At 65.8% G+C, this 41,462-nt stretch carries 39 protein-coding genes; 22 read left to right on the forward strand and 17 right to left on the reverse strand.

The window, feature by feature from the left end; all coding sequences use genetic code 11:
- A partial coding sequence (locus AC5RV1_RS18170) for an HNH endonuclease signature motif containing protein (RefSeq protein ID WP_493995514.1) occupies positions 1-332 on the forward strand: 332 nt, incomplete at its 5' end.
- A 49-nt stretch (positions 333-381) separates the two neighbouring features.
- Here the strand turns inward: AC5RV1_RS18170 and AC5RV1_RS18175 are convergent.
- Both AC5RV1_RS18175 and AC5RV1_RS18180 read right to left on the reverse strand, forming a co-directional pair.
- On the reverse strand, positions 382-777 hold the full coding sequence (locus tag AC5RV1_RS18175) for a DUF1801 domain-containing protein (RefSeq protein WP_493995515.1): 396 nt from the start codon (positions 775-777) through the stop codon (positions 382-384).
- Between the two features lie 147 nt (positions 778-924).
- Positions 925-2,109: a metallophosphoesterase family protein gene (locus AC5RV1_RS18180; protein WP_493995516.1), complete on the reverse strand. Its 1,185-nt coding sequence runs from the start codon at positions 2,107-2,109 to the stop codon at positions 925-927.
- A 208-nt stretch (positions 2,110-2,317) separates the two neighbouring features.
- Here AC5RV1_RS18180 and AC5RV1_RS18185 point away from each other — a divergent pair, with 208 nt between their 5' ends.
- From AC5RV1_RS18185 to AC5RV1_RS18195, 3 genes are all read left to right on the forward strand, one after another.
- Positions 2,318-2,524 carry a hypothetical protein gene (locus tag AC5RV1_RS18185; protein ID WP_493995517.1) on the forward strand — a complete coding sequence of 69 codons (207 nt, stop codon included), beginning with the start codon at positions 2,318-2,320 and terminating at the stop codon, positions 2,522-2,524.
- 41 nt (positions 2,525-2,565) lie between these two features.
- Positions 2,566-3,069, forward strand: coding sequence for a mycothiol transferase (locus AC5RV1_RS18190; protein ID WP_493995518.1), 504 nt, complete (start codon positions 2,566-2,568; stop codon positions 3,067-3,069).
- 227 nt (positions 3,070-3,296) lie between these two features.
- Positions 3,297-3,677, forward strand: coding sequence for a VOC family protein (locus AC5RV1_RS18195; protein ID WP_493947646.1), 381 nt, complete (start codon positions 3,297-3,299; stop codon positions 3,675-3,677).
- Positions 3,678-3,815: 138 nt separating this feature from the next.
- Here AC5RV1_RS18195 and AC5RV1_RS18200 read toward each other — a convergent pair whose 3' ends face one another.
- The 3 genes from AC5RV1_RS18200 to AC5RV1_RS18210 all read right to left on the reverse strand — a co-directional run bounded on the left by AC5RV1_RS18200 (position 3,816) and on the right by AC5RV1_RS18210 (position 7,257).
- The gene (locus AC5RV1_RS18200; protein ID WP_493947645.1) at positions 3,816-4,250 is read right to left on the reverse strand and encodes an ester cyclase; all 435 of its coding nucleotides are present in this window, start codon (positions 4,248-4,250) and stop codon (positions 3,816-3,818) included.
- A 552-nt stretch (positions 4,251-4,802) separates the two neighbouring features.
- Positions 4,803-6,113: a hemolysin family protein gene (locus AC5RV1_RS18205; protein ID WP_493995519.1), complete on the reverse strand. Its 1,311-nt coding sequence runs from the start codon at positions 6,111-6,113 to the stop codon at positions 4,803-4,805.
- Positions 6,114-6,189: 76 nt separating this feature from the next.
- A complete protein-coding gene (locus tag AC5RV1_RS18210; protein WP_493995520.1) occupies positions 6,190-7,257 on the reverse strand; it encodes a glycerophosphodiester phosphodiesterase family protein in 1,068 nt (355 codons plus the stop codon).
- Between the two features lie 247 nt (positions 7,258-7,504).
- On the opposite strand from AC5RV1_RS18210, the gene AC5RV1_RS18215 reads away from it, so the two are divergent.
- Positions 7,505-8,701, forward strand: coding sequence for a serine hydrolase domain-containing protein (locus AC5RV1_RS18215; protein WP_493995521.1), 1,197 nt, complete (start codon positions 7,505-7,507; stop codon positions 8,699-8,701).
- A 33-nt stretch (positions 8,702-8,734) separates the two neighbouring features.
- Here the strand turns inward: AC5RV1_RS18215 and AC5RV1_RS18220 are convergent, their stop codons facing one another.
- On the reverse strand, positions 8,735-9,973 hold the full coding sequence (locus AC5RV1_RS18220) for an MFS transporter (RefSeq protein ID WP_493947640.1): 1,239 nt from the start codon (positions 9,971-9,973) through the stop codon (positions 8,735-8,737).
- Between the two features lie 191 nt (positions 9,974-10,164).
- Between AC5RV1_RS18220 and AC5RV1_RS18225 the strand changes: the two genes are divergently transcribed.
- Positions 10,165-10,431, forward strand: a complete 267-nt coding sequence (locus tag AC5RV1_RS18225; protein ID WP_493995522.1) for a hypothetical protein — start codon at positions 10,165-10,167, stop codon at positions 10,429-10,431.
- A 32-nt stretch (positions 10,432-10,463) separates the two neighbouring features.
- On the opposite strand, the gene AC5RV1_RS18230 is transcribed toward AC5RV1_RS18225, so the two are convergent.
- Positions 10,464-12,017 (reverse strand): serine hydrolase domain-containing protein, encoded by a 1,554-nt coding sequence (locus tag AC5RV1_RS18230; RefSeq protein ID WP_493995523.1) that lies wholly within the window; start codon positions 12,015-12,017, stop codon positions 10,464-10,466.
- A 323-nt stretch (positions 12,018-12,340) separates the two neighbouring features.
- Here AC5RV1_RS18230 and AC5RV1_RS18235 point away from each other — a divergent pair, with 323 nt between their 5' ends.
- Positions 12,341-12,589 carry a hypothetical protein gene (locus AC5RV1_RS18235; RefSeq protein WP_493995524.1) on the forward strand — a complete coding sequence of 83 codons (249 nt, stop codon included), beginning with the start codon at positions 12,341-12,343 and terminating at the stop codon, positions 12,587-12,589.
- Between the two features lie 98 nt (positions 12,590-12,687).
- On the opposite strand, the gene AC5RV1_RS18240 is transcribed toward AC5RV1_RS18235, so the two are convergent.
- On the reverse strand, positions 12,688-13,584 hold the full coding sequence (locus AC5RV1_RS18240; RefSeq protein ID WP_493995525.1) for a 2-dehydropantoate 2-reductase: 897 nt from the start codon (positions 13,582-13,584) through the stop codon (positions 12,688-12,690).
- A 130-nt stretch (positions 13,585-13,714) separates the two neighbouring features.
- Between AC5RV1_RS18240 and AC5RV1_RS18245 the strand changes: the two genes are divergently transcribed.
- The gene (locus AC5RV1_RS18245; protein ID WP_493995526.1) at positions 13,715-14,557 is read left to right on the forward strand and encodes a hypothetical protein; all 843 of its coding nucleotides are present in this window, start codon (positions 13,715-13,717) and stop codon (positions 14,555-14,557) included.
- A 32-nt stretch (positions 14,558-14,589) separates the two neighbouring features.
- On the opposite strand, the gene AC5RV1_RS18250 is transcribed toward AC5RV1_RS18245, so the two are convergent.
- Both AC5RV1_RS18250 and AC5RV1_RS18255 read right to left on the reverse strand, forming a co-directional pair.
- The gene (locus tag AC5RV1_RS18250; RefSeq protein ID WP_493995527.1) at positions 14,590-17,280 is read right to left on the reverse strand and encodes a PEP/pyruvate-binding domain-containing protein; all 2,691 of its coding nucleotides are present in this window, start codon (positions 17,278-17,280) and stop codon (positions 14,590-14,592) included.
- A 153-nt stretch (positions 17,281-17,433) separates the two neighbouring features.
- Positions 17,434-17,925 (reverse strand): hypothetical protein, encoded by a 492-nt coding sequence (locus AC5RV1_RS18255; protein WP_493995528.1) that lies wholly within the window; start codon positions 17,923-17,925, stop codon positions 17,434-17,436.
- Between the two features lie 243 nt (positions 17,926-18,168).
- Here AC5RV1_RS18255 and AC5RV1_RS18260 point away from each other — a divergent pair, with 243 nt between their 5' ends.
- The 6 genes from AC5RV1_RS18260 (at position 18,169) to AC5RV1_RS18285 (ending at position 26,093) form a co-directional block, all read left to right on the forward strand.
- Complete coding sequence (locus AC5RV1_RS18260; protein ID WP_493995529.1) at positions 18,169-19,191, forward strand: 3-oxoacyl-ACP synthase III; 1,023 nt, start codon at positions 18,169-18,171, stop codon at positions 19,189-19,191.
- Positions 19,185-21,887: an alpha/beta fold hydrolase gene (locus tag AC5RV1_RS18265; protein ID WP_493995530.1), complete on the forward strand. Its 2,703-nt coding sequence runs from the start codon at positions 19,185-19,187 to the stop codon at positions 21,885-21,887. The genes AC5RV1_RS18260 and AC5RV1_RS18265 overlap by 7 nt, the downstream gene beginning before the upstream one ends.
- Complete coding sequence (locus tag AC5RV1_RS18270) at positions 21,884-22,912, forward strand: NAD-dependent epimerase/dehydratase family protein (protein ID WP_493995531.1); 1,029 nt, start codon at positions 21,884-21,886, stop codon at positions 22,910-22,912. Before AC5RV1_RS18265 ends, AC5RV1_RS18270 begins: the two co-directional genes overlap by 4 nt.
- Before the next feature lie 765 nt (positions 22,913-23,677).
- Positions 23,678-25,021, forward strand: coding sequence for a BTAD domain-containing putative transcriptional regulator (locus AC5RV1_RS18275; protein WP_493995532.1), 1,344 nt, complete (start codon positions 23,678-23,680; stop codon positions 25,019-25,021).
- Between the two features lie 80 nt (positions 25,022-25,101).
- Positions 25,102-25,869, forward strand: coding sequence for a type 1 glutamine amidotransferase domain-containing protein (locus AC5RV1_RS18280; protein ID WP_493995533.1), 768 nt, complete (start codon positions 25,102-25,104; stop codon positions 25,867-25,869).
- A gap of 98 nt (positions 25,870-25,967) precedes the next feature.
- Positions 25,968-26,093, forward strand: a complete 126-nt coding sequence (locus AC5RV1_RS18285) for a hypothetical protein (RefSeq protein WP_493995534.1) — start codon at positions 25,968-25,970, stop codon at positions 26,091-26,093.
- A gap of 19 nt (positions 26,094-26,112) precedes the next feature.
- On the opposite strand, the gene AC5RV1_RS18290 is transcribed toward AC5RV1_RS18285, so the two are convergent.
- Complete coding sequence (locus tag AC5RV1_RS18290; RefSeq protein WP_493995535.1) at positions 26,113-26,430, reverse strand: hypothetical protein; 318 nt, start codon at positions 26,428-26,430, stop codon at positions 26,113-26,115.
- A gap of 342 nt (positions 26,431-26,772) precedes the next feature.
- Between AC5RV1_RS18290 and AC5RV1_RS18295 the strand changes: the two genes are divergently transcribed.
- From AC5RV1_RS18295 to AC5RV1_RS18305, 3 genes are all read left to right on the forward strand, one after another.
- Complete coding sequence (locus AC5RV1_RS18295) at positions 26,773-27,093, forward strand: GYD domain-containing protein (RefSeq protein ID WP_493995536.1); 321 nt, start codon at positions 26,773-26,775, stop codon at positions 27,091-27,093.
- 385 nt (positions 27,094-27,478) lie between these two features.
- Positions 27,479-28,855 carry an FAD-binding oxidoreductase gene (locus AC5RV1_RS18300; protein ID WP_493995537.1) on the forward strand — a complete coding sequence of 459 codons (1,377 nt, stop codon included), beginning with the start codon at positions 27,479-27,481 and terminating at the stop codon, positions 28,853-28,855.
- Between the two features lie 156 nt (positions 28,856-29,011).
- The gene (locus AC5RV1_RS18305; protein ID WP_493995538.1) at positions 29,012-30,526 is read left to right on the forward strand and encodes an MFS transporter; all 1,515 of its coding nucleotides are present in this window, start codon (positions 29,012-29,014) and stop codon (positions 30,524-30,526) included.
- A gap of 124 nt (positions 30,527-30,650) precedes the next feature.
- Here AC5RV1_RS18305 and AC5RV1_RS18310 read toward each other — a convergent pair whose 3' ends face one another.
- From AC5RV1_RS18310 to AC5RV1_RS18325, 4 genes are all read right to left on the reverse strand, one after another.
- Positions 30,651-31,580 (reverse strand): NADP-dependent oxidoreductase, encoded by a 930-nt coding sequence (locus AC5RV1_RS18310; protein ID WP_493995539.1) that lies wholly within the window; start codon positions 31,578-31,580, stop codon positions 30,651-30,653.
- 166 nt (positions 31,581-31,746) lie between these two features.
- Positions 31,747-32,454 carry a hypothetical protein gene (locus AC5RV1_RS18315; protein WP_493995540.1) on the reverse strand — a complete coding sequence of 236 codons (708 nt, stop codon included), beginning with the start codon at positions 32,452-32,454 and terminating at the stop codon, positions 31,747-31,749.
- A gap of 105 nt (positions 32,455-32,559) precedes the next feature.
- On the reverse strand, positions 32,560-34,218 hold the full coding sequence (locus AC5RV1_RS18320; protein ID WP_493995541.1) for a thiamine pyrophosphate-binding protein: 1,659 nt from the start codon (positions 34,216-34,218) through the stop codon (positions 32,560-32,562).
- A 120-nt stretch (positions 34,219-34,338) separates the two neighbouring features.
- On the reverse strand, positions 34,339-34,842 hold the full coding sequence (locus tag AC5RV1_RS18325; RefSeq protein ID WP_307096195.1) for an Lrp/AsnC family transcriptional regulator: 504 nt from the start codon (positions 34,840-34,842) through the stop codon (positions 34,339-34,341).
- A gap of 93 nt (positions 34,843-34,935) precedes the next feature.
- Between AC5RV1_RS18325 and hisC the strand changes: the two genes are divergently transcribed.
- Both hisC and AC5RV1_RS18335 read left to right on the forward strand, forming a co-directional pair.
- Positions 34,936-36,033 (forward strand): histidinol-phosphate transaminase, encoded by a 1,098-nt coding sequence (gene hisC / locus AC5RV1_RS18330; protein ID WP_493995542.1) that lies wholly within the window; start codon positions 34,936-34,938, stop codon positions 36,031-36,033.
- A gap of 54 nt (positions 36,034-36,087) precedes the next feature.
- Complete coding sequence (locus tag AC5RV1_RS18335) at positions 36,088-37,500, forward strand: amino acid permease (RefSeq protein ID WP_493995543.1); 1,413 nt, start codon at positions 36,088-36,090, stop codon at positions 37,498-37,500.
- 210 nt (positions 37,501-37,710) lie between these two features.
- Here the strand turns inward: AC5RV1_RS18335 and AC5RV1_RS18340 are convergent, their stop codons facing one another.
- Together AC5RV1_RS18340 and AC5RV1_RS18345 are read right to left on the reverse strand one after the other, a co-directional pair.
- The gene (locus AC5RV1_RS18340) at positions 37,711-37,905 is read right to left on the reverse strand and encodes a hypothetical protein (protein ID WP_493995544.1); all 195 of its coding nucleotides are present in this window, start codon (positions 37,903-37,905) and stop codon (positions 37,711-37,713) included.
- Positions 37,906-38,136: 231 nt separating this feature from the next.
- Positions 38,137-38,886 (reverse strand): FadR/GntR family transcriptional regulator, encoded by a 750-nt coding sequence (locus AC5RV1_RS18345; RefSeq protein ID WP_493995545.1) that lies wholly within the window; start codon positions 38,884-38,886, stop codon positions 38,137-38,139.
- A gap of 94 nt (positions 38,887-38,980) precedes the next feature.
- Between AC5RV1_RS18345 and AC5RV1_RS18350 the strand changes: the two genes are divergently transcribed.
- The 3 genes from AC5RV1_RS18350 to AC5RV1_RS18360 form a co-directional block, all read left to right on the forward strand.
- Positions 38,981-39,859 carry a carbon-nitrogen hydrolase family protein gene (locus AC5RV1_RS18350; protein WP_493995546.1) on the forward strand — a complete coding sequence of 293 codons (879 nt, stop codon included), beginning with the start codon at positions 38,981-38,983 and terminating at the stop codon, positions 39,857-39,859.
- A 9-nt stretch (positions 39,860-39,868) separates the two neighbouring features.
- Positions 39,869-41,218: an APC family permease gene (locus tag AC5RV1_RS18355; protein WP_493995547.1), complete on the forward strand. Its 1,350-nt coding sequence runs from the start codon at positions 39,869-39,871 to the stop codon at positions 41,216-41,218.
- A 48-nt stretch (positions 41,219-41,266) separates the two neighbouring features.
- A partial coding sequence (locus AC5RV1_RS18360) for a nitrilase-related carbon-nitrogen hydrolase (RefSeq protein WP_493995548.1) occupies positions 41,267-41,462 on the forward strand: 196 nt, incomplete at its 3' end.

The raw sequence follows: 41,462 nt of genomic DNA on the forward strand, positions 1-41,462 counted from the left end.
GCTACCGGCTGACCAAAGCCATGCGGAACTGGCTGCGGCTGCGGGACGGCAAATGCCCGTTCCCGGGCTGCAGCAACAACTCCCTGGACAACGAAGCAGACCACCTCCTCGCCTGGCACCAAGGCGGCACCACCGGCATATCGAACCTCGGCCAGCCCTGCCCAAAGCACCACAAACTCCGACACACCGGCGGCTGGAAACCAACACCAGCCAGCACAACCGAGCCACCCGGCTGGATCTCACCCACCGGGCGGCACTACAACAGCGAACACCAGGACTGGGAACCACCCCACTGGCCGGGCGAACTGAATATCCGGCAGACCCGGAACTGAGACGGGAAGGTGACCTGACCTTGACAACACGCGGGCATCTCCGTGGTTGTTACTGTCCCGCCTTGATTTTCCGCCAGCCGCCGGCGCGGTTGTTGGTGATAATCGCGCGGAACATCTCCACCAGGGCTTCCTCGTTGACCGGCTCACCCTCGTAGTACGAAATCATCCTGCCGGTCTTGTTGCCGTGGCCCCCGGTGATGATGTTGTGCGGGTCCGGGGTGATGCCGCCGTCGTACAGGAACACGTTGACGTGGTCCTTCGCCGCGAGCAGCGCACAGATGTTGCCCTGCAGGACAAAGTACGGCTGGACGGTGCGTTTGATGGTCTCCTCGACCGCGGGATCGGCGGCGTGGACCAGGTCCCGCACCTGCCGGCAGATGTCCTGCTGCCAGGGCGGAAGCACGTCGATGTACTGGTCAACGCGGGGGTCCTTTACATAACTCACCGGTGAACTCCTTCTCCCAAACCTATGGTTCCCGATCCGGCTGGGAGCGGAAGGGGTGATCCCGGCGGGCAAGGGGTCACGCCCAAGGGGTGGCCTGCGCTGGAAGCCTGCGCCGTCGTACTTTCTGAAAACGTAAGGAAGCAGCCGCTAGAGCTGCGCCGGTCCCAGGGGCAGGGGAGTGATCGGCTGGTCATTCGCCGCCAGGTCGATGCCCAAATCCTTGGCGAAAACGAGCCGTGTCTCCTTGTAGATTCCCGCGTGGTTCTCGTCCAGTTCGAAGACGCGCGCGCCGCGGAGCCTGTTGCGGTCGGCGCCCGGCAGCCCGTAGGCGCCGAACCCTGTCCCGGGACCGTAGCCAAGCTCCACGCCGTAGTAGTTGCCCACGTAGGTGTTGACGTGGTCGTGGCCCACGAAGTAGCCGCGCACATCCCCGCGCTCAAGGAAAGCGTTGAACAGGCCGGAGTTGAAGGGGCCGGGGCACTCGTCCTCGTTCCGCTCGCCCGTGATGTGGTGCTTCTTCACGGCGCGCTGGTGGTCCGCGTCCGTCCGCGAATCGATGCTGGCGAACCACATGTTGCGGTGCTCGTGAAGGGCGATGTGCCCCCACATGAGGGACGGGATCTTCCTCCCGTATTTCTGCTCGGTGGCGATCGAGAGGTTGCGGTACCAGGTGACCTGGTCCATCCATACCCAGTCCCAGTCCGGGTAGCCCTCGAAGTCCTGGCCGTTGATGCTGTCCGGTGCGTAGCGGCCGGTGTCAATGAGCCACAGGCCGAAGGCAGGGTCCTTGGATTTGGAGGACTGAACCAGCAGCAGCGAGTTGGACGTTCCGGTGACGCCGTCGGTGGTGTCGCCATTGACGTTGTATTCGTAGGTTTGCAGGAACTGGAGCATCCTGGCTTCGGTCATCCCGGTCCTGGCCACGGAGTCCTCATCGTGGTTGCCGAACGTGATGGCCCAGGGGATCTTCCGGCTTTCCATCGGCTGGACCACGTGGTTCAGTGCCTGCTTGACCTCCAGTTCCGTATCGCAGCCGCCGTTGATGACATCGCCGTTGATCACCACGAAGTCCGGCTTCTCGGCGTCCAGGGTGCGGTCCATCAGTTCGATGGTCCGGCGGTCCGTTTGCTCGTCGTCCTGGGTGTCGTTGAACTGGACTACCCTGAAGCGGCCGTCCGGGCGGAACGCGAGGGTTGGCTTCGGCGCCTTCGCGCCCGGTGCTGCCGTAGCCCCGGTTCCCGCGGCCGCTATGGCTCCCAGCGCCCCCAGAGTTCCGGCGGCTGCCAAAGCGGCCCGCCGGCTGAAGCTGGGCTGGTGGATTTTGATGGTCATGGTTGCCTTCCTGCCTGTTGCGCGGCCACGCTTCCGGCCGCCGTCCCTGCGACAGTAGGAAGCCCCGGCGTCCGGGTTCCAAACGCGCGGTGAACAACAGATGGGGAGAGGGGGTGACGGATTCGCAAGGGCGGTCCTGACCGCCAATACGTGTCCCGCAGGAGGGTCCGGGCCTGTTGCCCCACCCCCGGGTGTGAGACCATCCGGTATGGGTGAAAACAACAAACCGGACGCGGCCTCTGTGCCGGTAACCGGGGTAAACGACCATGCGTGGGAGCGGGAACACCGTTATCCCACGTCTGAGCAGGCCCGCTCCATCGGCTACCGCAGAAGGGACGCAGAGGCCAAGTTGGAGCAGCGTCTGCGGGAGGCCCGCGACAAGTCTGACGAGGAAACCGGCGGCCAGGAGAACTAGTCAGAGGGTCTTCGGCAGGTCCGAAGCGATGAGGGGCACCAATGAAGTTCAATGAACTGCTGCTGGACTCCTTCAGCAGAATCAGGGAAACAGTGGAAGCCACACTCAAAGGGCTCGACGACGGGGCCCTGGCCCGGCGGCCCGGTGGCACCGGGAACTCAATCGCGTGGCTGATTTGGCACCTTGCCCGGGTGGAAGATGTGCAGGTGGCCGACGCCGCGGGACTGCAACAAGTGTGGACGGCGCAGGACTTCGTAGGCCGCTTCGGCCTGCCCCTGTCCCGGAACGACACCGGCTACGGACATTCAAGCGACCAGGTGGACGCGGTACAGGCGCCGCCGGAACTGCTGCTCGGTTACTACGACGCTGTCCACCGGCAAACGGTGGAGTTTGTGCATACGCTCGGCGATGAGGATCTGGACCGCATAGTAGACACCCGTTGGGACCCGCCGGTCACCCTCGGGGTCCGGCTGGTGAGCACCATCGCGGACTGCCTGCAGCACGTGGGGCAGGCCGCATACGCCAAGGGCTTGAAGCAGGCATAGTGAGAATGATTTACCTATTTCCGTCCAGGGAATTCGGTTCCATAATGGCCACGTAGGCGTCGGGGACCCCTGCGGCGATTCTTGCTGGGGGGCGCAGCAGGGTCCCAGGTGGCTGGCCCGGTCATGGCGGAACGGGCGGCCACGCGGCCTCGGATTAGGGGTATTCCGGGTACGTAAAAGGGGGAGAGCATCCCCGCCAACGCGAACAATGCACAAAGGAATCGATCATGCTCAAGGACTCAGCAATTATGGCTGTCCTGCCCGCGAAGGACATCAACCGGGCCAAGGAGTTTTATCGGGACAAGCTGGGTTTGGAAAGTTCCGAGTCCATGGAGGAGTACAGCCTGCTGTACCGCTGCGGCAATGGAACGAGCTTCCTCATCTATCAGACGGACAACGCAGGGACAGCGAAGCACACCCAGATGGGCTGGGAATCGGACAACATCGAACGCGACATGGAGGAACTGCGGAGCCGCGGCGTCGTATTTGAGGATTACGACCAGCCCGGTTTGAAGACGGAGAACGGCCTTGCCACGACCGACTGGGGAAAGGCCGCCTGGTTCCTGGACAGCGAGGGGAACATCCTCAACGTCGCCCAGCGTACCTAGCGCCGGAGGGGACGCGTCAGGGCGCCTGACGGAAGGAACGTACGACGCCCGCGCGGGCGGGCGGCTCCGCCAGGTGAACCGCGTTTGGACCGGACGGTCTGGCCTGCCGTTAGGAGGCAACGGCAGGCCGGGCGTCCTTCAGTGCGAAGACAACTCGCGCATCAGTCCGAGCTGTGCCAGGAACTCCACTTGATCGAAGTAGAAGTGGTGGGAGGCGATCTCCCCGCCCTCGACCCTGGCGATGTCACAGCTCCTGATCCTGATCTGCTTGCCGGTGGGCTGATGGGCTTCGCCGGAGGGCATGCGCAGTGGTCCGGTGTTCGTACCGACCACGTACCCCTCGTCAATGGCCACGTTGCCGGCTTCGTGCCTCTCCGCGTACTCGTAGTGCACGTCGGGCAGGGCTTCCCAGAAGTGGAAGAGATAGCTGGTGATGGCGTCCCGCCCGTTCAGTTGCCCTTCGTCGGGGGTGTAGGCAACGGCGTCTGCTGCGTAGCAAGCTGCCAGCACGTCTTTGTCTTTGTCATTCATGGCGGTGGTGAGGCGATCCATGACTTCGCGTGCCTGTCCCATTGTGGACCTCCAATTTTTGGGCGGCCTCACGGAAGCGGAGGCCGCTTCGTGGACTGGCTCCGGCTGACTGCTGGAGCCAATTTAATTGCACATCTGCGCGGATTTACCTGTCAATCTCCTGAGCATCGGAGGTCGCTCTTCGGGAAGGTGGGCGTGGGCAACCGCGGTGAACTCGTGGCCAAGCTACTGGTGGAGACAGCAGTACCGATGAACACCACTGTGTGAGACGCCGAGAGAGCGTAAAATGGAGTCGGCTCCGGTGGTTCCGATCCACTTCCGAACCCGAGCTTTTCGAGATGGATTTCATCATGCTCAAGTCACTGTTTTGCAAGCTGAATCTCGGACATCATTGGCTACTCGAAGAGAATCCGAAAGGGACCTTCCGCCGGCGCTGCACGCGGTGCGGAAAATACGACAAGGGTACCCAAACGTGGTCGGGGCACTTGCCTTCCGCGGACCGTCCACCTCAGCACGACAGCAGGAAATACTACTGACGACGCATGAAGCGCTCCATGGCTTTCTGCGCCGCGGGCTTCCGGTCTGATTTCCGGTCTATTTCCCGGTCGACGGCGGTTCCTGCCCGTCCGCCGGCGTCACCCGGATCCGCGTAACGCGCAGCCGGTCCATCGCCGTTACGGTCAGCACATGGCCGTCCGCTTCCACGCTGTCTCCCGTCCGCGGCAGCCGCCCCAGCCGGTCAATGACGAACCCCGCGACTGTTTCGTAATGCCCCTCCGGCAGTCCGATGCCGGACGCCGAGGCGAACTCCTGAAGGATGAGCCCGCCGTCCACGTCAAGCGATCCGTTGGCCCTGGTAACACGGTCCTCGGCGTCCGCGCCGGCGTCGTACTCGTCGTAGATTTCGCCCACTAGTTCCTCCACGAGGTCCTCAAGTGTGACGATGCCGTCCGTGCCGCCGTATTCGTCCACCACCAGCGCGATATGCTGGCCCAGCCTGCGCATCCGCTGCAGGGAGGGCAGCACTTTGTTGGTCCCCGGCAGCGGAAGGATCTCCCGCGCGATGTCCCGCACGTGCCCGTCGTCGTGCTTCCCGTCCCGGGGCACGAGGTCACGGACGTGGATGAAGCCAAGGACGTCGTCGGGTGTTTTGTCCATCACGGGATAGCGCGAATAGGGGGCGTCCCTGACCATGCTGAACGCCTCGGCGATGCTGAGGTTGCCATTGATGAAGGTCACCTCGGTGCGGGGGCGCATGACCTCCTGCAGTGAGCGGTTTCCGGCGGCGAAGACGTCCGAGAGGATGCTGCGGCTGTGCTCTTCCAGCACCTCGCTCTCAGCCACCATATCCCACAGCTCCTCGGAGCTGACGCTCTCCTGCTTGGCATTCGGGTCACCTCCGAACAGCCTCACGACGGCGTCCGTGGACACGGACAGCAGCCAGACGGCGGGCCGCATTATTTCGGAGAGGACGCCCAGGGGAGGGGCCAGGACTTTGGTGAAGCCGACGGCACTCTGCATGGCCAGTCTCTTGGGCACCAGTTCGCCGAGGACCAGGGAGAGGTAGGCGACCAGCAGCGTCATGCCGATGAAGGCGATCGGTTCCGCGGAGGCGCCGAAACCGATGCCTTCCAGAAGGGGTTCGACGTCGGGCGCGATGGTGGAGGCGCCGTAGGCAGCAGAGAAGAAGCCGGACAGCGTCACGCCGATCTGGACCGTTGAGAGGAACCGGTTGGGGTTCCCGGCCAGCGCTGCAATTCGGGCGCCGCGCTTTCCAGACTTCTCCATCCGGCGTACCTGGCTCTCGCGGAGGGAAACCAGCGCCATCTCCGTGCCGGCGAACACCCCGCCCAGCAGCACAAAAAAGAGGACCAACAGGAAATTAAGCAGGGTGTCGCTGTCCATGAACAGAGGTTACCGAATGGAAAAGCCCGGCGGCAGCAGTGCGGAAGCTGCCGCCGGGCCGGACACGCAGGGGGAGTTAGCCCTTGACTTCGTAAGCCTTCGGCAGCTTGAGGCCCCGCTCCTCCATGAGGGTGCGCAGTCGGGTGGGGTAGTCGGTGATGATGCCGTCCACGCCCAGGTCCATCAGGTGGACCATGTCAGCGGTGGTGTTCACCGTCCACGGGATGACGGGCAGGCCCAGGCCATGGGCTTCGGTGATCATCTCCGGGGTGACGGAGCGGAACGTGGGGGAGACGGCGTCGTACCCCTGGGCAGCCGCCGCCTTGGAAAGGGAACCGTCGTAGTCGTCGATGTCGATGCCGCCCAGGTTGCGGCCGGCACCGGGCTGGCCTACGCCCATCCAGGCGTCGCCGCTGGAGAGCGCCACCAGCGGCAGCTCGGGCGCGATCTCCTTGGTGAGGTTCAGCGAGGACCAGTCGAAGGACTGCAGGGTGGTGCGGTCCGCCATGCCTGAGGCCTGGATCTCGGCCACCACGGCGCGGGTGAGGGATTCCATGCCGGCGCCGCCAACCTCGCTGCTCTCCACCTTCGTCTCCACGTTGAAGCGGACCTTGCCGGCGTTGGCGTCGCGGACCAGCTGGTAGACGTCCTTGAGCTCGGCGATCCGGTTGCCTTCGATGACGTCCTGTTCAGGGTAGCCGGGCAGCTGCACGAAGCCGCAGTTGAGCGTCCTGACCTGCGCCAAGGAGAGCTCGGCCACGCGGTCGCCGACGTACGGGAACTCGGGGTCGCCGGCGGTGGCGGCTGCGGTGTCGATGCACTTGGCGGCCTGGATGGTGTCGTCGTGCCAGACGATCACCCTGCCGTCCTCGGTCAGGTGGGTGTCCAGTTCGAGGGTGGTCACGCCCAGCGCCAGCGAGTTCGCGAATGCGGCCAGGGACTCCTCAGTCCATTCGCCGCGGCCGCCGCGGTGGCTCTGCAGGTCGAAGGAACCGTTGCGCTCGTTTACCTTCAGGGCGGAGGTGGCGGCTCCGGCAGCGTTCGACGACGGCGTGCCGGCTTCGTTCTCCGGGGCGGCGACGGCGGGGCTCGCCATTGCTGCGATCAGGGCGGCGGCTGCCGCGGCAGTCAGGACTTGGCGCATGGGTGGTTCCTCCTGGGATGACGGGGACCGGCTGTTCGCCGGTGACCCGCCCACGCTAGGGAGGGCAGGTTGCGTCTTTGATGCGGGGAGTTGGAGGGTGGGTTAACGGCGGTGGTCGGGGCGTTCACCTTGGGGCTTACCGCCGGTCTTGACACCCTTTCCCGCGCTGAGGAACATCGGAAGTGTCGGTGCAACTGGCGGTCTCCCAGGGGTCCAGCTGTGGTACGGCGTCTCGAAGGGATTTGAGATGCAGGCAGGACGTTTCGCGCTGTTCCGCGGTGCGGCCGCAGCCGCCGCAGCCCTCGTATTGTTCGGGGTTGGAGGCTGCACTACCGCGCCCGCCCCGCGGGACCAACAAACTGCGCCGGGCACATCGGCGTCTGCCGGTGCCACTGCCTCTGCCACGGCAACTGCGCCTGCGTTCGCAGCCGTGCTCAAGAAGTACAGCGAGGACATCCGCGCCGGGGGAGCTACCGCCGTCGTCATTCAGATGAAGTCCCGGCTGGGTGAGTGGTCCTCGGCGGAGGGAGTCCGGAACCTGGAAACCAATGAGCCCGTCCAGCTGACCGATCAAACGCACGTAGGCAGCATCACCATGACTATGGTGGCGGTGTCCGTGATGAAGCTGGTGGAGGAAGGGAAAATCCAGCTGCATGATCCTATCCAGAAGCACGTTCCGGACTTCGAGAGGATCATCAAGCCGCCGGGACCCATCACCATCCGCAGCCTGCTCAGCCACCGGTCCGGCATTCCGCGCTACTGGGAAAGCCTCCTCAGGGCGGGCGATCCGGGGGATGGCAAGCGGAGCCACGAGGAACGCTTGTCCGCCGCCGCTGACCCTTGGACGGGAGGATCGGGCAGCCTCTTCAGCTACTCAGGCACCAACTACTCCGCCTTGGCCCTGCTCGTCGAGAAGCTGCGCGGCCAAGAGATCGGTGCGGTCATACGCGCGGACACCATCGAGCCGTTGCGGCTTCAGGACACCGTTATGACGGGCGACGAGCCCGGTCCGCAGAAGCTGGTCCACGGGTACTCGAAGGCGGACAGCGGTGAGCTGGTGGACAACGCCCTGGCTCCATTCCACGCCGGTTCCCCGGACACCGGAATGATCTCAACTGTCCCCGAGCTCAACACGTTTTTCGCCGCGCTTCAGAAGGGGACACTGCTGACTCCTCAAAGCGTGGCGGAAATGCATCATCCGAAGTACGAGCAGTACGGGCTCGGTGTTGTCCGCCGCTATGACTCCTGCTCCAACAACGCCTACTTCGGACATGTCGGTGTGGTGCGGGGATACGCTGCGCTTGCGCTGATCAGCGCCGACGGATCGCGGCAGATTGCCATGGCTGTGGCGCGGGCACCGAAGCCGTACGTGATTGGTTTTGATGATCCTCAGTCGCTCGAGATGTCAGAAGTGGCGGTGAACGCGCTGAATCAGGCGTGCTGAAAGCGGCTGCCTGAAAAGGAAGCGGATCGCCGATTAGTGGCTGCTCTCGCGCTCGCCGACCGGCCTGGGCCGCTTCCAGGTGGACTCGCGCGCACCGGGCGGGTAGGCCGCCTTCCGGCCGGCGTACGTGATGACGAGTGCCGCGATCACGGGCAGGGCAGCGGCGGCCGGGACCAGTAGCGGGCCGGCCACTACCAGCGCAGCGGAGCCGTAGAGGGCGCCAATGGTGATACCCAGCTGAATAGTCAGGACCGTGAGCCCGTTCGCAGCATCCTTGTTCTCCCGGCCGGCCCGGAGGATGGCCGACTGGTTGTAGATGCCGATGGCTCCCAGCCCCGCGCCCCACACGGTCATCAAAGCCAGGGCAATGGGCAGGCTCCCACCCACGAACGGCAACGCGAGCATCGAAACGGCGATTGCCGCCGTCGTAATCAGCAGCGAACGGCGCGGGTGCGAGTCCACGGTGAGCCCCGCGATCCAGATGCCCAGCAGGCCGGAGACGCCGAGGACAGTGAGGGAGAGGCTGATGGCGTAGTCGGGCAGGCCGGCCTCGCGGATGTACGGGGCAATGTAAGTGAAAAGCGCGAAATGGGCCAGGACCAGCAGCGGCCAGGCGATGGCTACGGGCTTCACGCCAGGCTGGGCGATGGCTGCGCGCATCGACGGGCGGACCTCGCCGGCGCTGCGCCGCATGGACGGGAGGAACAAAAAGCCCAGAACCGCGAGGAGTACGCCGAATCCGGCGAGGGCAAGGAAAGCCGCACGCCAGCCGAGGACCGTGCCCAAGGCCGTCCCAATCGGGGCGCCAATGGCCAGGCCCAGGCTGTTGCCGCTGAAGACGATGGCCAGGGCCTTGCCCACCTTGTCGGCCGGGACCACGCGGGCCACATAGGGAGCCATCGTGGTCCAGAGCAGTCCGTGCGCCAGACCGCCCACCAGCCGTGCCACCATCGCGAACGTGAAATCGGGCGCGAGGCCTACCAAGGCGTTGCTGAGCGCGAAGGTGAGGACAAGGGCCACCAGCAAGGGTCGCTTCGGTACATTGGCCAGCAGCCGGGCCGCGGGCACCACGGTGACCACAATGACGGCGGCATAAGCGGCGGCGAGGTAGCCCGCCACCGGCTCGGACACGTTCAAGCCGGTGCTGATCTGCGGGAGCAGGCCGGACGGCAGCAGTTCGGTGGTGATGGCGGTGAAGGCGATGGTGGCCAGGACCATCATGGCGGCCAGCGGGAAACGCTGGGGCGCCGGCGCGGAAGTCGCGGAGGACATGAGGGATGTTCCATTCAAGGGGGAGGGGAGCGGAACCTGGCGCTGCTGGCCCAACAATTCCTCCAACAAGTTTACCCGGTGAACTAAGTGCTTCCGTGCAGGGCGGCGTGTTTCGAAGCGGCGGAGCTGGTATCTGTGCCCCGCAATCTGCGCCACACTTGGAGTTTGGCCCCTAACGAAAGCAGATCTCCTTGATTACCCTCCAGCAGGACGCAGAAGGCTATATCCGGATGAACCGGCACTACCCGGCCAGCGTCCGCATTAGGATCACTTTCACCGACGGCAGCACCGGTGAGTTCTCAGGGCAAACCCTCAACGACGCCTACGATGCAGCACTCGCGGAATTCCGTGCGAAGAACGGCCTCGATGCGCGGGGCTACTCCAGGACTCCGGCGGGCCGAACGAATTCCGGCAACACGATTGATTTCGTTCCGGTGCATCCCGGCATGGGGGAGTAGGCCGCGCGCTCGCTGACGGGTGGTCACGGCGTTTACCGCATGGTGACGAGCAGCCACACTGTCCGCGGGATGGACCACACAACAGCCAGCCCAAGCACGGGCACCAGCGAGACGCCGACGTCGGGAAACTGGCGGATGATCACCAGCAAATCGGTGTCGAACCGGGCGGGTGCATAGATGAGGCACAGCCACAGGGCGAACGCGTCAAGCGCTAAGGTGCCGCCGGCCCAGACCAGGTGCGGCCAGCGTTTGCCGGCCCCGAACCGGCCGTGGAGCAGGACTAAGAGCGCCAGCCACAGGCTCAGCAGTTCCGTCAGCAGCAAAGCCAGGGAGACGGCCCAGCTGAATTGTTGCAGCCAGTCCTCATACACGACGGCGGGCGCCGGGAACTGTCCGTGGAGGATCCGCAGGATGTTCGTGTCGATGGCCTTGAGCCGGGAGGGGGCGGCGGTGTCGTTGCCGTTGATGACCAGGGCGACGCCCAGGCCGGAGCCCGGAACCAGGGCCAGGTAAGTGTGGCTGTTGCCCCATTCCCCCTGGTGCTCCAGCAGCAGCGGCAAGTCCTGCGGAGCGGGGGCTGCGGGATCGACTGACTCCACGAGCGGCCGGGTGTACCAGCCCATGGCGTAGCCCTTCGCCTCGTCCACCCGGGTCCGGGGCTCGAACATTGCCGCTACACTCTCGGGCTCCAGGATCCGGGCATCCCCGTAACGCCCCCCGTTGAGCAGGGCAATCAGCTCGTGGCCCAGGTCCTCGGCCGAGGAGTACATGGTGCTGGAGGGCATTCCGGCGGTGGGTACCGGGACGTCGGTCTGAAGCCAGAACGAGCTGAACCAGCGGGAATGCCCCGCGGCCCCGTTATCCGCCCGGGCAGCGGCGCGGGTGGGATGGCTGTGGACCATGTCCAGGGGCCCGAAGACGTGCTGCTTCAGATAGTCCCCGAAGGGCTGGTTGGCGACGGTCTGCACCAGGAGGCCAAGGATGTTGTAGTTGGCGCTGGCATAGTGGAAACGCTGCCCCGGTTCGACCGCCAGTGAGGAGCCGGCCAGCGCGCGGACTGCTTCTTCGAGGGCTCCCTGGTCTTGAGCCAGGGACGCTTCGAAGGCGGTGTCCCTGGCCGACATGCCGCTGGTCTGGTGGAGCAGCTGCCGGACGGTGATCGCCGGCGAACGGGGGTCATTCAGGGTGAACCAGGGCAGGTAGGTCTGCACCGGTTCATCCAGCCGCAGTCGCTTGGCCTCCACCTGCTGCATCACGGCGATGGCTGTCAGTGACTTGCTGGTGGAGGCGAGCAGTACCGGTGTTTGGGCTGTCATCGGCCGCCCGGAGGGGTCCGCGCGGCCGAAGGCGGCGGAGTGCACCTGGGTGCCGTCCCGGACGACGGCGACCGCGGCACCGGGAATCCCCAGGACTTCGATCTGCTCCCGCAGGAAGGTGTCCACAGCTTCGTAGGTTTGCTCCGGAGTGCTGGGCTGGGTGGGCATGAGGCCAAGGTGGACAGCTCGGGAAGGAGTGGCGCCGCCGAGGGTTCCGGCCAGGAGGAAGCACACCAGCAGGCAGCGCGTTGACCACGAGTTAGTCCGCATGGCTGCACCTGCTTCGGCTGAGCGTCCCTTTACGGTATGGCCTGGCCCAACGGAAAACAAACACTTCTGACGGTCACAGGAAGGACGGACGAAGTCCCCGTGAGATCGCCCACCTTATTCTGAGTTACTCACATTAACTCCGTAGACTGGTTACCAGGCCGCCGAAGCCCTTCAGTGCTGCCGCAGGGATAACATCCCCGCGTGCCGGCAGTCGGCCGCCGCGTCGAACTGCCCATGCTTGCGCCCCCTTTCTGAATGGCGTGCAGGCGGTACAGCACCAGCATCGGTGACGCCGGCAAGCCCCCACAACCACAGGAGATCATATGACTCTGCAGTCCGGACGGGCCGTAACCCAGGAAACCCAAACGACCGTCACGAACAGCACCCCGCGTGGCGGCAGCTACGTCAGCCTCCCGGCTGACCGGGAAGTTCCGCTCCGCCGTGTCGAGGGAAACTACGTTTCGCTGCCCGGCGTCCTTCCCGGCAATGCGAACAAAGCCCAGGGCACGTACGTGACCCTTCACTCGGTTCCTGCCGGAAAGACGGAAATCAGCTACACCCGCGTCGGCTAACCCGCGAAACGCACCAAAAGCGCCTGCTGCCCTTCCGGAAGGAAACGGCGGCAGGCGCTTTCTTGTGTGTGGGGGGCCTTCAGCCGAACCGCCTGGCTTCAGAGCGGGAGGCTCGCCCTGATCTGGATGAGGGTGAGGTCCAACAGGGGCGTTGGGACGTCCAGGCTACGGGCCCTGCGGGCGAGGTCACCGAGGATGTGCTCGGCTTCCGACGGGAGTCCGGCGCTGAGGTCCCGGTACAGGGAGGACGTGAAGGCCGATCCCGGCTCAGTGAGGATTCCGACCGCTTGTGCATGAGCGGCGTCGGAAACGGGATGTCCTGCTGCCGCCGCCACCGCTTCGGTTTCACTGATGGCCTCCAGAATCCTTGAGTGACCACCGGCACTGATGATCCGGCCAACCGGCGCCCGGAACAGGCAATTGATGATCCCTGCGGCAGCGATGAATGCCCATTTCTCCCACAGCGCGCCCACCACGTCGTCTACTACGGAGAAGTCGACGCCGGGCACGTCAAGAGCCTTGGAAACATCCGCGGGAACGGCGTTTCCGTTCAGCCCGCCCACCGTGAGGGAGGTGAGGGCCATCTGCTGGCGGACCACATCACCGTCAAGGGTGGCGACGATCCGGGCCAGCCCGCCGAGCACCTGCCCCGGGTACAGCTGCTCAAGGCGGTCCACATGGGCCATGCCGTTGAGGATGGGAATGATCGCGGTGCCAGGCCCGACGAAGGCGTCCAGCTCAGCGAGTACGCCATCGATTGCGGTGGCTTTGACCGTGACGAGGATCAGATCGAAGGTCCCTGACCCGTCCGGGGCGGTGATGGTCTTCACCGCGTGCGTCCGGTCAGCGGTGGGGGAGATGAAGCGCAACCCGTCGCGGCGAAGCACCTCCTGCTTGCGCGGCCGCACCAGATAGGTGACATCCCGGCCCGCTTCCTGCAGGAGCGTACCGAAGGCCCCGCCTGTGGCTCCGGCTCCGACGACGAGTATCCGCATGGGTGCGTACCTTTCCGGGGTGGTTTGTTTGCAACCGATGTTCCAAGGCTAGGGGCTTTCACTGGGACCTCCCACCGGCGGCACGTGAAGGTCCAGCTGAGAAGAGGGCAGAGGCCCTAGACTCGGAGCCATGTCAGCTCTTGGGGGGATGCCGGCGCGGCTCGGAGTAGTCCTTTTCGCTGCGGCCGCCATGGTTATGTCAGTTGTGGCGTGCGAGTACAGCGGTCCGTCGGAACCACCGGCTCAAACATCCCCGCCGGCAGCAACACCGCAGCCCCGGTCCTTCGAGGAAAACGCCGATGAAGTGGCCCGTTTGCTGGAGGCTTCCCCCGCCGACCCCGGCCTGCCGTCAGAGGCGGAGCCCGCAGGGAAGCTCTCCCTGGATTTGGCGCCCGGAGACTACGTGGTCACGGGCGCCTGTGCCGGGGTTTACGGTGCCAAGCTCACCATTGTGAAGGCGGACGGCGTTCCGGAGGCGGCGAGCTTTGAGTGCACCTCCACACTGGACCGCTTTGTCAGGCACGACGGCGGGCCCATCACCATCAGCGCGGTTCCGCCAACGGGCAAACCGTCCGCCACGGGGGTTAAAGTGCAGACCAACCCGGACCGCAGGGCCTCAGAGCTGGAAGACTTGTCAGAGTGGTCGGCGCAGCAGCTGCAGCCGCACCTGGCGGGTGAACTGCGTGGCACCATCAGCGCGGAAACCACCGCCACCGGATCCCTGGCTGCCGAACCGGGCCAGTACGAACTGCACTTCGTCTGCTCGGGACTTCCGGTGGCTGAGCTCTCCGTTTCCACGTGGGGAGGAGTTGGGGTTCTCGCCCCCGTGCAGGTCCCTTGTGGCGGGAACGTGTTCAAGGCGCCCGTGCTGCTGCCCACCGAAGGAGTAGACCTCACCATGAGCCCTGGCGGCCTGGACAGCCGCTTCGCCTACCGGCTCGTTCCAAGCGATCAACCTACGCAGGCTGGATAGCGGCGCGCGGCCGCCCGCCCCGCTGAGGTCTCTTAGGCGCCGACGACGTCCCCTCCTGGCGTGGCATCCGCACCGGCCTGCCGCTCGATGGTGACCGTGCCGGCGTCGCCATCCACGAGGATCTGCTGGCCGGTGGCAATTCGCTGCGTGGCCACTCCGGTGCCGAGGACGGCGGGGATGCCGTACTCGCGGGCCACGATGGAGCTGTGGCTGAGCGGGCCGCCAACGTCAGTCACCACGGCCGAGGCCATCGCGAACAGCGAGGTCCAGGCAGGAGTGGTGATGCGGGCCACGAGGACGTCTCCGGGCTCCATCTGGCCGAAGTCCTGCGGCCCGGCGAGGACGCGGGCGGGAGCGCTGACCCGGCCCGAACTGGCCCCCACGCCTTTGATGACGTCACCGCGCTGGCGCTGCGAGCCGGCCGGCATCATCGACCCAAAGGCCCGTTCCATCCACCGGCGCTCGGGAAGCATTTGCGGGGCTGCGGCTTTCACCTGGCCCCGCCACAGCATCCTGCGCTCCTCGACGGCGGCCGCGCGGACAGGCCGGGCAGCACCGGAAATAACGACGGCGGCCCGCACCCCCGGCGCGGCGAGGCCAAAGTCGACCGCGCTCCGCAGCTCCTGGTAGCGCAGCCAGAACACGTCATCCGGCGAAGCGGTGACACCGGAATCCACCAGCCGCTGTCCGAGTTCGAGCAGCATCCGCCGCAGCAGCGGCCAGGCAAGTCCGACGTCGGCCAGCGCGTCCTCGCGGATCGGCGCCATCTCCTGGGCCCACCCGAGCAGACGGAGGAAGGCTGCCCGCCGGCGCGGCCCGAGCCGGCCGGCCATCTGTTCAGTGAGCGACTCCCGGCGTTCGGTCAGCTGCCGCTGCCGCTCATGCGGGTCGGTACCCTTCCCGCGCAGGTAGAACTTCACTGTCTCCAAAAGGGCGGACGGGTCGTCGGCTGCTACGGGGCTGGCGAAATCAAGGTTGTAGACCGCGTGGCCGTAGAGGTCCAGATGCTCCTGGAAGGCGAACCGCCATTCCTGCCACAGCGCATTGTCCACACCGGCGGGCGGGGAACCGGTGCGCTGGGACTCGGCGAGCACCGCCGTCGGCCGTTCCAGCAAAGCCGACGTCACCCCGGGGTCGCTGCGGGCCCACACGGCCAGGTCATGCAGTGACTTCTCCGCCCGGATCGGTTCGCTGTCGTACCCGAGGAGGAACGTCTGGGCCGGGGGATCGCCGTCTCGCCGGACCAGCTTGTCATAGAACGCCCGGAAGGAGAGCTCGCTGGTGGCGGCGAGCGGAATGATGGACTGCACGGCGGTGTAATACACGGTCCCGGCGTCGAGCAATGCCTGCGCCCCCTCCAGGAGTTCCTCGCCGGTGAGCTCCGCCGGGGGCTTCGCCTGCCAGTCCTTGATGACCCGTTCGTACCGGGGGTGCGAAAACTCGCGCCAGCCGGCCACCCCCATGTGCGCCTTGCCGCGGGCCAGCGCGCCCACTGCGGCCGGGGCCTTGCCCATCATCCGCCACATGCCGGCGGTGCGGTAATAGTAGTAGGCGTAGCCGTTGATGGTGGGCATTCTGACGTCGCCGTCGCGGATGACGTTCTTGCCCAGGGCCTCGGCCAGCAAGGCTGTCAGCGACCCCGCCACGGAGCCGTCAACCATGTCGGCGAACAGTGGTGACAGCGGGTCGGGGAGCTGTTCCACGATGCTCGCCCGGAAGTAGAGCCCCTTCGGATAGGGCAGGGGCCAGGTGTCCGGGATGTCAGCCGCCGGTTCGGGCAGCGCCGTGATGGGGCGGGACTGCAGGATAAAGAACTTGCCGGCAGCCCGTGCCCACTCGATGTCCTGCGGTGCGCCAAAATGGTCTGTTGCCCGCCGTCCATGACGGGCCAGTTCCGCCGCAGACCGGTCATCGAGCACAGGTTTACGACGGCGGGCTGCAGCCACCGGCTGCTCCCTGGTGCCCTTCTCCGCGTAGGCCGTCATCACTTCCTTGTCGGCTGTCCGCCGCGACACCACGGTGCCCGTCCCGGCGTCGACCACCACGTCATCGGTGGTGACGGTACCGCTGACTACCGACTCGCCCAGGCCCCACGCCGCACTGATCACCGTCTGGTCGCGCCGGCCGTTGGAGGGGTTGGCGGTGAACATCACCCCGGCTGCCTCGGCCTCCACCATCTGCTGGATGACGACGGCGAGGCGCACCTCCTGCGGTCCCACACCTTCCCGGGCACGGTAGGCCATGGCCCGCGCCGTCCACAGGGAAGCCCAACAGTTGATCACCGCCGTGGACAGCTCCACCATGCCGCGGACGTTCAGGTAGGTTTCCTGCTGGCCGGCGAAGCTGGCGGAGGCAAGGTCCTCGGCGGTGGCGGAGGAGCGCACGGCCACGGCCGTCTCCCTGCTGCCGAGATGCCCGTAGGCGGCGCCGAGTTCGGCTGCGACTTCGGCGGGCATAGTGCCGGTCCTGAACAGTGCGGTGATCCGCTGGGAGGCATCCTCGTAGGCCTGCGGCTCCGCCTGGGGTGGCAGTGTGGCGATGTCCTGGATGTCCGCTGCGAGGTGGTTGGCATCGATAAAGCGCGAATAAGCATCGGTGGTGAGGACAAACCCCGGCGGGACCGGCAGCCCGGCGTGGATCAGGCCACCGAGACCCACGGCCTTGCCGCCAGCGGCGGCGACGTCATCTGGCCCCACATCGCTTAAATCGTTGATATAGGTCATGACCGCGTCCTTGCTGCCCGGGAGGGGCGCCGGGGTGAACTTGGTTCTCCACATACTGGCACTGCCGCGGGCAGGAGGCCACAGCTTTTTGCGTCCTCCACCGGAACCAGTTCCGCTGTGTTGCCCTTAGCGGAAGTTGGGCGATCTACGCCGTTATTGCTCCGCAGGGCTTAGCCGCGATGTCGGGTCGAAATCGCCGAATGAGGGACGCCGGCCCGACCGGTAAGCGGAGTCGATGATGGGTTCGAGTTCGTCCAGTACCGTGCGGTTCCCAGGAAGTACCACATGGGCCAGGAATTCGGATTCAAGGGTGGCAATGCCTGCCGCGGCCGCCCGGAGTTTGGCGTCTATCGACTGCGACAGGGCGTGCCAAAACCTGCGGTTGGCGCGTTCAAGCCCTTTTGACTTCGCTTCGCGGATGGGGCCCTCCGCTGTGTCCCCGGAACCTGGCAAGGCACCATCAGGCTGCGGCAAGGAAACGACGATGCGGAATTGCCTTCCGCCGGCCCTGAAGGCGATGGCGCTCCGGTTCCCGCGCTGGCTGAAAAGAACGTCCGTCGCCCCGTGGTCCACGAGAGCTTGTCTGATGTGTTCCCGGGAAGCCCCGCAACTGAAGGAGTCGCCCCGGGTGTAAGGACCTGTCATCGTCCAACTATGCGCCTTCGAACCACTCCTTCACATGCATTCCCGTCGCGGCGCGCTCCGCGGGCATCATGAAAAACCATGCGCAGGCGTGCCGCCCCCAGCCCGTTTTGCTCCCTCTTCCGGTTGGCGGGCCGTGGTTGCACCTGTAACATATCCTAAGCATGCTTACCATCGCGTCTCGGGTCAGTCGGCTAACGTACTGTCAGCGCATGGCTGCAGGACGGACAGGAACAGGGGCTCGAATTGGCAGGAAATGCAACCTTCCGGCATAGCAACACCGCGCTGCTTTCGGTGAGCAGTGTGGAGGCTCCGAGGATCGTGAGCTCCACGGATTTTGACCGCAGGCTGGCGTCCACCCTGCAGCGGCTGAAGTTCCCGCCCCGGTTGCTCGAGCGCGTGGCCGGCGTCACGCACCGCCGCTGGTGGGCGGCCGGGACGTCCTTTGATGATGCTGCCGCCGAAGCGGGCGCGAAGGCCCTGGCCGAGGCCGGCGTCGAAGCGTCCGATGTCGGACTGCTGATCAACACCTCGGTCACGCGCCGGAACCTGGAACCGTCCGTCGCGGTGAAGATCCACCACGGACTCGGCCTGCCGTCGTCGGCCATGAATTTCGATCTTGCCAACGCCTGCCTGGGATTCGTGAACGGCCTGACCCTGGCGGCCAACATGATCGACTCCGGCCAGATCAAGTACGCGATGATCGTCAACGCCGAGGACGCCGAGGCTACGCAGGAGGCCACGCTGGCCCGCCTCCAGCGGCCCGAGACCACGCGCGAGGACTTCAACCGGGAGTTCGCCACCCTCACCCTGGGCTCCGGAGCCGCCGCCGCCGTCCTGGGCCCGGCAGACCATCACCCGGGTGCGCACCGGATCGTTGGCGGTGTGATGCGTGCCGGCACCGAACACCATGAATTGTGCGTGGGCGGCATTGACGGCATGAACACCGACACCAAAGGCCTGCTCGACGGCGGCCTCCAGCTCGTCGTCGACGCCTGGCACGAAGCCCGGCCGGAGTGGGACTGGGCAGACATGGACCGGTACGTGACGCACCAGGTGAGCAATGCCTACACGCAGGCCATCATCGACGCCATCGACCTGGACCCTGCCAAGGTGCCCATCACCTTCCCGCACTGGGGCAATGTGGGCCCGGCCTCCCTGCCCATGACCCTCGCGGCTGAAGCGCAATCCCTTGAAACGGGGGACCGGGTCCTCTGCATGGGCGTCGGATCGGGGCTGAACACCGCCATGATGGAAATCGTTTGGTAGGCGCAGGCTGGCCTGGCGTGGACCCGGAATGGTCCCGCGAAGTCGAGCTTAAGTCCACGTCCGACGCCGATGCGCCCGGCACAGGGCGCCGCTGGCACCTGCTGGACAACGGCGCCCAGCTCTCCCGCCTCGGCCTGTCGCCGCGGGGTACCCTGCTGTGCGTGCACGGCAACCCCACCTGGTCTTATCTGTGGCGGACGCTGCTGGCTGCCGGATCGGATCCGGCCCATCCGTGGCGCGTTGTGGCGGTGGACCAGCTGGACATGGGCTTTTCGGAGCGCACCGGCACCTTCCGGCGGCTGGCGGACCGGATCAACGACCTCGGTGACCTGACGGACGCACTTGGCCTTGACGGGAACGTGGTGACGGTGGGCCACGACTGGGGCGGTGTGATCAGCCTGGGCTGGGCCCTGGCGCACCCGCAGCAGCTCACCGGAGTGGTGCTGACCAACACCGCCGTCCACCAGCCCGCCGGTTCGGCCATCCCGCCCGCCCTGCGGCTTGCCCTGCACCCCGCCGTGCACACGTGGGGAACAACGACGTCGGACGCGTTCCTGCGGGTGACGCACTCCTTGGCCCACCCGCCGCTGCCCGCCGATATCCGGAACGCCTACATTTCGCCCTACCGCGGAGCTCGCCGCCGGGCCGGGGTGGGGAACTTTGTGGCGGACATTCCGGTGGACGAGTCCCACCCGAGCTTTCCAGCGCTCAACTCCGTGGCGGAAGGGCTGCGCGGGCTGAAGGTCCCGGCGCTGATGCTCTGGGGCCCGCGCGACCCCATCTTTTCCGACCGGTACCTCAAGGACCTCATCAACCGGCTACCGCACGCCGACGTGCACCGCTTTGAAGGCGCCGGCCACCTCGTGGCGGAAGACCGGAACATTGCCGCACCGGTATTTCAGTGGCTCGCCGAAAACATGGGGAGCACTCCGGCAGCGGAAGCCACAACGCCCGGCAGCCAGGGGCTCGACGAGGCGGCCGAGCCGGAGCCGCCAGCCTTCCGGCCCCTGGGGGACCTGCTCGGCGAGCAGGCGGCAGGGCCGGCCGGAGGAGATGCCGCCGTCGCGGAAATGGCGCCGGACGGTACGGTGGCCCGCTCGCTCAGCTGGCAGCAGCTGGACCGGAACATCCTGGACCTCGCCGCGGGGCTGCGGGAAGCCGGAGTGCGAAGCGGCAGCCGGGTGAGCCTGATGGTTCCGCCCGGGGTGGACCTGACCGTCGCCCTCTACGCCTGCCTGCGGCTGGGCGCCGTGGTGGTCGTGGCCGACGCCGGACTGGGAACCAAGGGCCTGAGCCGTGCCGTGAAAGGCGCCACCCCCGACTTCCTCATCGGCATCGACAAGGCGCTCGCTGCTGCCTCCGTGCTCGGCTGGCCGGGGCGGCGCATCAGTGTGCGGGAGCTCCCGGCTGCCCGCCGTCGGATGCTGGGCGTCGAGGCTTCCCTCGAAGCCCTGGCCCGGTCCGGTGCTAGCCGCGGTTCAGGGCAGGTGGTGGACACGGTGGAACCGGATGCATCTGCCGCCGTCCTCTTCACGTCCGGTTCCACCGGCCCCGCCAAAGGGGTCCTCTATACGCACCGGCAGCTTGCCGCGATGCGGGACACGGTGGCCGCAACCTTCGGGATCCGTCCTGGTGCCCGGCTCGTGGCAGGTTTCGCACCGTTTGCGCTGCTGGGACCGGCGCTCGGAGCGGTGTCGGTGACGCCAGCCATGGACGTCACTGCGCCCCGCACCTTGACGGCGACCGCGCTCGCCGATGCCGCCGCGGCGATAGACGCTACGGTGGTCTTCGCCTCGCCGGCCGCGTTGCGCAATGTCCTCGCCGCCCGGGATGCCTTGACTGCTGCCGGGCATCAGGCGTTGGAAGGTGTCGAGTTGCTGCTGTCTGCCGGCGCGCCTGTCCCGGAGCCGCTGCTGGCCGAGGTGCAGCGGCTGCTGCCTCGGGCCTCGCTGCACACCCCGTACGGGATGACGGAGGCGCTGCCGGTTACCGACATCAGCCTCGAACAAATCCAGGCCGCCGACGCCGACGCTGCCGCCGGCGCTGAGAATCCCACCGGCGCTGTTGCGGGAGCCGGGAACGGGGTGTGCGTGGGCTGGCCGGTTCACGGCGCCCGGGTAGCCGTCGTCCCACTGGCCGCGGACGGAACGGCGCCCGGGTCTCTTCCGGTGACCGAGGCAGGCGTCACCGGCGAAATCCTGGTCAGCGCCCCGCACGTGAAGGAAGCCTACGACAGGCTGTGGCTGACCCAGCAGGAGAGTGCCAGCCTGCCCGGATGGCACCGCACCGGCGATGTGGGGCACTTCGACGCCGCCGGGCGGCTGTGGGTGGAGGGCCGCCTCGCCCATGTTGTGACGGCGCCCGGTGCTGTCGTAACGCCGGTCGGCGCCGAACAGGCGATCGAACGGCTGGACTCTGTCCGGCTGGCGGCGATCACCGGCGTGGGACCGGCGGGCACCCAGGCTGTGGTCGCCGTCGTCGAGACCGTCCCTCCTGCCCGGAAAGCCGGCCCTGCTACGCCGCAGCTTGCGGGGGATGTTCGTAAGGCGGCCCGGGAGGCTGGCGTGCAGGTCTCCGCCGTGCTCGAAGTCCCAGCCCAGCCCACCGACATCCGGCACAATGCCAAGATCGACAGGAGCCGCCTGTCCCGCTGGGCGTCACGGGTGCTGGCCGGCGGCCGGCCGGGAAAACCATGAGGGTCCTCGTCACTGGGGCCAGCGGGCTGCTCGGGGGAGAAGTGGCCCGGCTGCTGGTGAGCCAGGGCCATGACGTGGCCACCTTCCAGCGCCGGCCATCAGGTGTCGACAGCGCCTTGGACTTCTGCGGGTCCGTCACGGACGGTGAAGCGCTCCGGGGAGCAGTGGAAGGCGCAGAAGGAGTCATCCACCTGGCCGCGAAGGTTTCCTTTACAGGCCGGGCCGAGGAGTTCGATGAGGTGAACGTCGAAGGGACCCGCCGCCTGCTCCATTGCGCCCGGGCTGCGGGGGTGCGGGACGTGGTGTTGGTTTCCTCCCCGTCCGTGGCGAACTCCGGCGCGGCCATCGCCGGGCTGGGCGCGGAGCCAGCGGACCCTCAGCACGCGCACGGGAACTATTCCCGCACCAAGGCCGAGGCGGAACTCCTGGCGCTGGCGGCGGACGCTCCGGATTGCCGGGTCGGGGCAGTGCGCCCGCACATCGTCTGGGGTCCGGGGGACACCCAGCTGGTGGAACGGGTCCTGGCACGCGCCAGCCAGGGACGCCTGCCGCTGCTCGACGCCGGCGCGGCCCTGATCGACACCACCTACGTGGACAACGCCGCCGCGGCCATCGTCGCCGCGCTGCACCGCATGGAACATGTTCACGGCAGAGCACTGGTGGTGAGCAACGGCGAGCCGCGGCCGGTGGGTGAGTTGCTGGCGGGCATCTGTGCTGCGGGAGGCGTCCCGGCGCCGTCGTGGTCTGTGCCGGGTGGTGTGGCGCGGGCGGCGGGAGCGGTGGTGGAAAAGCTCTGGGCCCGGGCAGGGCGGCAAGAGGAGCCGCCCATGACCAGGTTCCTCGCCGAGCAGCTCTCCACTGCGCACTGGTTCGACCAGCGCGAAACCCGGAAGCTCCTCGACTGGACGCCCGCCGTCTCGATTGACGAGGGACTGGCAAGGCTGGCGAAGCATTATCGGCCCCATCCAAGAGCGAGGGTTTACAATCGTTTACCGATGTCGTCCAATGGGGCGAGCAATATCTGAATATTTTCCATCGGGGAGCGATGACTGGGACATCAGCGGTAAATCCGAAGGCAGCCGGAAAAGCCGGGCCTATGGACTTGGGTCGCGGCCCTGTTCCGGGAGCTACGTACAATCTCATCGAGGAACCAGGGAAACTGGATCACCTGGTGTGTTGCCGGGACCCGGAGTGGCGCCGGGCCCTTTGCGGCCACATTGAGAACGAGCCGGCACTGCTGCATGACTCGGATATCGTGTGCACGGGGTGCATCGAGGCGGCTGAAGGCATGGGTGTGCTTCCCGGGAACCGTCAGTGCCCCATCGACAACCATCCGTGTCCGGATGAGGCGGAATTGCAGCGCATGATTGATGGGCGCATCTCCGACACCTGAGCGGTGGTCGAGTCGTGCAGGCGTGCGGGCGCAGTGATTCCGTAACTTAAGGGCGCCGTGGTGTTCGACCCGGAATTTTTCCCTCCTAGTCCCAAAAATGAGCGCCAACGGCTGGCTGCCCGTCAGGAGGAGCCTCCGTGGCACTACCTAGGGTTTTTCCAACCTTCGGCATGGATCATGATCCAGGATCTCACCAGCGCAAACGGCTTCCGGGCAGCTCACTTTCCCCGATTCGTTGCTGAGTGTCCGCTCAACAATTCCTGCGTAGCTGCGCCCTGAAGCAAGTACTCGACGGAATGCAGGCACAAAAAAGCGAGTACTGAGCACTGTGGTTTGTGTATTTACCCGCCACTTCAATGGGAACCACGCAGCACAGGACTACTTGGGGGATACCACCGTGATTACCTTGGAACTGCCGAACAACACCGGCCAGGCGAGCCTCGTTCCCGACATGCCGCCAACGACGCGGGCGCTTTCGATTTCGGTTTTCGGCCCGTTGACGATCCGCCGGGGCGACATCGAGCTGAGCGCCAACGACCTTGGCGGACCCAAGCCCCGCCAGGTACTCGAAATTCTCCTGATGAATTTTGGCACGGCAGTGTCCAAGTCCCGGCTGATGGATCTGCTGTGGGGCGGCAACCACCCGGCCGCTGCGCTGGCCACCCTTGAAAGCTATGTCAGCGTCCTCCGGCGCAACCTGCAGCCCGGCACCGGGCGAACCGGTCCCCTGCGGACGGTCACCGGCGGCTACGCCATCGACCGGTCACTGGTGGAACTGGACCTGGACCAGTTCGAAACGCTGACCAAAACGGCGTCCAAGGCAGAGCCCCGCGTTGCGCTTGCACTGCTGACAGAAGCGCTTGACCTCGCTTCCGCTCCACTGCTTGGGGACGAGCTGCTGCCGGCGTGGGCAGAGGAGGAGCGCGCCGCGCACGCAGCGCGCGTCGGCCTGGCACGCGTTGCGGCTGCGGAAATCGCGCTCTCCGTGGGAGAAACAAGCAAGGCCATTGCCTGGGGCGGAGCGGCGGCCAAGGAGGATCCCCTCAACGAGCGGGCATGGACGGCGTTGATTCTTGGGCTTGAGCAGAATGGCGAGAGCACGGAAGCCTTGCGCGCTTACGACCGCTGCCGGAGGGTCATGGATGAGGAACTGGGCTGCGCCCCTGCTCCCACGCTGAGGGAGGCACAGGCAAGACTCCTGCGGAGCACCGCATCGTTGGCACCTGCGGAGTTCGGGGGCCGTCGTCCCGCGGTGACGGAAAGCCGTCCCGTTGCGAGGGTGACCCCGCAGGAAACGGGACGCCTGCGGATCCTGATTGTTGATGACCACACCACGTTTTCCGACCTGTTGGCCGGGGCGCTGGACCGTGAGCCGGACCTGCAAAGCGTAGGAGCGGCGAAGTCCGTTGCATCTTCGGTGACGATGTTCCGGGACCTTGCGCCCGACGTCGTGATTATGGATCTGCACCTCCCCGACGGATCCGGACTCGAAGCTGCCGGGCGCATCCTCTCGGAGGCGCCGGAAACCAGGATCATCATGCTGACGGGAAACCCGTCCCAGGAAGCTCTATGTGAAGCCGCCCGCACGGGCATCTGCGGATTCCTTCCGAAAGACGGCGCACTGGGAGCCATGCTGGACACGTTGCGGCACGCCCACACCGGCAGCATGATTGTGCCTCCGGCACTGCTGGCCGGATGGGGCAGCGCCGCAGATTCCGTGCCGATAGCTTCAGCGGCGTGACCCGACAGCTCACCGTCCGGGACGCGGAGGGCCCTGCTTAGGCTGCGCGTAGGGTGGGAGGTGGACGAAAGGAGCACTTCATGAAGAAAATCCTCATGGTATTGACCAGCGTTTCCGAGATTGGCGATACGGGAGAGAAGACCGGCTACAACGTTGCCGAGGCTGCGCATCCGTGGAAGGTGTTTAAGGATTCCGGGCATTTCGTCGACTTTGCGTCCATCCAGGGCGGCCAGCCGCCGCGCGACGAGGTGGACACAAAAGACCCCATCCAGGTCGCCTTCACGGAGGATGAGACCACGCGCGCCGGCCTCTACAACACCGCCCGTGTGGACGTGGTGGATCCGAACCAGTACGACGGCGTCTACCTCGTGGGCGGCCACGGCACCATGTGGGACTTCCCGGACAGCGAAGGCCTGCAGAATCTGGTGGCGAGCGTCTACAACGCCGGGGGCCTGGTGGGCGCGGTCTGCCACGGACCGGCCGGACTGTTGAACGTGGAATTAGAGAACGGGCTTCGCCTCGTCGAGGGCCGGCGGGTGGCCGCCTTCACCAACGACGAGGAGGTTGCCGCAGGGAAGGACAAGGTCATCCCGTTCTTCCTGGCGGACCGGCTCGAGGAACAGGGCGCCACCCACGTCTCCGCCGGTGTCTTTGAGGAGAAGGTGGTGGTTGACGACCGGCTGGTGACCGGGCAGAACCCGGCGTCCGCTGCCGGCGTGGCCAAAGAGATGGAGAAGCTCTTCGCAGAGGTCATCCACCAGGAAAAGGCCGAGGAACAGCACGACGCCGAGGCCCTGCGCGCCGAGAAGGACGCTGTGAAGGCCGCTGCCGCGGAAGAAGAGCGGTAAGCCGAAAGTACGTGAAACTGACGGCCACCCGGAAGATTGGGGTGGCCGTCAGTTTGCGTACGGGGCGGTGACAAGCGGGCGCGGCTTAGGCTTGGCCTATGTCTACTGATGATGAGAAGGACCCTCCCGTGCCCGCTGACGTTGAGGGAAAGATCCCGAAAAAGGTTCACGACAAGCCAGGTACAGACGATGGTGAGGCGCGGACCGATGAACCTGCTGACTGACTAGGCTGGCCGCCTGATCTTAGCCGCGGCCAGCACCGTTTCCGGTGTCCTCCCAGATCACATCCAGGTTGCGGAAGGTGACAGGTCCGTCGCACAGTGCCGCCATTTTTGCGGCGAACTCGGACGTTTCCGGCCGGCCCGAATTCTCCATTGCCGAGTCATAGGATTCGAACTCTGCGATGGTTAAGTAGGTCCCGGGGTGGTCTCTGTCCGCCGTGGCCACAATGCGGCGGAAAGTGGGCTGATTGCTTCCCTCGGTTTGTGTGGGACGGCCCAGCTCTTCGATCTCCTTGATGCGGGAAGTCCTGAATTCGATGATCTGAAAAAACCCAGCCATGACGGCTCCTCGACGGCGGTGGACAGTGGTGCGGATCAGGCTACTCCCCGCGCCGGGCGGTGCACAGGGGAAAAGCGCCCCACTTGTCCAGTGCGGGAGGGTTTCCCCGGCCTATTGACTGCCTGTAGCCGGAGGAATAGTTTCTGCGTTAGCGGGGTCAAATACCCGCTTCCACGGAATGAGGGGCCGGATCTGGGCCGCTCCTGCACCGCGCGATGGAGCCGGGTGAGGAGGATTCTGTGTGTGCCCCATTCAGCACCGCGTGTGTCCGGGCTGCGCGGGTGCACTCGGGACAGCCTGATGAGCGCCGGATGGAATGGAAATCTAGGGAAAGGAAAGGCCATGCCGAAGTATCTGTTTGAAGCGACCTACGTTGGCAAAGGAATCCAGGGGCTCATGCAGGAAGGCGGCACCAAGCGGCGCGACGCCCTGACCGAGGCGCTGAAATCCGTCGGAGGATCGCTGGAGAGTTTCTACTACGCTTTTGGCTACTACGACGTCCTTGGCGTTTTTGAGGCGCCGGATGATGCAAGTGCTGCAGCACTGTCGCTGCTGATCAATTCGTCGGGGAGCGTCAACGTCCGGCTGAAGCCGCTCCTGACGGTCGAAGACCTCGATGAAGCTGCCAAGAAGACGCCTTCCTACCGGGCTCCGGGACAGTAAAGCCCCGGGACAGTAGGGGAGTTCGGCACCTTGGCCGCGGGCCGCCGTCGTAAATTTACGATGGCGGCCCGCCGGCTGCCGGGCGTGCCTTTCCAACCGCTTCTTGACCTTGAAAACGGGCAGGCGTACCTTACGGTTAGTGGGTTGGCCCAAGGGTGTCCAAAGCTTCGCCCGGCAGCGTCGCCGGCAGGTGCATACTCGAGAATCACGCCGGTGCTACATGCCGCACATGCAGAACCGGCGCATCCGGTCTCCGCCGCTGGAACAGGCCGTCCGGGTTCTTCCCGGGCCCGCAGCGGCTGCATCATGAAGGTCCCGCACGGCCGGGGGATGCCGTGCCAGGTCCCCGAGCGTCTAGCCATGCCCGGGGCGAATGGAAGTCACCATGGACAACAATGGATTTCAGGCCCTGCAGGAGAATGTCCGGGGCCACGTCATTACCCCCGAACACCCCAGCTACGACGCGTCGCGGTCCGTCTATAACGGCATGATCGACAAACGTCCCGCCGCGGTACTGCGGGTTTCGCAGGTCGCGGACGTCATCGCCGGAGTAAATTTCGCTCGCGATAACGGTATGGACCTCGCGCTTCGGGGTGGGGGTCACAGTGCCCCGGGGTTTGGGACCTGCGACGGTGGGCTCGTGCTGGACTTCGCCGACCGCACGGGCGTCCGGGTGGATCCTGCTGCCCAGACCGCCAGAGCTGAGGCAGGCACCACCTGGGCCGACTTCAACCACGCAACGAACGCGTTCGGGCTGGCAACAACCGGCGGCATTATCGGATCCACGGGTGTGGCCGGACTGACGCTCGGCGGCGGCATAGGATACCTCGCGCGTAAGCACGGCCTGTCCTGCGACAACCTCATATCCGCGGACGTGGTCACCGCGGACGGGAAGTTCCTCACGGCCAGCGCCACCGAAAATGACGATCTCTTCTGGGCGTTACGCGGCGGCACAGGAAACTTCGGCGCGGTAACTTCCCTGGAATTCACCCTGCATCCGGTCGAGGTGGTCTACGGCGGTGTGGTGATCTACCTGCTCGAGCAGGTTGAGGCTGTTGGGCAGCTGTACCGGGACTATATCGCCACAGCTCCTGAAGACATGGGAATCTTCCTCGGATTCCACCAGGGCCCACCGGTTCCCTTCCTGCCGGAGGAGCACCACGGTAAACCCGTGGTGGTTGTGGTGGGCTGCTGGACCGGTCCCCACGATGAAGGCCAGCGGCAATGGCAGCAGTTCCTGGATGTCGCCCCAGTCGCCGGGCAGTTTGTCGGCCCGATCCCGTACCCGATGCTCAACACGTTGTTCGACCCGATGCTCCCGAAGGGCCTTCAAGCATATTGGAAGGCGGAGTTCCTGCCGGAGCTGAGCGACGACGTGATCGGCGTTGCCCGGAAATTCGGAGCCGGGGTGCCCAGTCCTCAAACCGCCAATCATTACTACCCCATCAATGGTGCAGCCCAACGCGTGGGACAGGAGGAGACTGCCTTTCCTTACCGGGATGCCAACTTCTCGGTAGCCATCGCCGGAATGTGGGAGTCCCCGGCGGACAACGCGGCCAACACGAGGTGGGTCAGGGACTACCACCAGGCCCTGCATCCTTACGGAGCCGGCGGGGGCTACGTTAACTTCCTTGACGCCGACGACCAGTCCAGCATCCAGGACAACTACGGCGGCAATTACGCCAGGTTGGCCAGGATCAAGGCGAAGTACGATCCGGGCAACCTGTTCCATATCAACCAGAACATCAAACCTGCGGACTGAGGCACGGGCCGAGGAATCCAACGACTAAACCGCAACCGTTGTTGCCTTGGTCCGGCAGTGGGAAGATGAACGGAAATGCTGGGCTGCTGCCGGTCAAGGGGTAAGAAGAACGACGACGTGTGCCCGGCTTGGTAAGCGAGGCGCGGTGAGCGGGCCATGACACAACACAGCGGGCAGCAGCGGCGGCTGAAGGTATCCGACGTCAACGTCGTCAACCGCCGCACGCTACGGAAGGCACTCGGCGGGACCATCGTGGGTAACACGATGGAGTGGTACGACGTCGGGGTATTCGGCTACCTCATCACCACCATGGGACCGGTGTTCCTGCCCGAAGCGGACCGGGCCGTGCAGAACCTGTTCCTGCTGGGGACCTTCGGCGCCACGTTCATCGCCCGGCCGCTGGGCGGGATCTTCTTCGGCTGGCTGGGCGACAAGATCGGCCGCCAGAAGGTGCTGGCCATGACGCTGATGCTCATGGCCGTGGCGACGTTCGCCGTCGGACTGCTTCCCGGGTACGCGGTGCTGGGCATCTGGGCGGCGGTGCTGCTGGTGGTCCTCAAGCTGGTGCAGGGCTTTTCCACCGGCGGCGAATACTCGGGAGCCACCACATTCGTGTGCGAGCATTCACCGGACCGCCGACGTGGCTTCTACGTCAGTTTCCTGGACATGGGCAGCTACCTCGGGTTCGCAGCGGGCGGGCTGGTGGTGTCCGTCCTGCAGCTGACGCTGGGGCAGGAGCAGATGGAGGCGTGGGGCTGGCGGATCCCGTTCCTGGTGGCTGGTCCACTGGGCATCGTGGCCGTCTACTTCCGGATGAAGATCGAGGAGTCGGCCGCCTTCAAGGCCACGATGGAAGCCGAAGCCGTGGCGGCCCAGCATCCCGAGACCGGGGAGGAGCTCCGCCCCGTGGGCCCGATTGGGATCCTGAAGGCACACTGGCGGCCCATCGTCCTGGCCATGATCCTGGCGGCGGCCGCCAACACCGTGGCCTACGCCCTCACGTCCTACATGCCAACCTACCTGACCAGCAACAAGGGCTACAGCGAGGTGGAGGGGACGCTGCTGACTATCCCGGTGCTGGTGGCCATGGCGCTGTGCATCCCGTTTACCGGGCTGCTTTCGGACCGGATCGGCCGCCGCCGCGTGCTGTGGATCGGGGCCTTGAGTACGGTGGTGTTCGCGGTTCCGGCGTTCCTGGCGATAGCGGTGGGCAGCGTCCCTATGACTTTGCTGGGCCTGGCCCTGATCGCCTTCCCGGTGGCGTTTTCGGTGCCGAACCTGGCGTCGGCGCTGCCGGCGCTGTTTCCCACCGAGCACCGCTACTCCGCCATGGGCATCGCATACAATCTGGCGGTGGCCATCTTCGGCGGGACGGCACCGTTTATCATCGCGGCCCTGATCGAGTTCACCGGCGACGACATGGCGATTGCGTACTACCTCATTACTGTGGCCGCCATTGCCGCCGTGGCCATCCGGTTCCTGCCCGAATCGGCAGGGCGGCACCTGCCTGGGTCCATGCCCAGCGTGGAGTCTGTTGAGGCTGCGCAGAAGCTGGTGGCGACGCAGGACAACAACCCGCTGCTGGACCTGGAGACGCTTCCGTTTGAGAGCAGCTTCGAGATCGCGCGGGCGGAGCACAAGGGGCGGCCCGGGAAGCCGACGGTGATGTAAAGGGTGAAGGTACGACGGCGGCACTTGGCTGGGTGCCGAACCATTCGGCGTCAGGGGCGGCAAGAGCTCCGCACAGCGACGGCTCCGTCCCTTCGGGACGGAGCCTTCGTCAACCAGCTGCCTGTTAGGAGTCCTGGTCCACGGCTACAACGATCTTGCCGCGGGTATGGCCCTCCATGTTGCTGCGGAAGGCATCCTCGGCCTTCTCCAGTGGGAAGACTCCGGCAACTTCCACGCGGATCTTCCGGCTGTCCACCAGGTCGGCGAGTTTCTGCAGGTCGGCGCCCACCGGGTTGACCCACATCCAGTCTCCGCCGTGCTGTTCGACGTCATTGTCGGCGATGGATGCATGCCGGCCTCCCTCGGCCAACACCGCCAAGGTTGCCTCGAGGTTTCCGCCCACGAAGTCGGCCACGACGTCTACACCGTCAGGGCGCAGTTCACGGACGCGTTCTGCGAGCCCGTCTCCGTAGGCAACCGGCTCCGCACTCAGGGAACGGAGGAACTCGTGGTTTTTCTCGGAGGCGGTGGCAATGACGGTGGCGCCCATGGCCACGGCGATCTGGATGCCAAGCGAGCCCACGCCGCCGGCGCCACCGTGGATCAGCACAGTTTCGCCAGCCTTTAGGCCCAGCCGGTTCAGGACCTGGTAGGCGGTCAGGCCGGCGAGCGGGAGGCCCGCTGCCTCGCTCCACCCGAGCGAGGCAGGCTTCCGCGCCAGGAGCCGCTCCGGCAGCGCGATGTACTCCGCAAAGCTGCCCCCGTGGACGTAGTCCTTGCGGGCATAGGAAATGACCTCGTCGCCCGGCTTGAACTGCTTGGCATCGATCCCCACCGATTCCACAACCCCCGCCACGTCCCACCCGGGGATGGCGGGAAACTGCAGGTCCATGATGGCGTCCAGGCCACCGGCCATGATCTTCCAGTCCACCGGGTTCACTGCTGCGGCCTTGACCTTTACCAGGACCATGCCTGGCGCGATCTTTGGCATCGGCTGATCGCCGTATTCGAGGACGTCCGGGTTTCCGTATGAGTTGTAAGTGATTGCCTTCATGCCTTCCACAACCGCGTGGTTGGACCTTGGTATTCCGGGTCAGGCCTCCAAGTGGCGCATCGCACGAACAGGTGCGGCGGCGATCATAGCCGGTCTCGGCTGCGGCTCGTGGAAAGCCTAAGCGTTTGCGGAAGGTCTTTTTAAACCGACGACCCAAATGTTGTGTTCAGAGGTCGTGTGGACAGATTTCAGTGCCCACCAGCTCAGGCCTTCCTTGCCCATACGAAGGCTCGCCATCGCTTCCCGCCCAGATGACACCGCCTCCCGGGCAGGGCATCACGTCGAACGCCAGGCCATCACGATGCGCCCGCAGGTGACGCCCGTCATCCTCCACCACTTCCCAACCCGCCGCTGGCAGCGCTGCCCGATAGTGCTGCAACACATCGACGCCTCCTGAGAGCTTGAACCAGCGGGTACAGCCGCCGACGCCACTCATGCCGCCGCCACTGAAGTGGCCGATATGGCTGATGGAATCGAACGCCTGCTGGGCCTCTCGATCTGCGCTTGCCATGGGCTCCTCCGTGCCCTCGGCCACGCATTGAGGAGCGGAGACAAATTGGTTCTCCAACTTCTGCCCCAGCGCTGCGGGGGTGACAGTGAACATCCCGAGCAGCATGAGGACCGGGATGGCCACGGCTGTCAGCCGCATCCACCGTCGTGTCGAGACCATGAAGCTGATCATGGCAACCACCGCGACCAGGCCGAGCCCCAATCCGGAGGGTCCGGCCGTGAGCCCCCACGTGAGCCCCTCGAACGCAGTACCGCTCACATCGCCGTAAATTCTCATGAATTCGTAGTGGACCATCACGGCTAGCAACGCCAGTCCTGCCCCAACGACGAGCAGCACCGCGGCAGAAACGGCTCGGCCGGTCACGGGCATGGCTCATTGTATTGCCGGTCCCGTCCTCGAGATAGAGAGGCAAAGTCCGTGTCCTGCTCCGCCGGCGAGGCGGGGGAAGGCCCGGCGGCGGCACCAGAGCTACCCCGCCACTGCCGCCTTCGCCGCCTGCTTGGCGTTCATCCACTCGCTCAGCCACGGCGCCCGGACGGTGGAGGTGATCCGGCAGTCGGCCACAAAGGTTCCTTTGGCCCCGGCGTCGATCCACTCCGTAAGCGCGGACAGGTCCACCAGCGATCGGATGACTGCCGACTCAGCTCCCAGTGCCCGGGCGACACCGCTGAAGTCCACCTCGGGGATCAGCATCGGCTTTTCGGTCAGGCCCTGAGAGCCGTACTGGTGAATTTCGGCCCCGTAGGCCGCGTCGTTGTAGATCACCACGACAGCGCTTTTTGCCGTGCCGATGAGTGATTCCAGGTCAGCCAGGCCCATCAGGAAACCGCCGTCGCCGGACGCCAGCACAAGTGTGCGGCCGTCCTCCACCGCGCGGGCTGCCCCGACAGCGCTCGCAAGTCCCAGCCCGATGGACTGGAAGGCGGTCCCCACCATCACTAGGTCCTGCGGCCGCGGGATGTTCCAGTACATGGGTGCCCAGCCGATGAAGTGCCCGCCGTCCTGAACCACCGTTCGGCGCTCGGGCAGCACGGCATTCAGCGCGGTGGCGAGGGAGCGCGGATCCAGCCGGCCGTCCGGGGTCTCGTCCGAGCCTGGGTGGTGGGCGGGTCCTTCGGCCAGACGTTTGCGGGCTTCCGCGCGCCACGCTTCCGCCGCAGCCTCACCATCAAGCAACTGCAGGAGGCGCGCCGCGGCAGTCTTCGCGTCTGCGCTGACGAACAGGTCCACCCGGGGATGCGTGGGTTGCAGTCCGGTGTCGATCTGGATGACCGTGCTGTCCGGGCCGAGCAGGTGCCCGAACCGCATGGTGAAGGGGCTCAGGCTCGCCCCGGCCACCAGCACCACGTCGGCCTCGCCCATGAGCCCGGCCGCGGTGTCGGTGCCGAAACCGCCCGCGACGCCCAAGTACCCCTCGCCTTTGAGGAGGTTGAGCGCCAGGGCGGTTCCGGCGGTCAGTGCGCCGAGCCGGTCGGCGAGTTCGCGGAGCTCCGGGCCGGCTCCGGCGAGATGCGCACCACGGCCGGCCAGGATCAGCGGCCGCTTCGCCCCGGCGAGCAGGCGGGCTGCCTGCCCAAGGCCGCCGTCGACGTCGTCAGTCACCTTGGGCGCGTGCGGCTCGGGGAGGTCCTCATCCGCAGCCTCGAGTGACGCTAGATCGTAGGGAATGGCAAGCACGACGGCGGTGCGCTTGGTAAATGCGTACTCCACCGCCTGCTGTGTGATGGAGCCGGCGGCGTCGCGGGTGACGGTTAAGGTTGCCGCGCCCATGCCCGCGGCGATGGCCGCCTGGTCCACGTCCTGCGGCCGGGCGCCACTGCTCGGGGCATCTCCGGTGACGAGCACAACGGGGATTTGCGCCTGAACCGCCTCGGCGAGGGCGGTGAGGGCGTTGGTATAGCCGGGTCCGTAGGTGGTGGTGCCCGCCGCGAGCCGTCCCGAGGTCCGGTAGTAGGCGTCGGCAGCGGCGATGGCGGCACCCTCATGCCGCACGGGGGAGAAGCGGAGGCCTAGCTTTTCCGCGGCGTCCAGGAAGTAGACGTTTCCGTTGCCCATCACGCCGAAGATGTCGCTGAGGTAGCTGCTGAGAACCTGTGCCACGCGGCCGGAGACGGTAAGTGAAGTCATGGAGGAATCGTGTGGCCTGCGTCTCACGTTTGCAATAGCGCTCGATACTGCTGGGACTTTTGGCAGTAGAAGAAGCAGCAAGTGACAATTTGCCCAAACTGTGGCCGCCGTCACCTGTTTCTAGTCGGAGGGGCGGCCTTCCTGCTCGGACAGGCGGCTGATGAGTCCGTCGTACCGGGGCGGCATGAGTTCCATGACGGAGATGGCGGTGCTGGTCCGCTGGATCCCGTCGATTTCCAGGATCTGGTTGGTGATGCGGTAGAGGTCGGCGGTGCCCCGGGCTACCACCTTGGCCATGAGGTCCGCGTCGCCGGTGGTGGCGTGCACCTCGATGACTTCCGGGATCGCTGCGAGGCCGCTCTCCACGGAGCCGAACCGCGTCTGGCTGATTTCCAGGGAGAGGAAGGCCATGAGCTCGTAGCCGAGCGCTGCGGGGTCCAGCCGCCGGCTGAAGGAGCGGAGTGCGCCGCTGCGCTCCAGCCGTGCCAGGCGGGCATGGACGGTGTTGCGTGCGACGCCGAGTGTCCGGGAGAGTGCCAGGGCGCTGGCTTCGGGGTCCTTGTCGAGGGCCAGGATGATCCGGCCGTCGAGCGAATCGAGGGTGCGAGCATTCGTGATGGTCATATTTTCACCAGAGCTACTAGAAGTTGAGCAGAAGTCCCAAGCACAAAAGCGTATCTTGCTATGTGGGCCGGGTCACAACCATGATCGGTGCCCATGACCCCTGAACAACTCCTGACGAGGCCGGACACAGCGCTGCCCACCCTTCGCCGCGCCGTGACAGGCCTTCCGTCCTACGTCCCGGGCAGGCGCGGTGCTGGCGTGGACATCGCAGCCCTCGCCAGCAACGAAAGCCACTACGAGCCCCTGCCCGCTGCCGCCGCTGCGGTGGCCGAAGCTGCTGGCAAGATGAACCGCTACCCGGACAGCGCCGCCGTCGAACTCCGCGAACGGCTCGCCCTGCATCTGGGCGTCACCGCCGAAGAGGTCGCGGTGGGGCCGGGCAGCGTGGGCGTCCTCCAGCAGATCATCACCGGCCTGTGCGACGCCGGGGATGAAGTGATCTTCGCGTGGCGCTCCTTCGAGGCGTACCCCATCCTGGTTGAGCTGGCAGGCGCCCGGCCGGTCCGCATCCCGCTGGACCACCTTGAGGGCCACGACCTCGATGCCATGGCCGCCGCCGTCACTGAACGTACGAAGGTCATCCTGCTCTGCACCCCCAACAACCCGACCGGCGTGCCGATCAGCCACGAACGCATCGAGGCTTTCCTGCGCGCCGTCCGCTCTGACATCCTCGTGGTGATCGACGAGGCCTACGTGGAATATGCCGAAGCGGGCAGCGGGCCCGATTCCTTGGAGCTCTACCGTGAGTACCCGAACGTCTGCATCCTGCGGACCTTTTCGAAGGCCTACGGGCTCGCCGGCCTGCGCGTGGGGTACGCCGTGGCGGCACCGGCCATTGCTGAGGGGCTGCGCCGGACCGCCTTGCCCTTCTCGGTGAGCGCACTGGCGCAGAAGGCAGCCATCGCTTCGCTTGACGCGGGGGAGGAGATGGAGGCGCGGGTCGCCGTCGTGAAGCAGGAGCGTGCACGGATGGCTGCGCAGTTGGCATCCCAGGGCTGGAAACTCCAGCCAAGCCAGGGCAATTTCCTGTGGATCCGTGCGGATGACGAGCTCCGGGCGAGGCTCGTCGAGGCGTTCGACGGCGCGGGCATCCTGGTGCGGGCGTACCAGGGCGACGGCGTGCGGATCACCGTTGCCGACGCCGCCGCCAACAATCGCGTGCTCCGGCTCCTCGCAGCCCACGCGGTCTGACCATTCTCTGATCCCTTACTACTCCGTTCCACCTACTAACTAGAGGAATCCCCCATGGAACAACAGACAAAGACGTCTGACCGCGCCCTCGGCGCGGCCCTCAAACCACGCCAGCTCACCATGATGGGCCTCGGAAGCGCCATCGGCGCCGGCCTGTTCATCGGCTCCGGCGCGGGCATCCAGGCTGCCGGCCCGGCGGTGCTGATTTCCTACCTCGTGGCCGGCACCCTCATCATCCTGGTGATGTGGGCCCTCGGCGAGATGGCCGCCGCCAACCCGGACAGCGGCGCGTTCTCTGTCTACACCGCCAAGGCCTACGGGCCGGTGGCCGGTGCCACGGTGGGCTGGCTCTGGTGGATCCAACTCGTGGTGGTCATCGCAGCCGAAGCGCTCGGGGCGGCTGGCCTGCTGGCGACGATCTTCCCGGCGCTGCCGGTGTGGCTGATGGCCTTCGTTTTCATTGTGGTGCTCACCGCCGTGAACCTGACCAGTGTGAAGAACTTCGGTGAGTTCGAGTTCTGGTTCGCGCTGCTGAAAGTGGCAGCAATCGTCGCGTTCCTGGCTGTGGGCGCTGCCCTGCTGTTCGGCTGGCTGCCGGGCGTCCAGTCGCCGGGCCTGTCTAACTTCACGGGTGACGGCTTCGCGCCCAGTGGTTTCGCCGGCATTGCCACGGCGCTGTTTGTTGTGGCGTTTGCGTTCGGCGGCACCGAGATTGTGTCCGTGGCGGCAGCTGAGACCGCTGAGCCGGCCCGGAGCGTGAAGAAGGCAGTCCGCACGGTGCTGTGGCGCATCCTGGTGTTCTACATCGGTGCCATCTTCATCATCGCGGCTGTGGTTCCCGTCGGTTCTGAGGGGCTGAAGAGCCCCTTCGCCGCGGTGTTGGAAGCCGCCGGCATGCCCGGTGCAGCCACCGCGATCACGCTGGTAGCCGTCGCAGCACTGCTCTCCGCCCTCAACGCCAACCTCTACGGTGCCTCCCGGATGGCGTACTCCCTCGCCGAGCGGGGCGAAGCACCCCGGCTGCTCGCTTCCGTGTCCAAGGCGCGTGTCCCGGTGGTCGCAGTCCTGGCGAGCGTCGCCTTTGGCGTTGTCACGGTCGTGCTGGAGCTGGCATTCCCTGAGATGGTCCTTGGCGTCCTGCTGAACATCGTGGGTTCGACCTGTCTGCTGGTGTGGACGTCAGCGCTCCTGGCCCAGCTCGCGCTGCGCCTCCGTGCCGACCGCGAGGGAACGGAGCTTCCGCTGCGGATGCCCGGCTTCCCGTGGCTCACGGGCTTTGGCCTGCTCATCCTTGCGGCGATCTTCACGGTGGGCTTCATCGGCGAGGATTCCCGTCCCCAGCTCCTGAGCACTTTCGGACTCGTGGCGCTCCTGGCGGTGGCGAACTGGCTGAATCACCGGTCGCGGAAGGTTTCGCCCGCCGTCGAAACGTCTGACCCTGCCAAGCCGCCAGTGCTTGTCGACTGAATCAAGTGCCCTGAACCACTTGAAAGTTTAGGCAACGAAGGGCGCCCGGCCTGACGACCGGGCGCCTTTCGTTGTTCTGACAACGATGCGTGCGGGAATGTCTTCCGGAGCCCGAAACTGATAGTTCTACCGCTGACTACGAGCCCAGCTTGCTTGCTGCGCAGCGACGCCTTCGTCTCCGGCTCGTCCCCACTGTCCTCTGTCTAAGACTTAGTTTCCAGGTTGCCATTCAAGCAGCTTGATGTCCTCGTTGATGTGCGGCCCATCGGCAGCAGTATCCTCGATGTGTACGTCACCGCCTGGCAGGTACTTCCCGCCATCTAATGAGATGGAAAGTACTTTCACTTGGGAAAGAAATTCTTCACCGTGATTAGGGCCGCTCATAAATCTGTAGTTGAAGGTCATATTCCTGACGCTATCATGCAGCAAATGGGCTAGGGCGGAATTCCTTAGGCCATGACCTGTGGCGCGCTAACCTCAATCTCTGCACCCGTAAATACCATTGATAACGTCTTCCTGTGCCTACTTGGAGATGCTTGCGTGATCGTTCACCTGCAAACGACCTACCCCGGCTGCGGTGACGTCCGTGCCGCGTACAGCCATGGACTCGAGAGAGCTCCTCCACTTCTCTAGCCCTTAGCTACCGCCACCGGTAAGCCCCATGAACATCGTCCGGTGCAGGATGTCCACGTGTTTTCGCGAGACCTCCACGGCCTCCTCAACCCGGCCGGCGCGCAGGGCTGCCACAAGCGCGACGTGGTCGTGGTTGGATTTGTGCAGCTTCTCGATGGGGTAGGGGATGAAGTAGTCGTAGAGCTCGGCGAGGGTCTCGTGATAAACCTCGACGGCCGAGTCCAGACATGAAGCAGTACCTATCAGTTGATGGAACTGCTCGTCCATCCGGTGGTAGTAGGACCAGTCGCTCGCTTCGGCCATCTCACGGGTCAGCCGCTCCAGCTCGTCCAGCTGCTCAGCTGTGGCGTTGACCGCCGCGTAGTGCGTCACAGCGCACTCGAACAAAAGCCGCCGATCCACAAGCCGGTTCACCGCCTGGGACTCGGCCGGCGACGCCGAGAGTGAGGCCAAAACTTCAGTAGGCGGCGCGTCCGCTACAAACGTTCCGCCGGCCCGCCCGCGCCGACGCACCACCACACCCTGCTCCGCCAGACTCGCGAGTGCACGGCGGGCGGTAATCGGGCTGACCGATAGACCAAGGGCCACGTCCTCCTGGTCCGGCAGCCGTTCGCCCGGCTTCAGCAGCCCCAGCGAAATCGCCATCCCGATCCGCATCCGCACCGCGTCCATCGCACTGCGTCGCTCCATGCCGGGCATCCTGCCGGTACCAAGGCGGGCGGGCTCGGCGCTGTCCTCCAACTGACGGGTCATATCCGCTACCTTACGGCCCACCTCGGCCCCTTTCCTTTATTGGTTCATTCTGATCTAATATAACCCGGATCACACCCAATCGCGGAGATTACCCATGCAACGCATCCTTCCCCTCATCGCTGCCCAGGCCCGGCCAAGGCTAATCGGCGAACCCGTCTCGGCCTTCGCGGACGAGGTCAAGAAAGCCCTCGAAGCCCAGCCCCACAGCAAGCTGGTCGTCTTCCCCGAGCTGCACCTCTTCGGCGATGAAAACCCCGACCTGCAGCGCACCGAAATGCTCCGGGCAAGTGCGGAGCCCCTGGACGGTCCAAGAGTCAAAGAGCTCAAGCAGCTGGCAAAGGACCTGAACATCTGGCTGGTCCCCGGCAGCGTCTGCGAACGCGGCCCGGAGGGACAGCTGTTCAACACCCAACTGGTCCTGTCCCCCGAAGGGGAGCTCGCCGGCTACTACCGGAAGATCTTCCCCTGGCGCCCGTTCGAGCCCTATGTCCCAGGCGACAAGTTCACCACCGTGGACCTGCCCGGCATCGGCAGGGTGGGCCTGAACATCTGCTACGACGCCTGGTACCCGGAGGTGTCCCGCCAGCTCGCCTGGATGGGCGCCGACGTCATCCTCAACGTCGTCAAAACCACCACCCCGGACCGCAAACAGGAACTGATCCTCGCCAAGGCCAACGCCATCGTGAACCAGGTCTTTATGGTCAGCGTGAACTGCGCCGGCCCCACCGGCCAGGGCAAGAGCATCATCGTGGACCCGGAGGGCAACACCCTCGCCGAGGCCCCGGATGATCAGCCGCAGCTGCTCACCGCGGAACTGGACCTGGCCGCCGTCGAGCGCGTCCGCACGCACGGCACGGAGAACCTCAACCGTCCCTGGTCGCAGTTCCGCGAGGGGGAGCCCGCCGTCGAACTTTCCGTCTACCAAGGCCGGATCAATCCGGCCACCTGGACACCGCCGTCCTACAAGCCGTAAGGAAACACCGTGACAACCACCCTCACCCGCACGCTGAAGCTGCCCTCGCTGGTCCTGTTCGGGCTGGCGTACCTGACCCCGATCATCGTCCTGGGGATCTTCGGCATCATCGCCGAAACCACCGGCGGCGCCGCGCCCGCCGCGTACCTCGTGGCGCTCGTGGCCATGCTGTTCACCGCGCACAGCTACGGGCGGATGGCCATCGCCCACCCCGTGGCCGGTTCCGCCTACACGTACGTCCGCCGCTCCATCGATGCCAGGGTCGGGTTCCTGGTGGGCTGGGCCGTCCTGCTCGACTACCTCTTCCTGCCCATGGTCATCTGGCTCATCGGCGGCTCCTACCTGAGCGCCCAGTTCCCCGGCGTCCCCATCGGCGTCTGGATCGTGGGCTTCATCGTCATCACCACGCTGCTGAACATCCTGGGCATCAAGGTGGCGGACAAGGCCAACTACGTGTTGATGGCGTTCCAGCTGCTGGTCCTCGTGTTCTTTGTGGCGCTGGCCATCGGCAGCGTGGTGTCCGCCAACGGCGCAGGGGGACTGGCCAGCGGGCAGCCGTTCTTCAACGACACGGCCAGCTTCGCCACCGTCTCGGCCGGCGCGGCCATCGCCGCGTACTCGTTCCTGGGGTTCGACGCCGTTACCACCCTCACCGAGGAAACCGTCAACCCGCGCCGGACCGTGCCTCGCGCCATCATGCTGGTGGCCCTGATCGGCGGGGGCATCTTCGTGGCGGTGTCCTATGTGACCCAGCTGGTCCACCCCGGGGGCGTGTTTGAGGACTCGGCCTCCGCGGCCAGCTCCATCGCCCTGCAGATCGGCGGGCAGCTGTTCGGCGCCGTGTTCCTGGCCGGCCTGGTGGTGGCGCAGTTCGCCTCCGGCCTCGCCGCCCAGGCCAGCGCCTCCCGGCTGCTGTACGCTATGGGCCGCGACTCTGTCCTGCCCAAGGCGGTCTTCGGCCGGCTCAGCGAGAAGTTCCACACGCCGGTGGCGAACCTGGTGATCACGGGCATCGTGGGCCTGATCGCGATCTTCCTGGACGTGGCCACGTCGACGTCGTTCATCAACTTTGGTGCCTTCACCGCCTTCACGCTGGTGAACGCCGCGGTGGTGTTCCACTATGTGCGCCAGCGCCGGGCCGGGCAGCAGCTGAACCCGGTGTCCTACGTGGTGGTCCCGGTGATCGGCGCGGTCATCTGCGCCTACCTGCTCTCCCGGCTGGACAGCAACGCCATTACGCTGGGTGTGTCCTGGCTGGTGCTGGGCGTGGTGGTCCTGGCCCTGATCACCCGCGGGTTCAAGGCCTCGCCGCCGGAGATGACGGCCACGGAGAAGGCGACGGTGGAGGCAGCCGCCTGATTTTTGGTTAGTTTGGTCCCGGCTGTTGGGCCGAGGGAAGGAACAGCTGTGAGGATTGCGCTTGGGCAGCTGGCGTCGGGCGCCGACATCCGGGCCAACCTCGCCGCGATCGACCGGTCCGCCGCCGAGGCGGCGCGCGACGGCGCCGCGCTGGTCGCCTTCCCGGAGTACGCCACCTACGAGAAAAAGAAAGTGGACGCGACGTTCCAGGCGGTGGCCGAGCCGCTGGACGGGCCCGTCTGCC

This window comes from Arthrobacter sp. Hb9-2, from assembly GCF_059091165.1.

Bases quoted from the DNA above. Each gene is read 5' to 3' on its own strand.
- AC5RV1_RS18180 (WP_493995516.1), bottom strand. From the start codon at position 2,109: ATGACCATCAAAATCCACCAGCCCAGCTTCAGCCGGCGGGCCGCTTTG.
- AC5RV1_RS18185 (WP_493995517.1), top strand. From the start codon at position 2,318: ATGGGTGAAAACAACAAACCGGACGCGGCCTCTGTGCCGGTAACCGGG.
- AC5RV1_RS18190 (WP_493995518.1), top strand. From the start codon at position 2,566: ATGAAGTTCAATGAACTGCTGCTGGACTCCTTCAGCAGAATCAGGGAA.
- AC5RV1_RS18195 (WP_493947646.1), top strand. From the start codon at position 3,297: ATGCTCAAGGACTCAGCAATTATGGCTGTCCTGCCCGCGAAGGACATC.
- AC5RV1_RS18200 (WP_493947645.1), bottom strand. From the start codon at position 4,250: ATGGGACAGGCACGCGAAGTCATGGATCGCCTCACCACCGCCATGAAT.
- AC5RV1_RS18205 (WP_493995519.1), bottom strand. From the start codon at position 6,113: ATGGACAGCGACACCCTGCTTAATTTCCTGTTGGTCCTCTTTTTTGTG.
- AC5RV1_RS18210 (WP_493995520.1), bottom strand. From the start codon at position 7,257: ATGCGCCAAGTCCTGACTGCCGCGGCAGCCGCCGCCCTGATCGCAGCA.
- AC5RV1_RS18215 (WP_493995521.1), top strand. From the start codon at position 7,505: ATGCAGGCAGGACGTTTCGCGCTGTTCCGCGGTGCGGCCGCAGCCGCC.
- AC5RV1_RS18220 (WP_493947640.1), bottom strand. From the start codon at position 9,973: ATGTCCTCCGCGACTTCCGCGCCGGCGCCCCAGCGTTTCCCGCTGGCC.
- AC5RV1_RS18230 (WP_493995523.1), bottom strand. From the start codon at position 12,017: ATGCGGACTAACTCGTGGTCAACGCGCTGCCTGCTGGTGTGCTTCCTC.
- AC5RV1_RS18235 (WP_493995524.1), top strand. From the start codon at position 12,341: ATGACTCTGCAGTCCGGACGGGCCGTAACCCAGGAAACCCAAACGACC.
- AC5RV1_RS18240 (WP_493995525.1), bottom strand. From the start codon at position 13,584: ATGCGGATACTCGTCGTCGGAGCCGGAGCCACAGGCGGGGCCTTCGGT.
- AC5RV1_RS18245 (WP_493995526.1), top strand. From the start codon at position 13,715: ATGTCAGCTCTTGGGGGGATGCCGGCGCGGCTCGGAGTAGTCCTTTTC.
- AC5RV1_RS18250 (WP_493995527.1), bottom strand. From the start codon at position 17,280: ATGACCTATATCAACGATTTAAGCGATGTGGGGCCAGATGACGTCGCC.
- AC5RV1_RS18255 (WP_493995528.1), bottom strand. From the start codon at position 17,925: ATGACAGGTCCTTACACCCGGGGCGACTCCTTCAGTTGCGGGGCTTCC.
- AC5RV1_RS18270 (WP_493995531.1), top strand. From the start codon at position 21,884: ATGAGGGTCCTCGTCACTGGGGCCAGCGGGCTGCTCGGGGGAGAAGTG.
- AC5RV1_RS18280 (WP_493995533.1), top strand. From the start codon at position 25,102: ATGAAGAAAATCCTCATGGTATTGACCAGCGTTTCCGAGATTGGCGAT.
- AC5RV1_RS18285 (WP_493995534.1), top strand. From the start codon at position 25,968: ATGTCTACTGATGATGAGAAGGACCCTCCCGTGCCCGCTGACGTTGAG.
- AC5RV1_RS18290 (WP_493995535.1), bottom strand. From the start codon at position 26,430: ATGGCTGGGTTTTTTCAGATCATCGAATTCAGGACTTCCCGCATCAAG.
- AC5RV1_RS18295 (WP_493995536.1), top strand. From the start codon at position 26,773: ATGCCGAAGTATCTGTTTGAAGCGACCTACGTTGGCAAAGGAATCCAG.
- AC5RV1_RS18300 (WP_493995537.1), top strand. From the start codon at position 27,479: ATGGACAACAATGGATTTCAGGCCCTGCAGGAGAATGTCCGGGGCCAC.
- AC5RV1_RS18305 (WP_493995538.1), top strand. From the start codon at position 29,012: ATGACACAACACAGCGGGCAGCAGCGGCGGCTGAAGGTATCCGACGTC.
- AC5RV1_RS18310 (WP_493995539.1), bottom strand. From the start codon at position 31,580: ATGAAGGCAATCACTTACAACTCATACGGAAACCCGGACGTCCTCGAA.
- AC5RV1_RS18320 (WP_493995541.1), bottom strand. From the start codon at position 34,218: ATGACTTCACTTACCGTCTCCGGCCGCGTGGCACAGGTTCTCAGCAGC.
- AC5RV1_RS18325 (WP_307096195.1), bottom strand. From the start codon at position 34,842: ATGACCATCACGAATGCTCGCACCCTCGATTCGCTCGACGGCCGGATC.
- hisC (WP_493995542.1), top strand. From the start codon at position 34,936: ATGACCCCTGAACAACTCCTGACGAGGCCGGACACAGCGCTGCCCACC.
- AC5RV1_RS18335 (WP_493995543.1), top strand. From the start codon at position 36,088: ATGGAACAACAGACAAAGACGTCTGACCGCGCCCTCGGCGCGGCCCTC.
- AC5RV1_RS18340 (WP_493995544.1), bottom strand. From the start codon at position 37,905: ATGACCTTCAACTACAGATTTATGAGCGGCCCTAATCACGGTGAAGAA.
- AC5RV1_RS18345 (WP_493995545.1), bottom strand. From the start codon at position 38,886: ATGACCCGTCAGTTGGAGGACAGCGCCGAGCCCGCCCGCCTTGGTACC.
- AC5RV1_RS18350 (WP_493995546.1), top strand. From the start codon at position 38,981: ATGCAACGCATCCTTCCCCTCATCGCTGCCCAGGCCCGGCCAAGGCTA.